We start from the raw sequence: 42,151 nt of genomic DNA on the forward strand, positions 1-42,151 counted from the left end.
GAAAAATAATTTCTAAGTGTTGATTTATCACTCAAAATGGTTATTTTCTGATATTTTTTAGCGCGTTTGGCAGCTCAGCAAGACTATTAATCACAATATCAGCACTTGTAATAGCTTCATCAGTCACGGTCTCACCACTTTTCACTAGCACATTTATACCAACATGAGCCGCTTTACCCGCTTGCATATCGGCAAGTTTATCGCCAACCATAATAGAAGAAGCCATATCGATGTTTAAAAATTGCTGAGCATCTAATAGCATTCCCGGTTTTGGTTTGCGGCAATTACACTCTTGCTTATATTCTTCTACTGTTGCATCTGGATGATGTGGGCAGAAATAGATACCATCTAAATCAACACCGCGGTCAGCTAAAGACCAATCCATCCATTCAGTGAGGTTCATAAACTGGTCTTCTGTATAGATACCGCGCCCAATACCAGATTGGTTAGTCACGACAACTAATGCATATCCCATTTTCTTGAGTTCAACCATGGCTTCAATAGAGCCTTCGATAAATTCAAAATCATCGATTTGATGTACATAACCATGATCGATATTAATTGTGCCATCTCTATCTAGAAAGACTGCTGGAATACCTTTGCTCACTGCTTTACTCCTCAAACTGAAATGGTTTTTAGTATCTCACGAAAAGAAATGAAATGAGAATAGAATAAATCCATCAAACTTTATTGACTTAGACGTCTAGACGCCTTAACATCCAATACATGTTAGATACAGTATCTAAAATATAATTCGTCAGAGAATAGAAGATAGAATGATAAAGCTCTCAAATATTAATAAAGTGTTCCAGCAAGGAAACCGCAATATACAGGCACTGACTGATATCAGCCTGCATGTTCCTGCTGGTCAAATATATGGTGTTATTGGTGCATCCGGCGCAGGTAAAAGTACCTTAATTCGTTGTGTGAATATGCTGGAACGTCCAACATCAGGGCAAGTCATTGTTGATGGGCAAGATTTAACCTCTCTGCCAGAAAAAGCGCTAACGAAAGCACGCCGTGGTATTGGCATGATTTTTCAGCACTTTAACCTATTATCTTCACGCTCTGTGTTTGATAACGTGGCATTGCCATTAGAGTTAGACAATACACCGAAAGAAACGATTAAACAGCGTGTTAATGAATTACTGGAGTTGGTCGGTTTATCTGAGAAAAAAGATGCTTATCCAGCCAACCTGTCTGGTGGTCAAAAACAACGTGTTGCTATCGCGCGCGCTTTAGCTAATTCACCAAAAGTTTTATTATGTGATGAAGCAACAAGCGCATTAGACCCAGCGACCACTCGTTCTATTTTAGAATTACTGAAAGATATAAACCGCCGCTTAGGGTTAACGATTTTATTAATCACCCACGAAATGGATGTGGTAAAACGAATTTGCGACCAAGTTGCCGTGATCAGCGGTGGTCAGCTCATCGAGCAAGATAAAGTCAGTGAAGTTTTCTCTCACCCGAAAACACCTGTCGCTCAAGCATTTATTAAATCAACACTCGTTATTGATATTCCGGATGACTATAAAGAGCGCCTACAAAGTGAACCAGGTAAAGATTTATCTCCATTGCTGAAGCTGGAATTTACAGGGCAATCCGTAGATGCTCCATTAATTTCTATGGCTGTTCGTAAATTTGATATCGATATTAATATTTTAAGCTCTCAGATTGATTATGCCGGTGGCGTTAAATTTGGCGTGATGTTGGCTGAATTACACGGTTTACATGATAGCGTGGAATCCACAATTACATTTTTGAAAGAGCACCATGTGAAAGTTGAGGTTTTAGGTTATGTCTGAGGGAATGATTTCACTGCTTATTTCAGGAACGATTGATACCATTATCATGACTTTCGTTTCTGCAATTTTAGGTTTTATTTTAGGTATCCCGACAGGCGTCCTGCTGTATGTCACTCGTCGTGGTCAAGTCATGGAAAATAAAGTTTTATACAGTGTGATTTCTGCTGTAGTAAACATTTTCCGTTCTATCCCGTTTATTATTTTATTAGTGTGGATCAGCCCATTTACCAAATTTATCGTCGGTTCTGCGATCGGTATTGAAGGGGCGATAGTTCCTCTAACTGTTGGTGCAATTCCTTTTATTGCTCGTATGGTTGAAAACGCATTGTTAGAAGTACCAAATGGTTTAATTGAAGCATCTCGCGCTATGGGCGCAACTCCGTTACAGATTATTCGCAAAGTATTACTGCCAGAATCTTTAGCTGGATTAATTAACGCAGCAACCATTACGTTAATCATGTTAGTCGGTTATTCAGCAATGGGCGGTGCCGTCGGTTCTGGTGGATTAGGACAAATTGCAATGCAATATGGGTACTATACTTATAATCCATTAGTTATGAATACCGTACTTGTTCTATTAATTGTCTTAGTATTCATCATTCAGTTCACCGGTGAATATCTAATGAAAAAAGTGTCACATAAATAGTCCGTCATATAGATAGTCAGAAACAATAGCAGCGCCAAAAAACGCTACACAGTAGTTAAGGTGCTATAAATAGTGTCTAAAGGGGTAAGTTATGTCTATTAAGTTAAAATCAATTGCAGTAGTTGGCGCGCTGTTAGGAACATTAGCTCTCGCTGGCTGTGGTGAAAAACAAAAAGATCCAAATAGCATCAAAGTCGGTGTGATCATGGGCAAAGAATTTGAAGTTGCTGAAGTTGCACAAAAAGTTGCTAAAGAAAAATATGGTCTGAATGTTGAGCTCGTCTCTTTCAATGACTTCGTATTACCAAATGAAGCATTAAGCAAAGGTGATATTGATGCTAATGCATTCCAACATAAGCCTTATTTGGATCAACAAATTAAAGATCGCAATTACAAATTAGTGCCTGTTGGAAATACTTTTATTTATCCAATCGCAGGATACTCTAAACAAATTAAATCTATTGATGAACTAGCAGATGGTTCGCAGGTTGCTCTGCCGAATGACCCGACAAACTTAGGTCGCTCATTACTGTTACTGCAAAAACAAGGTTTAATTAAGTTAAAAGATGGCACAGGTTTAATGCCAACAGTATTGGATGTTGTTGAAAATCCAAAAGGCTTAAAATTTGTTGAATTAGAAGCACCTCAGTTACCGCGTGCTCTGGATGACCAAAAAATTGCATTGGCTATCATCAATACAACGTGGGCAAGCAGCGCAACACCAAAACTGACTCCAGCAAAAGATGGTCTGTTTGTTGAAGATAAAGATTCACCATACGTGAACATTATTGTGACCCGTGAAGATAATAAAGATAGCGAGAATGTGAAGAAGTTTATTCAAGCATATCAATCTAATGAAGTCGCAGAAAAAGCTAATGAAGTATTCGATGGTGGTGCAGTTAAAGGCTGGTAAGCTTTTCTCTTAAATAGAATGTGTATAAAATGCTAGGTGACGTTATGTCACCTAGCATTTTTTATTAAACCGATTACATAATTAATGCGTTCGCGCAGATAATAAAAAGGTAATATTTATGAGATTGTTTTTGCTCGCCCTCGCTACATTTGCTTTAGCTGGGTGCGGAATTAATCAATACACCAGTCCAAGCATGAATAAAGGGTTTTCGAGTATGAAACTGTCGAAACCTTTACCTGTAGAAACTGAAGAAGATGTCAGTGCAGAAAACATTAAATTAATGAACAGCCCTGAAGAATTATTAGGAATGCCATTTCGTGATTTAGGTATTGTTTCTGGAGAGTCATGCAGAAAAAATGCAAAGAGTCCTCCTATTAATCTAGACTCTGCAAAAAACAGCATGTTGACGCAAGCCGCTTATATCGCTGCGGATGCCGTGTTATTACATCAGTGCCAAACCAAATCAGCGCCGGGTTGTTACCAAGCAACGGTATGTGAAGGTAGTGCACTTAAAATTGTTGAATAATCAACTTATGCAATCTTTTCAATTTAATGTTATTGGGCATATCGAATCTCCTTATAAAGAAAAGTTTGCCATTCCTCGCCAGCCTGGGCTGGTCCAAAACGGCTTTGGGCGCTTACATCTACACTCGCCTTACAATGACCCAAATGCCGTTAGAGGATTAACTCAATTTAGTCATATTTGGGTTTTATTTGTTTTTCACCAAACAATGGATGGGGGTTGGAAACCTTTAGTGCGCCCTCCTCGCTTAGGTGGTAACGATAAGATGGGTGTATTTGCAACACGCTCTACATTTCGACCTAACCCAATTGGGATGTCATTAGTTGAGTTAAAAGATGTGACTATCGATAACCACCAAGTCATCCTTGAACTTGGTAGCCTTGATTTAGTTGATGGAACCCCCGTGGTGGATATCAAACCTTACCTTCCTTTTGCTGAAGCAGTCACAACAGCGAAAGCCGGTTATGCTCAAGAAGCTCCATCAGAAGATATGCAAGTTATATTTAGCCCTCTCGTTCAACTTGAGTTAGCTAAATATCAATCACGTTATCCTGGGTTAGCGGCTTTTATTGAGCAAGTATTAAAGCAAGACCCTCGTCCTGCCTATAAAAAACAGTCCAATGAAGCTCGTGATTACGCGGTTCATTTATTAGATTTCAATGTACGCTGGCGAGTGATTGACAATATCACTGACGTGTTTGCCATCGAACATAACGAAAAATCGCGTTAACCTCTTTTGACAAAGCATCGTCACTGGTAGACTAGCTCTTTATTCCGCTGCTTAGCAGCTTTAAATTATTGGGTAGGCTCAACGCCTACCATAATTTGTTGTTCTAATGGAACCTATACAATGCGTACTAGCAAATATCTGCTCTCAACTCTAAAAGAGACCCCTGCGGATGCAGAAGTTATCAGCCATAAACTGATGCTGCGTGCAGGGATGATCCGTAAACTTGCTTCTGGTCTGTATGACTGGTTACCCACTGGCGTGCGTGTTCTGCGTAAAGTTGAAAACATCGTTCGTGAGGAAATGGAAAATGCAGGCGCAATCGAGGTATCTTTACCCGTCGTTCAACCTGCTGACTTATGGCAAGAAAGTGGACGTTGGGAACAATATGGTCCTGAGTTACTGCGCTTTGTCGATCGCGGAGAGCGTCCGTTTGTTTTAGGTCCAACTCACGAAGAAGTTATCACGGATTTAGTGCGTAACGAAATCACTTCATACAAGCAATTGCCATTGAATTTATTCCAAATTCAAACCAAGTTCCGTGATGAAGTTCGTCCTCGTTTCGGTGTTATGCGTTCTCGTGAATTTATCATGAAAGATGCATACTCATTCCACACGAGCCAAGAATCATTGCAAGAAACTTACGATGCAATGTATGAAGCTTATAGCAAGATTTTCACCCGAATTGGCTTTGATTTCCGTGCAGTACACGCAGACACGGGTTCTATCGGTGGTAATGCTTCTCACGAATTCCAAGTCTTGGCACAAAGCGGTGAAGACGACGTAGTGTTCTCCACCGAATCTGATTTTGCGGCGAACATCGAATTTGCTGAAGCTGTTGCACCAAATGTGCAGCGTGCAGCACCTAGCCAAGAAATGCATTTAGTCGATACCCCAAATGCAAAAACGATCGCTGAATTAGTTGAACAGTTTAATCTGCCAATCGAAAAAACAGTTAAGACTCTGATTGTTCATGCAGAAAAAGATTCTGGTCATACTTTAGTTGCCCTATTAATTCGTGGTGACCATGAACTGAATGAAATAAAAGCAGAGAAACACCCGTTAGTGGCAAGCCCATTGCAATTTGCGTCTGAAGAAGAAATCCGTAAAGTCGTAAATGCAGGTCCAGGCTCTTTAGGCCCTGTCAATATGCCAATGCCAATCGTCATTGATCGCAGTGTTGCGGTGATGAGTGATTTTGGTGCGGGTGCAAATATTGATGGCAAACATTATTTTGGCATCAACTGGGAACGTGACCTGAAATTACCTGAAGTTTATGACTTACGTAATGTGGTTGAGGGTGATCCAAGCCCAGATGGTAAAGGTACCCTGCTGATTAAACGCGGGATTGAAGTTGGTCATATCTTCCAGTTAGGCACCAAATATTCTGAAGCGATGAAAGCATCAGTGCAAAACGAAGAAGGTCATAATCAAATAGTAACAATGGGTTGCTATGGTATTGGTGTAACGCGTATCGTCGCAGCTGCGATTGAGCAGAGTCATGATGACCGTGGGATTATTTGGCCTGATGCTATTGCACCATTCCATGTCGCCATTTTACCCATGAACATGCATAAGTCATATCGCGTAAAAGAAGTTGCAGAAAAACTGTATGCAGACCTGAAAGCACAAGGCATCGATGTCATTTTCGATGACCGTAAAGAGCGTCCAGGCGTCATGTTTGCAGATATGGAACTGATTGGTGTTCCATACACTATCGTTATTGGTGACCGCAACTTAGACACTAACCAAGTTGAATATAAATCACGCCGTAGTGATGATAAACAACTGGTTGGCTTAGATAACGTGGTTAGCTTCCTGAAAGAAAAATTAGCTAAATAATCGTTAATTGAGCCTTAAATAATAAAAGCTCAGAGTTCAGTTCACTGTCTCTGAGCTTTTTTATGATGAGATCAGAATAAATTCAGATTATTTGCAAGATTTCGTTTTATCAAACTGAATATTCCCTGTAGGAATAAATGCAGAATCAAATTGACCATCTTCCATTGATGGGCGAACAGAATAATAGCCATCCGCCTCTAAATAAACTGGCGTACCGCCATCCACATCAGTATCACTATATGCTTTTTCTAGCTCAATACCTGATGTCGCATATTTACGTCCAGATTCACATTCAGTAAATACCGCAGCATCCGCCATATAACGATATTCACCGCGTTTTTTACTCGGCGTAACTTGTTTCAATGTATGGTTCATTGAGCTTTCAATCGCCTTTCCTTCTATATCTAACAGGGTGATCGATTGATTATCTGGAGATTGAGCAAAGTAGGTACGCTCTGCTTTTGAGTTAGTCAGCGTTAATACACTGTCAGCACTGGACCAATTTCCAGTTTCATGGAACATTTGGTTGCCTTCACGCGTCTCTAAATAGAGTAATTGCTCAACATAACTGCCATCTGGATTAACCAATAATGTCGCTTCAATACCAGAACAATCCGCACAAGGAAGCACACCACTATAAACATGGTCTACAGGTGCAAAATTCGCTTCATTCACACTACTTTGACAACCGGATAGTGCCACGGCGCCCGCCGAAATAAGAGCCAATAAAAGTGCTTTCTTCATTATAATTCCCTTCAGATCATTCAATTATCACAGTTTCGCTTATTAAGACATCATAGCATCTCAAAGAATAAAAAAATAAGGTATGCAAAAATTTACAATAGGATAAATAACCAGCTAAAGACATCAGTTTAATGAATAAGAATTTTCCTTTTCCCACGTCACTGATTATAGTTATTAAATTACTATGCTATTATCGAACGAAGCACATCTGACTTAGTTCTTTTTGATGAGTCGATAAACGCTTAGTGTTTTTAGATAAGACAAACATGTTCAAGGCGGCAATAACCGCCACTAACACAGTGGTGAGGGAATATGTCTACAGATAATGAATATCAACCAATCAATTGTGATGATTACGAATATCTAGAAATCGCATGCCAGCGTCAATTAAAGCTGCAAATTAAGCTTAATGACGGCGAGAATATTGAAGGGCAAGCCAGTGATTTGCTCCTACGAAAAAAAATTGAGTACCTCGTCCTAATTACGCAGGAAGGTACCAAGGAGCTACGACTGGATATTATCTCATCCTTCAGTCATCCTGAAATCGGCACTATCGTTGTCGACCACTCTCACTAATCCTCGTTTTCTGAGTTTCTTCTATACCCCTTATGATAATCACAGTCATAAGGGGTTTCTAATTTTAGAACCGCTACTGAAATAACTCACTTGAAAACTCACCGTTATTTATCCAGTGCTCAGAATTTTGCCAATCAATAGCAATACCCACATTGTTCTCACCCACAAATCCATCAGGTGTAATAAAACACCCTACCGCGCAAATTAACGTATCGTTATAGTAAATAAGTGGCGTTCGTTCTCGCATCCATGGTGCAACACCAAGTTCTTGCCAAATCTTTTTACTGCTACGTGAATGATTTCGACCGACAATACTTAGTGAACCTTGTAAACCAAAACGGATAGTGACAACTTCGTTTTCTTGTGGGGGACGGATCTGCCCTTCTCCCTCCATCACAACCAGCATCCCCAGTGATTCAGGTAATAAATAATCCTCAGGATAATTCCACTGATATTGTTTCCCCATCAGGCTATTAATGCGCTTAACCACCCACAGAGCCCCTTGATAACGGCGAATTTCCACGTTACCCAAACGACAGATAGGTTCTGCATCCTGCCGAGCAAGTGCCACTTCCTGCCATATACGTTCCAATTGATTAAAGGGTGGCATGGCTAGCTGATGAAGACCAATCCACCTGCGGATTAAAGCGTTACGCTTGGCAACTGAACAGTGAACAAGCCCGTCAATATATAACCCGCCACGATAATCGATAATCTCATCAAGTGAATCTTGCAGTAATTCATCCAATAGCGCTTCTTGTTCTGCACACAATGAGGCACTGCGAGAAACTGCATTGGCAAAATGTGACCAGCGTTCCGATAACCTTGGCATGATATGTAAACGGAGAAAGTTACGATCATAACGGTCATCCTGGTTACTATCATCTTCAACCCAAGGCAATTGCTGCTCAGCACGGTAATGTTCCAACGCATGACGAGAAATCGTGAGTAGAGGGCGTAGCAGGACCGTATTGCCACATTTAGCTTGAAAAGCAAGTGATTCCGGCATGGCAGAAAGCCCTGTAGGACCACTTCCTCGTTTAAGCGCCAACATAACTGTTTCAGCTTGGTCATCAAGATGCTGAGCCGTCACGATAATCTCATCTTCGAGTAGCTCTTCGCGATAAGCTTGATAACGTTCGGCTCTAGCAGCTGCTTCAATCCCTTTATTGCTTCCCTCCACCGTCACATGTCGACAAATAAATGGAATATCCCATTTCTGACACAATGAAGCGCAGTGAGCTTCCCACTTATCCGCTTGTATATTTAAACCATGATGAACATGAATGGCGCGGATTTCTAATGACGGTAATTCACTGATTTTTATCTGATAAAGAGCATGAAGCAATACCGTGGAGTCGATACCACCACTGAATCCAACCAGAATTTTTCGGTAGCTTCCGATTTTTTCTCGAACTGTTGCGAGAATATGCTGTGAGGATTTCGCCATTATCTTCCCTTTATTCCACTCACTTCTTAATTCAATTTTATATTAAAGATAATAAAAAACGGGAGCTGGCTAAACCGACTCCCGTTTCAAAATAGAATGGATTGCACTTAATAGGTTAGCTAATTAGCAGTAACCATATCCCATCAGACGTTGATAACGACGATTTTTCAGTGCTTCTACATCCAACGTATCTAACTCATTCAAGTCTTGCGTGAGTTGTGCTTTCAGAGATTCAGCAATTTCATCGTAGTTACGATGAGCACCACCCAGAGGTTCTGGGATCACACTGTCGATTAACTTCAGTTCTTTTAAACGAGGCGCTGTAATTCCCATCGCATCAGCTGCTAATGGTGCTTTATCTGCACTTTTCCACAAAATAGATGCACAGCCTTCTGGTGAGATAACAGAATAAGTACTGTATTGCAGCATATTCACTTTATCACCAACACCAATCGCTAATGCCCCACCAGAGCCACCTTCGCCAATTACAGTACAGATCACAGGAACGGATAAGCGAGACATCTCACGTAAGTTACGTGCAATTGCTTCTGATTGACCACGTTCTTCAGCACCAACGCCTGGGTATGCACCTGGGGTATCGATGAAGGTAATAATTGGCAGATTAAAACGCTCAGCCATTTCCATTAAACGCAGTGCTTTACGATAACCTTCTGGCGCTGGCATACCAAAGTTACGACGAATTTTCTCTTTGGTTTCACGACCTTTTTGATGACCAATAACCATCACAGGGCGCCCATCTAAACGAGCCAGACCACCAATAATCGCTTTATCATCGGCATAAGCACGATCACCCGCTAATTCTTGGTAGTCCGTAAAAATACGGGAAATATAATCCAAAGAATAAGGACGACGTGGGTGACGAGCGAGTTTAGCAATTTGCCAAGCTCCCAGATCAGAGAAAATCTTACGTGTCAGTTCAACACTTTTTTCACGTAAGCGGGCAACCTCTTCATCTAGGTTGACTTCTAAATTGTTATCTTGACGGCTAACTGCGGTTAGGGAATCGATTTTCGCCTCTAATTCAGCAATCGGCTGTTCAAAATCAAGAAAGTCCAGACTCATAATATTCCTATTTTAGTCAAATTCTAATTCTACCTGCTCACTACCCAGCAGAGTTCGAAGGTCGTTCAGAAGGGGATCCACGGGTGTCACACGCCAAACAACGCCAAACTTGAGCTTAGCTCTGGCATCATCCTTCTGATAATACAAATGAACCGGTATCGTGCCTGAGCGGTGAGGTTCAAGAGCATTGCGAAGCCGATTCAGTAATTGATCGTTAATTTGTTTATCGGACAACGATATTGCAAGGCCGCGCGCATATTTCTCCCTTGCTTCTCCGATATCCATCAATTCGCGCACTGTCATTTTATTACCACCATTGAAATCATCAAAGCTGACCTGACCGGTGGCAATCAAAATATTGTCTTTTTCCAACATATGTTGGTATTTATCCAGCGCATCTGAAAATAACATAATATCCAGACGACCGGAACGATCATCAAGCGTACAAATCCCAATTCTGTTCCCACGCTTCGTGGTGATCACTTTTGCAGAGAGCACTAAACCTACCACAGTTGTCACTTGACCACGAGGGGTTGGGTTCACATCTTTTAATCTCAAACCATTCGTATAACGCTCTATCTCACTTAAGTATCGCGTTATTGGGTGACCTGTCAAATACAGCCCCAATGTTTCACGCTCACCATCAAGCACGACTTGTTCAGGCCATTTCGGTACACTTGCGTAAGAGCTTTCAACTTGTTCAGGGGCTTCAGCAAGAACACCGAACATATCGCCTTGCCCGATAGCTTCAGCTTTTGCATGCTGATCAGCAGCTTTTAATGCATCCTCAAGGGAAGACATTAACGCAGCACGATGAGGACCTAAATGATCGAAAGCCCCTGCCATGATCAGTTTTTCCATCACACGGCGGTTGATCTTTTTAATATCCACTCGGGCACAAAGATCAAAAATTTCTTTGAAGATCCCGCCTTGTTGGCGAGCCTCAATGATCGCCTCAATTGGACCTTCTCCGACGCCTTTAATCGCACCAATTCCGTAAACTATCTCACCTTCATCATTCACATGGAAGTGATATAGCCCGCTATTGATATCTGGCGGCAATACTTTTAAGCCCATACGCCAGCATTCGTCAACCAGTCCCACCACTTTTTCGGTATTATCCATATCCGCGGTCATTACCGCTGCCATAAATTCAGCCGGATAATGGGCTTTTAACCATAAGGTTTGGTATGAAACGAGAGCATAAGCAGCCGAGTGCGATTTGTTAAATCCATAACCGGCGAATTTCTCCACCAAGTCAAAGATTTTCATCGACAATTCGCCATCTACCCCATTTTTGATAGAACCTTCCTCAAAAACGGAGCGCTGTTTTGCCATCTCTTCAGGTTTCTTTTTACCCATCGCACGACGCAGCATATCTGCGCCACCAAGGGTGTAACCCGCTAACACCTGAGCAATCTGCATAACCTGTTCTTGGTATAGGATAATACCATAAGTTGGCTCTAGAACAGGTTTTAATGATTCGTGCTGCCAATTCACATCAGGGTATGATATCTCTTCACGTCCATGTTTACGGTCGATAAAGTTATCTACCATTCCTGATTGCAATGGTCCTGGGCGGAATAACGCCACCAATGCGATCATATCTTCAAAGCAGTCTGGTTGCAGGCGCTTAATCAGATCCTTCATTCCGCGGGATTCCAACTGGAATACCGCCGTAGTTTCTGAGCGCTGTAGCATATCGAAGCTTTTTTTGTCATCCAATGGAATTGCAGCGATATCAATTGGATCTAAGTTTTTCTTCGCTCGACGGGCATTGATCATTTCCAATGCCCAGTTAATGATGGTCAGCGTTCGGAGACCTAAGAAGTCAAACTTCACCAGCCCTGCATATTCAACATCGTTCTTGTCAAATTGCGTAACTGGGTTATTTCCTTCTGCATCACAATAGAGTGGTGCAAAATCAGTAATCTTAGTTGGGGCAATCACCACCCCACCCGCATGTTTACCGGCGTTTCGAGTTACCCCTTCAAGCTTACGCGCCATATCAATCAGCGCTTTGACCTCTTCATCTGCCTCATAAATCTCTGGCAGTTGTGGCTCAACTTCAAACGCTTTCTCGAGAGTCATTCCTGGGTCAGGAGGAACTAATTTAGAAATGCGATCCACGAAACCATATGGATGACCAAGCACACGCCCTACGTCACGAATAACGGCTTTTGCAGCCATCGTACCGAAAGTAATAATCTGAGATACGGCATCTCGTCCATACATTTGTGCTACGTGATCAATAACTTGATCCCGTTTTTCCATGCAGAAGTCAACGTCGAAGTCAGGCATAGAAACCCGCTCAGGGTTTAGGAAACGCTCAAACAGTAAATCTAGCTCAAGAGGATCTAAATCTGTAATTTTTAAGGCATAAGCGACTAAAGAACCAGCACCTGAACCTCGACCTGGTCCAACAGGAACACCATTATCTTTCGACCATTGGATAAACTCCATCACGATCAAGAAATAACCAGGGAATCCCATCTGGTTGATAACATTAAGCTCTATTTCTAAACGCTCATCGTATTCAGGGCGCTTTTCAGCCCGCACTTTTTCGTCTGGGAATAAAAATTTGAGTCGCTCTTCTAAGCCTTCTTTCGCACGCATAACCAAAAAGTCTTCTGTTTCCATATCCCCAGTCGGGAATTTAGGCAGGAAATATTCACCAAGACGAATGGTTACGTTACAGCGCTTAGCAATCTCTACACTGTTTTCTAATGCTTCAGGGATGTCGGAAAACAGCTCACACATCTCTTCTTCAGTACGTAAGTATTGCTGAGGACTATAATTTTTAGGGCGTTTCGGATCGGCTAATGTATAACCATCATGGATAGCGACACGAATTTCATGGGCATCAAAATCACTGCTTTCAATAAAACAGACATCGTTAGTCGCAACAACAGGCAGGCCGCGCTGGGTTGCCAGCTCAACCGCCGCATGAAGGTAGCTTTCTTCATCAGGTCGACCTGTACGTATAAGCTCCAGATAATAAGCATCAGGGAAATATGTTTGATAAAATTCAAGGCTTTCATCCACTAACGCTTGGTTACCGCGCAGTAAAAATTGCCCCACATCCCCTTTTCGCCCGCCTGATAATAGGATTAAACCTTCTTTATGTTTGACAAGCCAATCGCGATGAATCGTTGGACCAATGGCGCCATAGCCTTTTTGGTATGCTTCGGAGATGAGTAAAGTGAGGTTTTGATAGCCTTCGTTATTGCGAGCCAGAACGGTTAAGTGAGCAACCTCATCACCCAGTTGCTCACTTTCCATATAAAAATCAGCCCCAATGATTGGCTTGATACCCGCACCATGAGCCGCACCATAAAACTTCACTAACCCACAAAGGTTAGTAAAATCCGTGATGGCAAATGCAGGCATGCCCATGGCGGCAACTTTTTTGACTAATGGACCGGTTTTTGCCAGCCCATCAATCATGGAATAGTCACTATGAACACGTAGATGAATAAAACGAGGAGAAGCCATTAACCTTATACCTATTTTTCTATGCCGACTATTTAATGTCTAACGCACGTCTTACAGGCGCGAAGCTTTTACGATGAAACTCGGTAGCGCCAAATTCAGCTAATTTTTCTAAATGATACGCTGTAGGATAGCCTTTATGTTTCGCAAAACCATACTCAGGAAAAGCTTTATCGAGCTCAACCATTTCTCTATCTCTGACGACTTTCGCTAGAATAGATGCCGCGCTTATCTCTTGGACTAAGCTATCGCCTTTGACTACTGCCTGTGATGGCATATCTAGCTTAGGGCAGCGATTACCATCCACCAAAACAAATTCCGGTTTAATCAATAATCCTTCCACGGCTCTTTGCATCGCCAACATAGTGGCATGCAATATATTCAACTGATCGATTTCTTCTGGTTCAGCACGTCCAATGCACCAGCACAGCGCTTTTTCTTTGATTTCATCGAACAGTTTTTCTCGTTTCTTTTCACTGAGCTTTTTTGAATCAGCCAATCCTTCTATAGGATTATTGGGATCTAAAATCACTGCGGCTGTCACTACAGCGCCCACCAAAGGTCCACGACCGACTTCATCAACACCAGCAATTAAGTTGGCTTTCGGGTATATAAATTCCATTATTTTCTAACCAAATCCAGTACAGCCTCTGCGGCTTGTTGGTCCGCATCACAACGAATGAGTTGATGCAATTGTAAGAAAGTTTGCTTCAGCGCTTCCACTTTTTCACCACCTTCCAATAATGGCAGTAATTGCGCAGCAAGCTGCTGTGGCTGACACTCTTCTTGGAGTAATTCTTTGACAATTTCTTTCCCTGCCAATAAGTTTGGCAAAGAAACATAAGGGGTTTTAACTAAGCGCTTTGCAAGCCAGAATGTGAAGGGTTTCATTCGATACCCCACAACCATTGGACATTTTGTTAGCATACATTCCAACGCTGCCGTGCCTGATGCTAAAAGTGTCGCATCAGCCGCAGTCATCGCATCGCGAGCTTGTCCATCAAGAATATGGACATTCAATTCAGGAGCAACCTGCTGCTTTATTTCATCAAATTGCTGACGTCTCTTCTGATTTACCAAAGGCACTACAATATGTAAATCATCGAAATGACTATTTAATAGTGTAGCGGTTTTTAAAAAATCAGCACTGAGCATCTCCACTTCAGAATGTCGACTACCCGGTAATAAGGCTAAGCATTTTGCAGTTGCTGGGATATTTAAACGCTCGCGTGCCGCGTATTTATCTGGGTTGAGGGGAATCGAATCCGCCATTGTGTGCCCAATAAAACGGCAAGGAACATCAAAGCGGTCATAAAATGCCTTCTCAAATGGGAGAAATGCTAAGACTAAATTTGTTGAGCGACCAATTTTAAATACACGCTTTTGACGCCAAGCCCAAACAGAGGGACTAACATAATGGATAGTTTTAATGCCTTTTGATTTTAAACGACCTTCAAGAGTGATATTAAAATCAGGTGCATCAATACCAACAAACACATCAGGCTGTAACTCAGTAAAACGCTGAGTTAAATCTTTGCGTATAGATAATAAGCGAGGTAATCGACCAAGGACTTCAACAATTCCCATGACGGCAAGCTCTTCCATTTCATACCATGCTTCACAACCTTCAGCTTGCATGAGTGGTCCAGCGACACCGACAAAACGGGCATTGGGAACGTGTTGTTTTAAGGCGCGGATGAGTCCTGCGCCTAAGATATCGCCAGATGTCTCTCCGGCAACAAGGCCAATAGTAAGTGGGCGGTTGCTATTTACCAAAATTCGCTCCTTATTAAAGGCCTTTTCGTATCTTCATCTACAACAGCAAAAAATTAACGAATAATTCCACGCTTAGATTGTGCTGAGTCTTCTAAAAAGTCGCTAAACACTTTAACGTGTTCATCCGTTTTAGCCATTTCAGCAATTTCTTCGCGCGCTTCTTCTAAAGATTTTCCTGAGCGATATAACGTTTTATACGCGTTACGGATCGCATGTAGAGACTCTTTTTCAAAACCACGACGTTTCAAACCTTCAAGGTTTAAACCGAATGGAGTTGCATGGTTACCTTGTGCAATGACGTACGGAGGCACATCTTGTGCAACACCAGAGCACCCACCCACCATAACGTGGGCACCAATTTGGCAAAATTGATGCACCGCAGTCATGCCACCAATAATGGCGAAATCACCTAAAGTGACGTGACCACCTAACGTTCCGTTATTCGCAATAATACAGCGGTTACCAATGATGCAGTCATGTGCAATATGGACATTAACCATCAGTAAATTATCATTACCAATTCTAGTTAAGTCACCGCCTTGTGTGGTTCCACGATGGATTGTCACACTCTCACGGATGCGGTTACGATCGCCAATCTCAACACGAGTTGGCTCACCTTGGTATTTCAGGTCTTGGTTAATTTCACCAATTGAAGCAAATTGAAAAATAACGTTGTCACGACCGATTTTTGTGTGTCCGTTCACAACAATGTGAGATTTCAGCTCAGTACCTTCACCAATTTCAACATCAGCGCCAATATAGCAAAAAGGTCCAATGCGTACATTGGCACCAATAACAGCTCCATCTTCTACAATAGATGAGGGATGAACATAGGCAGTTTTGTCAATCATATCAGACCTCACGACGACGGGCGCACATCATTTCTGCTTCGCAGGCCACTTCTCCATCAACTTTTGCAACACCTTTAAAACGAGCAACACCGCGACGTTCTTTGATAAATTCGACTTCCAGGATCATTTGGTCTCCTGGCAGAACGGGACGTTTAAAGCGCGCGTTATCTATAGCTGCAAAATAATACAATTCGCCGGGCTCAAGTTTACCTACGCTTTTAAACGCAAGAATGCCTGTAGCCTGAGCCATCGCTTCTAAGATTAAAACACCCGGAAAAATTGGTTTGCTAGGGAAATGTCCCTGAAAGAATGGCTCGTTAAAAGAGACGTTCTTTACCGCGCGCAAAGATTTACCTTCTTCAAAATCCAATACACGGTCAACCAAAAGGAATGGGTAACGGTGCGGAAGTAGTTCTAAGATTTCTTCTATATTCAGAGTATGATTATCACTCATCGAAATACTCTTCCTGTCAATTAATACTATTTAATTAATGAATCGGCCCGCTTTAACTCAATGGTGAGTTAACAGGCAGGCCGGAAAAACGTAACTCAAGAAACTATTTTAGCTTGAATTACCAAATAATTACTGATTTTTTTGATTTTGGCTATCTAATTCACGTTCAATTGTTTTTAGACGCTTATTCATCTCATTGATGTTTAAGACTAAAGCCGCAGTTTTACGCCATGTTTTATTCGGCTGTAAAGGGATACCAGAAGAGTAAACTCCAGGCTCAGTAATTGGTCGCATGACCATTCCCATACCTGTTACGGTAACCTTATCACAGATTTCCATGTGCCCATTGATAACACTGGCTCCGCCAATCATACAATAACGACCGATTTTTAAACTACCGGCCATGATGACACCCCCCGCAACTGCGGTATTATCACCTATTGTTACATTGTGCGCAATTTGGCATTGGTTATCGATAATAACGCCATTGCCAATGACTGTGTTATCTAATGCGCCACGGTCAATTGTTGTACACGCGCCGATCTCAACACGAGACCCGATGATCACGGTACCCAACTGAGGGATCTTGATCCAATTACCACGATCATTGGCATAACCAAAGCCATCCGAGCCGATCACTGTGCCAGATTGGATTAAACAGCTTTCACCAATTTCAACATGATGATACACACTGACGTTCGCCCATAAACGGGTACCTGCGCCAATACGGGTGTTTTTACCAATAAAGCAACCAGCGCCGATCACAACGTTATCACCTAGCACTACGCCACTTTCGATAACAGCATTCGCGCCAATAGCGACATTTTGACCAAGCTGAGCATCATCAGCAATAACGGCTGAAACATGGATATTCTCCGCAGGAGCTGGAGTGGTATCCATAATTTGTGCCATATACGCATAAGCAAGGTAAGGATTATCTACAACCAGTGCAGCAACCTTACAAGCACTCAGATCTTTTTCCGTTAAAACCACAGCAGCAGCTTGGCAGTCTGCCAATTTGTCGCTGTAACGGCTATCAGATAAAAAAGTAATCTGTTGATTGTTCGCTGAATACATCGGTGCGATACCGGTGATGACGATATCGCCATCACCGTGTAACTGTGCATTCAACTGCTGAGCGAGGTCAGCTAATCGAATTGAAGACATCTATTATTTAACCTGTTTTTGAACCTGGCTGGTGATATTGATACCATCTTTTGCATACGCAACTGCGTTTGCATCGATAACAACATCATAGCCTTCTTTCGCTGCAACAGCTTTAATAGAATCTTGGATACGGCTCAGAATTTTATTACGCTCTTCAGATTGACGACGACGATTGTCTTCCTCAAATTTTTGAGCTTTTTCTGCAAACTGGTCACGTTTAGTGATTAATTCTTTTTCCTGCTTTTCACGATCACTAGTGCTCATAGTCGCACCGTCACGACGCAGTTTTTCTACGCGTGATTGCAGATCTTTTTCCAGATTTTGCAATTCAGTAGCACGGCTTTTGAATTCACTTTCAAGCTGCTTAGCAACGGCTTCACGAGCAGGCATGTTTTGGAAAACTTCGCCAACATTCACGATAGCGATTTTTTCAGCATACGCACCCGCAGACATTGCTAAAGCAATACTCACACCCGCTGCACACAACAATTTTTTCACACTAAACTCCTTAACCCATTCTTATGGCTGGAAATTTTGGTAGCCCTCATTCTCTTATGAGGGCTGATTTCGATAGAGACTGGGCTATTACCAAGTTCTACCAATATTAAATTGGAACTGTTCTGACTTGTCGCCTTCGTAATCCTTGATAGGTTGCGCATAGGAGAAGACCAGAGGTCCAAGCGGCGAAATCCACTGTAAAGCAATACCCGTAGAAACACGGACATTGGTTGCTGTACCGTAGTCAGGCATACCTGCACGCCACGCTGGGTTAATACTATTCCAATTGGTATCCCATACTGTACCCGCATCCACAAATAGGGATGTACGGATTGTATTCGCATATTTTTCGTCGACAAATGGCGTTGGGGTGATCAACTCAAATGAACCTGCATACATCGCGTTACCACCAACTGCATCGCTGGATGGGCTACCTGGCTCAGGACCATCTTTGCCATTAATATTCTTCAGATAAACCGCTTTCGGACCGATGTTATTCGAACGGAAACCACGGATGGTGCTAGAGCCCCCTGCATAGAAGTTCTCATAGAATGGCATTTGTTTGCTACCAATACCATCACCATAACCTGCCTGTGCACGACCTAACACAACCCATGTTTCATCATCATTCAGTGGGAGGTATTGGGCAGTATCAAAACGCAGTTTGTAGTATTCGTTATCAGAGCCAGGGATTGTCACTTTACCTGAAACGCTGGTTTTGTTACCCGATGTTGGGAAGAAACCACGGTTTAAGGAGTTATACGTCCAACCTAAGTTCAGCGTAAAGTCATCCGCCCTGAAGCTTTCTTTGTTACGACCATCTTTAGTCACCGGTGGATTTTCACCCATAGATTGCAGATAATCCCACATAGCTGCTTGCGCACGCATGTCAGACAGGTCGTTATGAACATAACCCGCACCAATACGGAAGGAGTTATTTTCATTGAATGGGAAGCTTAATGTGCTATCTAGGCCATACGTTTTGTTGTTATAGCCAGATAAGTCCGCATCTTTCGCACTAAAGTCGTTATAGAAAATACGTCCACCCAGACTCACACCGTTAACAGTGAAGTAAGGGTCTGTCATTGAAAACTCGACGTTGGTTGAGTAGTCATTTCGGCTGGCATTAATACCTACCGCATTACCAGTCCCCAACCAGTTATCCTGAGTCACGCCAACTTGGAAGCTCACGCCACTTTCAGTACCAAAACCAACACCAAAGTTCATTGAACCGGTATTACGCTCTTTAACTTTATAGATGACATCAACTTGGTCTGGGCTACCTGGAATACGCTGAGTTTCAACATCAACTGTTTCGAAGAAGCCTGTACGGTTCAGACGTTCTTTACCTAATTCAACTAAATCGTTACCTAACCACGCCCCTTCCATTTGACGCATTTCACGGCGTAAAACAGAATCTTTACTGGTGTCGTTACCTTGGAAACGAATTTGACGAACATAGAAACGGTTACCTGCATCGACGTTCACATGTAATTTAACGGTTTTATCTGCATCGTTAATTTCAGGTTGGGTCATGACGCGTGGGTACGCATAGCCATAGCGACCAAATAAATCTTTAATTTGGTTTTCCATTTGAGTCACTTGCGCACCATTGTATAACTCGCCTGGTGTGATAGTGATCAGTTCTTGGATATCTGCTAAATGCTCAGCCGTATTACCATTAACGTCTACACCGGAAATCTTATATTGATCGCCTTCAGTCACATTAATCGTAATGTAGATATCTTTCTTGTCTGGCGTCAGACTCACTTGTGTTGAGTCGATATTAAAACGTGCATAACCGCGATCAAGGTAGAAACTACGCAGAGTTTCTAAGTCTCCCGCCAGTTTTTGTTTTTGATATTTTTGGTCAGCCGCAAGGTTCCACCATGGCACATCGTCACGTAATTGGAGTTTATTCACCAATTCCGCTGTCGAATAATTTTTATTACCTACGATGTTGATCTGCTGAATTTTTGCAGATACGCCTTCAGAGAACACGAATTTTAAATCCACGCGGTTACGTGGTAATGGTGTGACCACGGCTTTTACTGTTGCATTGTATTTACCAACGCTGTAGTAAAAATCCTCTAAGCCTTTTTCAATATTCGCAATTTTAGTGCGGTCTAATGCCTCACCCACACGGATATTTGATGCTTCCAAGTTCTGCTTTAGCATGTCATCTTTTACAGATTTATTTCCTGTAAAAGTGATACTCGCGATGGTTGGTCGCTCTTTAACTTGAACGATCAGCGTGTTTCCATCACGCAGGACCCTAACATCTTCGAAGTTACCCGTAGAGAATAGCGAACGAATCGAACGACTAATATCTTCGTTATCGATTGAATCCCCGACCCTGACAGGCATGTTCAATAATGCTGCACCAACGGCGACGCGTTGTAGACCTTCGAAACGAATGTCTTTAACTACGAATCCGTCTGAACCGTATGCAGTGGCGCTACCTAAAAGCAGCGACGCTATGAGCAACTTTTTCATCGCCATCGTTGTTATGCGTATTCCTTACTGGTCCCAAGCTTACAAAATTAGAAGCGAGAGAAATCATTAAAAAGTGCAAGCCCCATTAACAAAATCAATGCCATTGCACCAATTCGAAAACTAAAGTCTTGTACTCGCTCAGACACCGGACTCCCTTTAATTTTTTCAATTAATAAGAAGAGTAAGTGCCCCCCATCTAACACAGGCAATGGAAATAGATTGATGATGCCTAAATTCACGCTAATCAGCGCAATAAACATCAAATAATATACCAAGCCTGACTCCGCCGAAACCCCCGCACCTTTTGCGATAGATACCGGACCGCTCAAGTTATTGAGTTTGACATCCCCAACAACCAGTTTACCCATCATATTGACAGTCAATTTCATCAACTGCCACGTCTTATCGCTAGCTTGATATAGTGCAGAAACAGGATTGTACTGTTGCACCATTTTATATTCATCTGCTAACGGTAACACTGTTAATTCGACACCCGCAACACCAAAGCGCTCACCTTTTTTACCCTCTTGAGCATCAGGTACCAAGGTTAAAGTGATCAATTGCGAATTTCTTTGTACGGCTAATTTTAGTGGTGTCCCCGGATTATTTCGGATAATTCTCGTGACAGGATTCCAATCGTCCAACACTTCTCCGTTGACACTGATAATTCTATCTCCCGGCTTTAAACCGGCACGTTCACCCGCTAAGCCTTCCGTTACCTTATGGATAACCGGATCAACTTTCGCAGACACTGGCATAATGCCAATGGATAAAATTGGGTCCTGTTTTTCAGGATCAAATTGCCACGAACTTAAATCTACTGTTTTAGAAACCGGCTCATTATATCCTTGAGGCAAAACTTGTGCAGTAAATTCCCTATCACCTATTTTACTCACCAATGCTAAACGAACTGAATTCCAATCAGGTGTTTCGATACCATCTATCGATTTTAGTTCCATCTGAGGCTCAAAATTTGCCTCAGCGGCAATAGAACTCGGTTTAATACTCTCAATCACTGGGCGAACTGACGGTATCCCAATCATAAAGACAATCCAGTAGACAACAATAGCAAGCAAAAAGTTCGCAAGAGGTCCTGCGCTAATAATGGCGGCTCGCTGCCCAACTGTTTTGTTATTAAAAGCCAAATGTCGACGTTCTGGGCTCACTTCACCAACGCGTTCATCGAGCATTTTGACGTAACCACCCAGCGGGATCAGTGCCAAAACAAACTCGGTGCCATGTTTATCAACTTTACGCCAGAGTGTTTTACCAAACCCTATAGAGAATTTTTCAACGTAAACACCGCAACGACGCGCGACCCAATAATGCCCAAATTCGTGCACGGTAATCAGCACACCAATTGCAATAATAAACGCCGCTAAGCTCCAAATAAATCCCATTAATCTTCCTAAAGACCAAAACCGTTAAAAACTAACAAATTCAGCCCTGCAAATACGGGAATTGCCGCAGTTAGGCTATCAATTCTATCTAATATTCCGCCATGACCTGGGATCAAATGGCTACTGTCTTTAATACCTGATTGGCGTTTAAACATACTTTCTGTCAAATCACCAAACACTGATACTACAACAACAATAATTGAAGTCACTAGTAAATAATCTGGCATTGCAGGGATTGGGGCATACAGGCTAAATAACCATGAGATAATTCCCGCAGTAATCAAACCACCGATTAAGCCTTCCCATGTTTTACCCGGAGACACTTTCGGTGCCATTTTATTACGCCCTATCGTACGTCCAAATGCGTAAGCGCCGGAGTCCGCTCCCCATACCAACAACATGACATACAGCAGCCACCATGCTCCAACAGAGGTATCCGCTTGATAACCAATCGTTCTTAATACCATCATACCGCTGTAGAAAGGTACGATAGTTAATACACCAAATAGCAATCGAATTATGACTGATTTGCCCCACGATGCCGATGCAGGGTAAGTCACCACTAATAAAATTGCGGCAATCCACCAGATTAAACCCGCCCATAGGCTATATAAAATAAACGAGGAATTGGCTAACGCAGTCATATCAAGCAGAGAAAATTGTATTGCGAGTAGTGCCACTGCAAATACAACAGCTAAACCAATACGTTTAGCTGGAGAGTGCCATCCTGCAAATTGGGCCCATTCCCACGCACCTAGAGCACAGACAGCTATCACAACTAGACCGAAATTCGCTGGAGACAGTAAAAAAAGTGCAGCAATAACAATTGGAATTAAAATCACCGCAGTGAGTAAACGATACTTCAGCACATCCATCCCCTTTTATTTGACAAGTTCGTCATCTGATTCTGCCCCACCATAACGGCGTTCGCGCTTGCTAAAAGCATCGACTGCATCCTGAAACACCATTTCATCAAAATCTGGCCATAAAACGTTGGTGAAATAAAATTCCGCATACGCAACCTGCCATAACAAGAAATTACTAATGCGATGTTCTCCACCTGTACGAATAACCAAATCAACACACTCTTGATCATGCATACAAATGTGGTCACTAATCGTACTTTCCGTGATGTCATCGACAGACAACTCACCACGATTCACTTTCTCATATACTTGTTTAACACTATTAACGATGTCCCATCGTCCACCATAATTGGCGGCAATATTCAGCTGTAGCCCCGTATTATTCGCTGTTAATGCTTCGGCTTTATCAATTCTTTTTCTTAAAGTTTCACTAAAGCGACCAACATCACCAATAATTTTTAGTTTTACGTTATTTTTATGCAGGTTTTTGACTTCATTATCTAATGCAAAAACAAACAGATCCATCAGTGAACTGACTTCTTTCTCGGGTCTTTTCCAGTTTTCACTGCTGAATGCGTAAAGTGTGAGAGAACGAATATTATTCTTTACTGCAAAACGCACAGAACTACGTACAGATTCAACACCTGCTCGATGACCAGTAATTCTGAATTTTCCTCTCTGCTTTGCCCATCGCCCATTGCCATCCATAATGATAGCAACATGCTTAGGCATCATAGAATCAGAGAGATTTTCACCACTAGAGTTCATTAAATGTTAATCCTTGTCTGTACTACTTGGGAAATCCGGCTCAATCATAACTCTTATAATTATAATTGCTGATAAGACACATCCTTAATTTACTTATTGTTGATATGCTTTTTATTCTCAACCCGCCACATATTAAAGATATATTATAGTTATCAGCAACTAAATAAATCACATATCAAGATTAAAATTCTTGAGTAATGAGTTGAGCGGCTTCACGACGAGCACAAGCATCGATTTCTAAGACCTCATCAATGGATGTGGGTTCCGAAAAATCTAATTTATCCATAATCTTGTGGTTGATTTTTGCAATATCCGTAAAACGAATTTTCTCTTCCAAAAATGCGCCTACGGTAATTTCATTCGCACCGTTTAATACTGTGGTAGCCGCTTGGCCTTGGTGGCATGCATCGATAGCCAATTTCAGGCAAGGATAACGTTGATAATCAGGTTCAACGAAAGTCAGTGAAGATAATGTAGTGAAATCCAATGGTTTAGCACCAGAAATAATACGCTGAGGGTATGCCATGCTATACGAAATTGGTGTACGCATGTCCGGCGTTCCTAATTGAGCAATCACACTGCCATCACGATAACGCACCATCGAGTGGATCACCGATTGTGGGTGAATAATCACTTCCATCTGTTGTTCAGTCGCATTAAAAAAATAACAGGCCTCGATATATTCTAGCCCCTTATTCATCATCGTTGCAGAATCAACGGAGATCTTACGCCCCATAGACCAATTTGGGTGGTTACACGCTTCATCAGGCGTCACTTGGTCAAAATAAGATAATGGCGTATCCCTAAATGGTCCACCGGACCCCGTCAAAACAATGCTGGAAATACCGGAAGCCGTTAGATCTGCAAAACCTAAATTCAGCTGAATTTCTTCAGGTAAACTTTGGAAAATTGCATTATGCTCGCTATCTATTGGGAAAACTGTAGCATGGTGCTCACGAATCGCATTAAAGAATAAACGGCCACTGGTAATCAGAGACTCTTTATTCGCTAATAATATTCTTTTTCCTTTACGGATAGCCGCTAGCGTTGGCAAAAGTCCTGCAACCCCCGTAATAGCTGACATCACTTGATCTGCTTCATCGAGTCCCGCGAGTTCAATTGCTGATTCTTTGCCCGATAAAACGTCTGTTTTGCAGTTATTTTCCGTCAAAATAGAACGCAATGCTTTCGCGGCACGCTCATCAGACATGGAGACATATTTAGGATTAAATTCAAGGCACTGGCTCGCCATTTCAGATACATTTTGACCTGCAACTAATGCAAGAATTTGGAATTTATCAGGATTTTGACGAACAACAGAAAGTGTACTTGTACCGATTGAGCCTGTAGAACCCAGGATAGTAAGACGTTTCATAGTGATCAGATGCTCTGTATTAATTCAATACTGAGATTATATCAGCTTAGTGATGAGAAAGGATTGTTTAATAGAAATGATAAATAATAAAGCCATGCTAAAGCACACTTTTAAAAAATGTGTTCAGATGGCTTTATTATTAAGATGGATTAAAACTCCATCAGCTCCGCTTCTTTCTGAGCTAATGCTTCATCCACTTTTTTGATGAAATGATCAGTCAACTTTTGGATGTCATCCTGTGAACGGCGCTCGTCATCTTCACTGATTTCTTTATCTTTCAGTAAAGCTTTAACTTTATCGTTAGCGTCACGGCGGACGTTACGGATAGCAATACGACCTTGTTCTGCGTCACCACGTACCACTTTGATTAAGTCTTTACGACGTTCTTCAGTCAATGGAGGAAGTGGAACGCGGATAACAGTACCCGCTGAAGAAGGATTCAGACCTAAGTCAGATGCCATGATTGCTTTTTCAATTGCAGGAGACATGCTGCGGTCAAAAACAGAAATAGCTAATGTGCGTGAATCTTCAACAGTCACGTTAGCTAATTGACGTAAAGGCGTCGCAGAACCGTAATATTCAACAGTGATACCGTCTAACAGGCTTGGAGAAGCGCGGCCAGTACGAACTTTACTGATTTGACTTTTTAATGATTCAAGGCTCTTTTCCATACGGTCTTGAGCATCTTTTTGGATTTCGTTAATCACGTTATCAACCCTTAAGAACTAGTTATTAAAGGCCGCTAAGCAGCCTCGCTTAAATTGTCTGAATTTATGCTAGATAATACATTCAAACTCAGGTCATGTCTCTGAGTATTAATTGTGAGAAATCAGAGTTCCTTCGTTTTCACCCATCACAACACGGCGTAATGCGCCTGGCTTATTCATGTTGAAAACACGAATTGGCAGGTTGTGATCGCGGGCTAGCGTAAATGCAGCTAAGTCCATAACTTTCAATTCACGCTCAAGAACATCTTGATAATTCAGTTTTTCATACAGAACGGCATCAGGATCTTTGGCAGGATCTGACGAGTAAACGCCATCAACTTTTGTGGCTTTCAGTACAACATCAGCTTCAATTTCAATGCCTCGTAAGCAAGCCGCTGAGTCCGTTGTGAAGAATGGATTTCCTGTACCCGCAGAGAAAATAACCACACGACCATGACGCAATAAGCTAATGGCTTCAGCCCAGCTATAGTTATCACATACGCCATTGAGTGGAATTGCAGACATCAGTCTTGCGTTAACGTATGCACGGTGTAGTGCATCACGCATTGCCAGACCGTTCATGACAGTTGCTAGCATCCCCATATGGTCACCAACAACACGATTCATACCTGCTTGTGCCAAGCCAGCACCGCGGAACAAGTTACCACCACCAATAACCACACCGACCTGTATACCCAGTTCTATAAGTTCTTTGATTTCCTGAGCCATACGATCTAAAACGCTAGCATCGATACCAAAACCTTCTGCACCTTGTAGAGCCTCGCCACTTAGTTTAAGCAGAATACGCTGATAAACGGGTTTTGCATTGGTTGCCATGAGTTGTGTCCTAACAGGTCATTATTGGAGTCATACATAAAGAGTCACGCTCTCTATGCCGAAAAATGTATTTATACAGAATGCTACACAAAAATAGTTCAAGTTGCAGGAAGTTAAGTCGCTACTCTAAAAGAGTGCGAAAGCATGCAGCTTGAAATATGCAGTGTATTAAAGAAAGGCCGCCAATTGGCGGCCCTTTAAGTTGATTACTTGCTCATTGCAGCAACTTCTGCTGCGAAGTCAGTTTCAACTTTTTCGATACCTTCGCCAACTTCGAAACGGATGAAGTTAGTTACAGTAGCACCTTTTTCTTTCAGTAAGTCACCAACAGATTTGCTTGGATCCATTACGAAAGGCTGGCCAGTCAGAGAGATTTCGCCAGTGAATTTGTTCATGCGACCGATAACCATTTTTTCAGCGATTTCGCGTGGTTTACCAGATTGCATAGCGATGTCTAACTGAATTTGGTGCTCGTGAGCAACAACATCAGCTGGAACGTTGTCTGGAGTCACATATTCTGGTTTGCTTGCAGCAATGTGCATAGCGATGTGTTTCAGCAGTTCTTCATCTGCGCCTTCGCCAGCAACCAGAACACCGATACGAGCACCGTGCAGGTAGCTACCTACTTGTGCGCCTTCCAGAATAGCAACGCGACGGATATTGATGTTTTCACCAATTTTCGCAACTAACGCTGTACGAGCTTCTTCAAATTTTGCTTTCAGAGCGTCGATATCAGCATTTTTATCTGCAACAACAGAAGCTAATACTTCTTTACCGAATGCTAAGAAACCAGCATCTTTAGCAACGAAGTCAGTTTCACAGTTCAGTTCGATCAGTGCGCCAGTTTTACCGTCGTTGAAAACTTCAGTCAGAATAACGCCTTCAGCTGCAACGCGACCTGCTTTTTTAGCCGCTTTTGCTTGACCTGATTTACGCATGTTGTCGATTGCTAATTCGATGTCGCCGTTAGCTTCAACTAATGCTTTTTTACATTCCATCATACCTGCGCCAGTACGTTCGCGCAGTTCTTTTACCAATGCAGCGGTAATTCCAGACATGTGATTTATTCCTCGATGTTCCCCGTGAGAGTTTTCTCACGAGGATAGTTCTGATTCACAGAGTACAAAAGGGGCCCAATCAGGCCCCTTCTAACTATATATAGCAGTACCTGTATAGCAATACCTAGTTAATAAGGGGTGACCTTATTATTCAGCTTCTACTAAGTTTTCTTCTGCTTGAACAGCCAGATCTTGTGAACGGCCTTCACGAACGGTGTTTGCAACAGCGCCCAGATACAGTTTGATTGCACGGATTGCATCGTCGTTACCAGGGATAACGAAGTCGATACCGTCTGGATCAGAGTTAGTATCAACGATAGCGAAAACTGGGATACCCAGGTTGTTAGCTTCTTTGATAGCAATGTGTTCGTGGTCTGCATCGATAACGAACAGAGCGTCTGGTAAACCGCCCATATCTTTGATACCGCCTAAGCTGTTTTCTAACTTACCAAGTTCACGAGTACGCATCAGCGCTTCTTTCTTGGTCAGTTTGTCGAAAGTACCGTCTTGTGACTGAACTTCCAGATCTTTCAGACGTTTGATTGACTGACGAACAGTTTTCCAGTTAGTCAGCATACCACCTAACCAACGGTGGTTAACGAAATATTGATCACAGCTGTTAGCAGCTTCTTGAACGGCTTCGCTTGCAGCACGTTTAGTACCAACAAACAGAATTTTGCCTTTACGAGAAGCAATTTTAGTCAACTCAGCCAGAGCTTCGTTGAACATTGGAACAGTCTTTTCCAAGTTGATGATATGAACTTTGTTACGAGCGCCGAAAATGAAAGGTTTCATTTTAGGGTTCCAGTAACGAGTCTGGTGACCAAAGTGAACGCCCGCTTGTAACATATCGCGCATGGAAACAGTTGCCATTTTATACCTCTGTATATAAGTAATTGGGGTTATGCCTCCACGAATCCCATGCTACCGACTCTAAAGCTGCGTCTAAACGCATAAGAGCACCCCGGCGCATGTGCCGATTCGTGTGTGTTATTACACAATTGAGTTTTAGTTTACGCACATCCAATTGATGTCTTCGATGTTCATTCGCAAACCCAAGATTGGATTAAAAAATGAGATAAAGAGAAAAATATGGATTGCCGGCGCGCTTTATACCATAAAATGCAGTTGTAATCCAATAATTGTTGTTTTTTTCACTGATAAAAACCGAAATAGTCATTCCCGTCACGACGAACTTTACCGCAAAATAAAATCACTATTTAGCAAATTTGGAACGACAACAAAACGATAGCGAAAAATGCGAGAAGTAAAAACTATTCCATCTAGAATAGATGAGCAATTTTGGCAATTTGTGCTCTAAAAAGCTCAATTTGAACAAACCCACCTTAAGGCTTGGCTTACCCTATGCCTCATTCGTTGTTTTTAACCCGACTATAGGCGCCTAAACATATCGCCTACTAGTTGGCAGAAAATGCGGTGACTGTTACCATACTCAGCATCAACAGTAAAAATGTCGCAACAATTGCCCATTTCGAATCCCTTTTTTTAACATGTCTCAAATTCTTGCAGACATATATGGACTGAACTCATGGCTATTATTATCAAAACTGAAGAAGATATTCAGAAAATGCGTGTTGCTGGTCGCCTAGCAGCAGAAGTGTTAGAAATGATTGCACCGCATGTTGTGCCGGGAGTCAGTACAGGTGAACTGGATCGCCTTTGCCACAAACACATTGTTGAGCAACAACAAGCGATCCCTGCCTGCCTTGACTACCATGGTTTTCCTAAATCTGTTTGTATTTCTGTGAATGATGTTATCTGTCACGGAATTCCAAGCGACGATAAAATTCTAAAAGACGGTGATGTGGTTAACATTGATGTTACCGTTATCAAAAATGGCTTCCACGGTGATACTTCTAAAATGTTCATCGTCGGTAAACCAACGATCCAAGGCGAGCGCCTGTGCCAAGTAACCCAAGAAAGCTTATATTTGGCAATTCGCATGGTTAAACCGGGTATCCGTTTACGTACTATCGGTAAAGCAATTCAAGAATTTGTTGAAAAACAAGACTTATCCGTTGTTCGCGAATATTGCGGACACGGTATTGGTGAAGGCTTCCACGAAGAACCACAAGTTCTACACTATGATGCAGATGACAGCGGTGTTGTCCTGCAAAAAGGAATGACATTTACTATCGAGCCAATGGTCAATACAGGCGATTACCGCATCCGCACCATGAAAGATGGCTGGACCGTGAAAACCAAAGACCGCGGTTGGTCTGCGCAGTACGAACACACCTTAGCAGTGACTGACAATGGCTGTGAAATTTTAACTCTACGTAAAGAAGAAGAGCCTTTTATTTCGGCTGTTCTGATTAACGAGTAATCATCTTTAAGCTCCTCGTATGAGGAGCTTAGTTTTACTGTTCATCCCTGCTAAAAAAACGTAAGCTGATCATAATCTCTGTATGGCTCTCAACACGGACAGATCATGATGACAGCACCTTCAAACAGCTACCTCTCCCCCACTCAGTTCCAACCTTCTGACCTTGAGCTTTCAGCGCTTCGACAACACGTTGATCAATTTGATGCTTGGCAAGAATCCGCTTTTCACCAAGGGCAAAATGTCGTGGATTTACTGCACGCGCGCAGCGACTACCTTGACGCCTTACTGACCAAGCTCTGGCAATCTTACCAATTTGATCAATGTGCCAATATGTCACTGATTGCAGTGGGCGGCTACGGGCGTCATGAACTTCACCCGCTGTCAGATATTGATATTTTAGTCCTAAGCCAACAGCCTCTTCCTGAAAATATTGCCACCAAAGTGGGACAATTTATCACCTTACTTTGGGATCTACGCTTTGATATTGGGCACAGCGTTCGCTCACTGGAAGAGTGCATTGAGGCAGGAAAACAAGACTTAACCACTGCCACTAATTTGATTGAATCTCGTCTAATTTGTGGTGATATCGCGCTATTTTTAACCTTACAGAAAACCATATTTAGTGATGACTTTTGGCCTTCAGCCACTTTCTTCGCCGCTAAGTTGGCAGAACAGCAAGAACGCCACCAGCGTTATCACAGTACCAGTTACAACTTAGAGCCTGACATTAAAAGTAGCCCCGGAGGATTACGAGATGTTCATACCTTACTGTGGGTAGGACGACGTCATTTTGGCGCAACGACCGTAGATGAAATGGTTGGATTTGGCTTTCTCACCGAAGAGGAACGCCATGAGCTCAAAGAGTGTTTAACATTCTTATGGAAAATTCGATTTGCCTTACACTTGGTCGTTAAGCGCTATGATAACCGATTACTATTCGACCGCCAATTTAGTGTTGCACAATCATTAGGTTATACCGGTGAACGGAACCAGCCTGTCGAACGTATGATGAAGGATTTCTATCGCGTCACTCGCCGCGTTAGAGAACTAAACCAAATGCTACTTCAGCTCTTTGATGAAGCCATCTTAGCGTTGAATCCAAATGAAAAACCACGACCTATCGATGAGTATTTTCAACTACGTGGTAATTTAATCGATGTTATTGATGAAATGCTGTTCATCAAGCAGCCCGAAGCCATTTTAAAAATGTTTTATCAAATGGCGCGCAATCCGAATATTGACGGTATTTATTCCACAACATTACGCCAATTACGGTTTGCAAGGCGCGATCTTAAGGTTCCTTTATGTGAAATTCCTGAAGCGCGCCGTATGTTTGTGAAAATATTGCGCCACCCCAGAGCAATCAAAGGGGCATTTGTGCCCATGCATTTACACAGTGTTCTCAGTGCCTATACCCCGTTCTGGAGCAATATTGTGGGTCAAATGCAGTTTGACCTATTCCACGCCTATACCGTGGATGAACACACCATTCGCGTTCTACAAAAAATTGATAGCTTCACACAAGAAGAAAATCGCCGCGAGCACCCTCTCTGCGTCAGTGTTTACCCGAAAATTTTGCAGCCAGAGCTCCTACGATTAGCCGCCATGTTTCATGATATCGCCAAAGGACGCTCTGGAGATCATTCTGAGCTAGGAGCTGAATTTGTCTATGAGTTCGCTCTACAACACGATTTTACGACCAAAGATGCCGAACTCGTTGCATGGCTAGTGAAAAACCACCTGCTAATGTCCGTAACAGCGCAGCGCCGAGATATTCAAGATCCTGATGTGATTAAACAATTTGCTGGAAATGTAAAATCGACCGCTCGCTTAAACTACCTTATGTGCTTAACCGTTGCGGATATTTGTGCCACAAACAGTACATTATGGAATAGTTGGAAACAAAGCCTGATTCGCGAACTCTACCTTTCAACAGAGCATCAGCTTAACCAAGGAATGCAAAGCACTCCAGATCTTCGAGAGCGCATTCGCCATCATCGTTATCAGGCACTATCGCTGCTACGCCAATCTCATATTGATGAAGAACAGCTCAACAAATTATGGTCCCGCTGCCATGCGGATTATTTTCTACGCCACACCCCCATGCAACTCGCTTGGCATGCTAATCATCTGCTCAAACATGATTTAACCCAACCATTGATATTAATCAGCACGCAGCCCAAACATGGTGGAACGGAGATTTTCATCTGGTGTCATGATAAGCCACACTTATTTGCAGCAGTTGCGAGTGAACTTGATAGACGCAATTTAAGTATTCATAGCGCTCAAATTTTTACCAATAAAGATAATATGGCGATGGATACGTTTGTTGTACTTGAACCCAATGGCTCACCACTTTCAAAAGATCGATACGAACATATTCGCAAAGCCTTGTTGCTCGCCGTTCAACAACCGGAAATCCCATTACCAAAACCGCGCATGATCCCAGCTAAATTGCGTCATTTCAGCGTACCAACGAAAGTGAATTTCTTGCACTCCAATCATGAACGTCGTACCTACATGGAGTTATTCGCCCTCGATCAACCTGGACTGCTTGCCAAAATAGGGCATATTTTTGCCCAAATGGAGATTTCGTTATACGGTGCCCGTATCACCACTATTGGTGAAAAAGTCGAAGACTTTTTTGTTCTCGCCGATAAAGAACACAAAGCGCTGGATAAAAATATGCAACAAGAGTTATCAGAAAGGTTGACAGAAGCCCTTAAATCGAAGGATAAATTATAGTGCCAATCTGATTTATGGCATGTCCCTGACTGAGAACCATTGTAGGAGAAAAAGCATTAATGCAACAATTACAAGCAATTATTGAGCAAGCATTTGAAGATCGCGCATCGATTACGCCTAACACCGTGACACCTGCCGTCAAACAAGCAGTGACAGAAACCATCGCATTATTAGATAGCGGTAAACTGCGCGTGGCAGAAAAAATTGGCGGAGTTTGGGTCACTCACCAGTGGTTGAAAAAAGCCGTTTTACTCTCATTCCGTATTCATGATAACCAAGTCATTGAAGGCGCAGAAAGTCGTTATTTTGATAAAGTTCCGATGAAATTTGCTGACTACGACAAAGCCCGTTTTGAACGTGAAGGCTTCCGCGTTGTGCCACCAGCCGCAGTACGTCAAGGCGCTTATATTGCTAAAAACAGCGTATTAATGCCATCTTACGTCAATATTGGGGCGTATGTAGATGAAGGCACAATGGTTGATACATGGGCAACCGTGGGTTCTTGTGCACAAATAGGTAAGAATGTTCACTTATCTGGTGGTGTTGGTATCGGTGGTGTTCTTGAACCATTACAAGCGAATCCGACTATCATCGAAGATAACTGCTTTATCGGCGCACGTTCTGAAGTCGTTGAAGGGGTGATCGTCGAAGAGGGTTCTGTTATTTCCATGGGCGTTTACTTGGGTCAAAGCACCAAAATTTATGATCGTGAGACTGGTGAGATTTTCTATGGTCGCGTCCCTGCCGGCTCTGTTGTAGTTTCAGGTAACTTACCCTCTAAAGATGGTAGCTACAGCCTATACTGTGCAGTGATCGTGAAGAAAGTGGATGAAAAAACCCGCGGTAAAGTGGGTATCAACGAGTTATTAAGAAGTATTGATGAGTAATATGCGGATAATTATCCTCTAACTACTTAACCAATCTCAAAACTCTCACCTCCCCCTTATATTTTAAGGGTTACAAGGTGCCAAACGCAAAGCTACCCCGAAGCGCATACTTTGTCTGCAAATCGGGTAGCCGAGTGACCCTTGATCCACAATGAAAAATTCCTTCCCCTAAGCATAAATACCCCGTTAAGTCAGCGGAAGCCTCTGGGTTATAGATAAATAACCTAAATAATAAAGTATTTTTTATTAGAAAGAGAGGTTGGTCAAACACGATTAATCGCGCATAATATGACCGAGAATTTACCGCCCTTGGTCAATTAACTGCTATTATTAGATGGTTATTTTGTCACTCATCATTCTATAAGCAATTAGGGCTCAGTAAATGGTTATAAAGAGAGACCGCTTTGTTTATAACCCCAAGGTCATTGACATAGTCCCTTACGATTAAGCGAGCTAATATGTACGACAATCTGAAAAGTTTAGGTATCAGCAATCCACAAGATATCGACCGCTATTCCCTGCGCCAAGAAGCTAATAACGACATTTTAAAAATCTATTTTCGTAAAGATAAAGGTGAGTTCTTCGCTAAAAGCGTGAAATTTAAATACCCACGTCAGCGTAAAACGGTAGCAGCCACTGATGGTAGCAATAACTTCAAAGAAATTAACGAAATCAATACTAACTTACGTTATGTAATTGAAGAATTAGATCAAATTTGTCAAAGCGACCACACTGATATCGATTTAAAACACAAAATCTTGGATGACTTACGTCATTTAGAGCATGTGGTATCCAACAAAATCGCAGAAATTGAAGCCGACCTTGAAAAGTTAACGCGTAAATAATCGCGTTTTCCCACTGCACTGTAAATCCTCGTTTGGTATTCAACCACCAATACTTTTACAGTGCAGATGCTTGTTTTATCATACTTAAAGCATATCAGCCCAAGCCTGTAACCATGCTTTAGCAAACTCTTCGGGCTCTTCCACTTCAGTCGCATCAATAAATAAGATATCGCCAATACGACTGCCAGATTGCTCGGCTAACAGCTCATCGAATTGCTTTCCTGCCCCACAGAAATTTTCATAACTGCTATCACCTAAAGCAATGACGCCATATCTCAGCTCAGGCTGATAACCGATAACATCTTTAATTTCATAAAATAGGGGCGCGATCGTATCAGGGAAATCACCTTGCCCAGTGGTAGAGGTGATCACCAAAGCAATACCTTCACCTGCATTATAGACTTGCCAATCCGCCAATGTCGGCTCATCAAACACTTCAATTTCATGACCTTGCTGTTCAAGAATCTCTTGCGCCACTTCTGCAACGGCTAATGCATTACCATATACCGTCCCGACAAAAATTCCGATTTTGGACATAATGCCCCTCCTTATGAAAAAATATCAAATAGAACGATTGATAACATCGATGTCGAGCTCATTGACGGTGTCAATCCATCCAAATTGCTCAATGAGTGATAGCCATTGTGCATCCCACGATGCGACTAAGGGTATTTTTTCTTCTGTTATAGGGTGAATAAATATTAGCTGACTAGCATGTAGCATCAAACGTGAGACAGAAAAATGCTCAGCCACACCGCGATTTTGCCGTAAATCACCATGCTTGCTATCCCCAATAATTGGGTGGCGCAAGTGGGACATATGCCGTCTTAATTGATGCTTACGACCTGTTTCTGGTTTTAACTCGACAAGACTAAAACGGGCAGTATCATAGCGACCGATAGCGACAGAGCACTCGACTGTTGCCAACGGTTTATAGTGAGTAACACACTCTTGTAGCCTTGGTTCTTTCGTCGCATTTTTATCTGCAATTTTGTCGAGCTCTTCCAATAACGGATAGTCCAACCTATCCCCATCCATGACATAGCCTCGAACAATCGCATGATACACTTTTTCCATACGATGCTGCTCAAACTGCTCTGCCAGTAGCCTTGCTACATCACTGGACAACGCAAACAGCAAAACGCCTGATGTCGGTCTATCAAGACGGTGAATAGGAAAAACATGCTGCCCAATTTGATCTCGCAATGTTTGCATGACAAACACCGTCTCTTTACTATCGAGCCAGCTGCGATGAACTAACATGCCTGCAGGTTTATTGACCGCAACCACATACTCATCTTGATAGATAATTTCCAGCATCTGTTACTCGCCCATCATAGTGAATTGAAAATAGCTATCTAACTCACGAAGATGGTCTAGGAACACAATAAAGCGCCCTTCCTCATCTTCTTTGTAGATTTCCTCAAAATAAGGGGCAATAGCAAAATTGTTCGGTAACATCGCACCTTGATCTATCATTGCGGTTAGGCGGGGAATTAAGATCCACTGTAACCATTGCGCAGCTTCCATCGTATCAATAGCAAAAGGTTCTACGCTTTCAAACGCTTCAGGGCTTGGTGGAAGCTCATCCCATAGAGATTTGTCTCTCATTTCCATTTCGAGATGCCCGAGTTTCTCTAGAATGCGTTGCTCAATATTCATACTAAAACCTATTCGACTGTAATAATTCAAAATATACCGTATTTTATGGCACGGTTCTGTCGCAAACATGGGGATGGCTGAAGTAAAAAGCAATCAAACGCCCTCAAATTATTCCGCTATATCCTTTCGCTCATATTTATTAAAAAATTAATAATCATTTATCATTTATTGTATATTTGGCATTTATTATCAAATGTTTTTCTATACAGTTTGCTTTTTTCATTATTAACATAAAGATGGTTTATCTATGGGACTATTAAAGCAGTGGCGTCAACAAAATCAGACATGGAAATCTTTCACTAACAAATATGTACAGCTAAAAAGAAAGATTCGCATTGCTAGATTGCCTTCACAACAATATCAGCAATATCAATCGATGTGCGACAACTATCAGAGCGCTCTATTATCCGCGTCCATTGATGGCGTACCACAATTTATTGAGCGTCCTATAAATAAATATCTGCACAAAGCGTGGAGTGGTAAAGAAAAGTTATCAACTGCGAGCTACACATTAGACTTAATTGAAAGAACCTTTACCCCCGAAGCCATTACTGCCATGTTTTCGGATAAACGTGAAGGACTGACTATTGCTAATATTGAGCTAAAATCCGGTGATTTTGCTCAATTAAAAATGATCTATTCCCAATATCCTCGTGAAGGGGATCTCTCGATTCATTTACTCAATGAAACTGGCGATGAAATCTATCTAATGAGTTTCTCATTCGGGGAGCAAGGTCAACTCTATGTGTGTTCTCTACAAGGACCATCTACCGAGCAGAGCGTAGAGCAAGTGAAATCTATCACGAAACAAATGCACGCAATGAGGCCTAAAAATCTGTTAATGTCAGCCATTTATGCTGTAGCGGCTTATTTCCAAATCAAATCCATTAACGGGATTTCGAATAACTGTCATATCAAGAGCCAACATTTAAAATCCAGCTACGATACGTTTTGGGAAGAGTGTGGCGGTGTATTAAATTCTGCGGGATGGTATCAGTTACCGCTTCAAGAACCCGTACGTGATATTGAATCCGTTAAAAGCCAGAGACGCTCTGAATTCCGTAAACGCGAGGCGCTACGAGAAGCCATGTTCCAGAACATAGTTCAATCCCTTACCCTCTACTCAAACACGGCGCAGAAATAAAAAAAAGTAGCCAGTTAAAAACTAACTGGCTACTTATCTATCAACTGACTTGCATCCTGCAATGCGACTTCCTGCCGCCTAACATCCTGTTAGAAAAATGAGCAAATTAACTGCTCTGCTAGGCTATCCATTTCCTTGTTTTTAAAATGTAAATCGCTAAACAACTACCCTGTCCAGCCCGATAAGAATGTATTAAATCCATTAATGAAACAACCTAGTATTCCATTCTTATGTAGTTCAAAAAATAATAAAAAACTTAAAATAGATAGTAATGCCATGAAATTAAAAGTTAAATAGTTATCATTTCAGTAAAATGAAAATTTATTAAGATATGGCTTAACCCAATTGTAGGTAATGACTTACAGTTCAATGCTGCTAATCTCTTACCCCTGAGATGATATAACTGGCTTCAACTGTTGAATAAAACTCGCAAGATTTTCTGCAATTACCCGTCGCTGCTTACTCCCGAATGTTTCCACAATAATTTCTCCCGTTAAATTACACATGGAAATCATCTCTAATTCAGAATCTAATGTGGCGATAAACAGCGTTGGTGATAACTTTAATCGTTTTTGCGTCACCAGATGCCCAATCAGGTTTTCTTGTAAACGAATAAAATCTTCTTCACTCCACACTTGAACCAAGTCCAATGACAGATCATTGAATGTCGCACACATATCTCCGGCTAATTGCGTAGTATAAAAAGCATGGATGTCATCTTGTAATTGCAAGTCGACACCATTAGCTACATTACTTAGGCTTTTTTCTGCTAATGGAAATGGTTGAGGCTCCCAATAAACCACATCGTCACCAGTACGGACGATACAAGGAGACGGTACGCCATAAAGTTCAGAGGAACTTGGCGGTAATCCCGTAACGTCTTGCCACTTTGCTACATACTGGCTAGTAAAATTTTTAATTAAATCAGAGATTATTGTATTCATCGTTTTTCAACTGTTAGAAATAACATTATTTAAACCAATTTAAATTGGCGGACTCAATATTACAGATAAGTGGTATTATGACAGAAGTTAACAAACGAATAAAACGTACTCAGTTTACCTATTAAGGACTGATGCGCCGAAAGATAAGGATCACTATGTCTCACTATCAGAATAACCCTGCTCTCGATAATTTAACGCTGGGAAAGAAGACGGCTTATCATGACCAATATGATGCCGCTTTATTACAAGCTGTACCACGCAGTCTTAATCGAGATCCTTTGGACATTCATGCTGATAGCCTGCCATTTCACGGCGCAGACATCTGGACACTGTATGAGCTTTCTTGGCTAAACGCCCGCGGAGTCCCTCAAGTTGCTATAGGCTCTGTTAGTATTGATGCCACAAGTGAAAATCTCGTGGAATCCAAAAGTTTTAAGCTTTACCTCAACAGTTTCAACCAGACCCGTTTTGAAACGTGGGAAAATGTGCGAACCGTTTTGCAAAAAGACCTAAGCCGCTGTGCTAACGGCGAGGTTAAGGTTACACTTTATAAGCTTGACGATTTCACTCAGCAAGCCATTCACCAATTCCAAGGTGTCTGCATTGATGAGCAAGAGATTGACATCGATAACTATGAATTTAATCGTCAGTATCTGGTCGATTGTACCCAATCAGAGGTCGTCGAAGAAATCCTCGTCAGCCATCTGTTAAAATCAAATTGCTTGATCACCAACCAGCCTGATTGGGGTTCAGTACAAATTCATTATCGTGGTCCGAAAATCAATCACGAAGCGTTATTACGTTACCTCGTCTCATTTCGTCATCATAATGAATTTCATGAACAGTGCGTGGAACGCATTTTCAACGACATAACAATACTGTGCAAACCGGAAAAGTTATCGGTATATGCACGCTATACTCGCCGAGGTGGATTGGATATCAATCCATGGCGCAGTAATGAACAATTTGAGCCTGAAACGGGTCGTTTGGCACGGCAATAAGTACCTACTAAATTGAAAAACAGTGTAATTTAAGAGAATGCTATTTAAATCATTTTCAATGTAATTCACGCGTCAATAGCCCAATTGGGTAAAGGAGTGTTACTTGATTACTCATATCAGTCCATTAGGTTTTAAAAACAACAAACACCCTTATTTTTCAATGAATTAAATAAATTACAGTTTATTTATTATACTACTAAATACAACACTCTACTCTAAATACATCAATAAGTTAAGGTGCCATTTCGAACGAAAAAGAGGGGAATCCCCCCCTCTGAACTCTCATCTCACATATTAAATTTAATAGTTGTAGTTAAAATAATATTAACATAACATTATTTTTAATCATCATAAAAACATGACATACAAAGGTGCTCAATATACTATTTAACATTAGTGTCTGTTAAAACTGTTTCTCTGAACGCAAGTACTTTCATTATTACAGCAATTATTTTTTCATTAACTTCATTTCCTTGACTGGTAAATAAAATATCTTTTTTCCTTAATTCATTTAAATATAAAATAAAATAAGAAAACTCTTCAGGCAAGCCATTAACGTCATGTTCATGAAATTCATTATTATAAATCGATTCAATCAAAGATAAACACTTGTGCTTGTCATTTTCATTTAATATCGCTCTCTCCCCATATGAACAAGCAATCACTATCTCTTTCAATATTTTAATTTGGATTGCTGCATCAGATCTAGGTAAGTTTATACTATAACCCAATCGGTCAAGTGGATTTATCAATAGTAATGTTATATTTTTCACATTACTCAAATCCATCAATAAACCAATAGTCTGAATATTTAACTCATTTTGATTATAGTAATATGTGGCTCTTTTTAATGAATTCCCTGAAATTGAAACCCCTTCATATGGATTTTGATGTAATAAAAGATTCAATGTATTCATTACGAATAAGCTCAACATTTCTGTCGCACTGCCTTTTTCTAAACTTCTCATTATACTTCCAGCCAACGAAGAACTTAAACTCATCGCTTGAGTTAATATTCTATGAGTTGTTTTAATTGTACTTTCTTGTGCAATAAATTTTTGCGCCTCCTTATCATTAGCGTCTGAACCGTATTTATACGCTTGCATCCAAGACTCACATAAAGCAACTAATACAATAGGAATATCAACATAACTTACTGCACGACCAATATGACGAACTATATTTCCAACTTGAGCGGCTCCTCCCAATGAAATTATAGGAGAAATTGCCAATAAAGTACTAGCGGTACATAAAGCAAACCTAGCAATAACAGAACCAGTGATCTTGTGTGACTCAATACACTGGTTAATCTCATCTATTAATTTAGGATACTGATAAAAAATTGTTGGAAAATGAAATAATAATGCCGAAACCAAATCCCCAAAAATCTTTACTTGAGATAAACTCATCGGTAATATCGTACTAAGAAAACCTTGTGATTTATTCAATAAATTATCATCTGATACAATAAAAGTATCGGAAAAATTATCATTTTGATATTTGCCATCAAAAAATAATGATTGTAATAAGAGATGAAAACTAATATTTCCACCAGTTCTCATCGCATATGGTAATTTGCTTTCAATAAATTTATGTAATGACAAATAGGTCCGATAAAAGCATCCTGATTCCTGATAAACTTTATTATATTGTTCACCATACATCCTCATTATTTGACGAACCTTATCTGCCCCATCTTGCTCGCAGGGTAAAATTTCACGAATAATAGCATCTAACTGATAAGTATATTTACAATTTAATATTTTGATTATTTTCTCATCAATATCAATCTTGATATTATCATGCAATAAACTTTCAACGCTTGAGAGCTCATTAGACTCTATACTATTTCTTTTTCCCTCGCCTAATACTTCATACTGTTCAATATCAATAACAACATCTTTCCCAGCATCAGATGATGCATAATCTATAGCATCCAAATAATCATTTAACGAATATACTGAACTAATTCTATCACTATAACTAACCTCTTTAGAATTACTACCCTTAACACTATTTCCAATATAAGTCAGTCCGGATTCAGACGTGGATTTCATAATAGAGGTGGTACTCTCACAAGTATTACTTACTGATATTACTTTTGTTTGACTTACATTTTCATGCTTTTTATCTTCATAATCAGGAATATCAATAATAATGTGGTTTTTTATATTAGATGGTTGCAACATAACTATACCTAACTATAAGTCAAGGTTACTAACCTATTCATTTGAATTGTAAATTTTATATTTGAAATCAACAAATTAACTAGGCGTTAGCTAGTCATTTACTATAGTAAATTATGCATAGTTTTTTTAACACGAAACTTATTTTTCATAATCATGAATCGTGCAGTTGCACACATCAATGTATCAAGTCCATATAGCTAGCTACACTTAACGCCATGCTACCTCGAGCATATATGAGTAAAATCATTCAGTTACCATATAAAATCCTATTCCATATACTTAAAAAAACAACAATCACTACATCAAAAACAATCTATTTAGGTAGTATCC

Annotated in this window: 38 protein-coding genes; 13 read left to right on the forward strand and 25 right to left on the reverse strand. The window is 41.3% G+C overall.

Annotated elements, in window-relative coordinates; translation table 11 throughout:
- Positions 1–40 precede the first annotated feature (40 nt).
- On the reverse strand, positions 41–607 hold the full coding sequence (gene gmhB / locus PROVALCAL_RS06585; RefSeq protein WP_006658384.1) for a D-glycero-beta-D-manno-heptose 1,7-bisphosphate 7-phosphatase: 567 nt from the start codon (positions 605–607) through the stop codon (positions 41–43).
- Between the two features lie 169 nt (positions 608–776).
- On the opposite strand from gmhB, the gene metN reads away from it, so the two are divergent.
- From metN to proS, 6 genes are all read left to right on the forward strand, one after another.
- Positions 777–1,808, forward strand: coding sequence for a methionine ABC transporter ATP-binding protein MetN (metN, locus tag PROVALCAL_RS06590; protein WP_006658385.1), 1,032 nt, complete (start codon positions 777–779; stop codon positions 1,806–1,808).
- Positions 1,801–2,454 (forward strand): methionine ABC transporter permease MetI, encoded by a 654-nt coding sequence (metI, locus tag PROVALCAL_RS06595; RefSeq protein WP_006658386.1) that lies wholly within the window; start codon positions 1,801–1,803, stop codon positions 2,452–2,454. The genes metN and metI overlap by 8 nt, the downstream gene beginning before the upstream one ends.
- Before the next feature lie 91 nt (positions 2,455–2,545).
- Entirely contained in the window at positions 2,546–3,367 is an 822-nt protein-coding gene (locus tag PROVALCAL_RS06600; protein WP_006658387.1) for a MetQ/NlpA family lipoprotein, read from the forward strand.
- A 118-nt stretch (positions 3,368–3,485) separates the two neighbouring features.
- Entirely contained in the window at positions 3,486–3,893 is a 408-nt protein-coding gene (rcsF, locus tag PROVALCAL_RS06605; protein ID WP_006658388.1) for an Rcs stress response system protein RcsF, read from the forward strand.
- 7 nt (positions 3,894–3,900) lie between these two features.
- A complete protein-coding gene (gene tsaA / locus PROVALCAL_RS06610) occupies positions 3,901–4,620 on the forward strand; it encodes a tRNA (N6-threonylcarbamoyladenosine(37)-N6)-methyltransferase TrmO (protein ID WP_036962733.1) in 720 nt (239 codons plus the stop codon).
- A gap of 120 nt (positions 4,621–4,740) precedes the next feature.
- Entirely contained in the window at positions 4,741–6,459 is a 1,719-nt protein-coding gene (gene proS / locus PROVALCAL_RS06615) for a proline--tRNA ligase (protein WP_006658390.1), read from the forward strand.
- An 87-nt stretch (positions 6,460–6,546) separates the two neighbouring features.
- Here proS and PROVALCAL_RS06620 read toward each other — a convergent pair whose 3' ends face one another.
- Positions 6,547–7,203: a copper resistance protein NlpE N-terminal domain-containing protein gene (locus PROVALCAL_RS06620; protein ID WP_006658391.1), complete on the reverse strand. Its 657-nt coding sequence runs from the start codon at positions 7,201–7,203 to the stop codon at positions 6,547–6,549.
- 312 nt (positions 7,204–7,515) lie between these two features.
- Between PROVALCAL_RS06620 and rof the strand changes: the two genes are divergently transcribed.
- Entirely contained in the window at positions 7,516–7,779 is a 264-nt protein-coding gene (rof, locus tag PROVALCAL_RS06625) for a Rho-binding antiterminator (RefSeq protein ID WP_006658392.1), read from the forward strand.
- A 73-nt stretch (positions 7,780–7,852) separates the two neighbouring features.
- Here the strand turns inward: rof and tilS are convergent, their stop codons facing one another.
- From tilS to rpsB, 18 genes are all read right to left on the reverse strand, one after another.
- The gene (gene tilS / locus PROVALCAL_RS06630; protein WP_006658393.1) at positions 7,853–9,229 is read right to left on the reverse strand and encodes a tRNA lysidine(34) synthetase TilS; all 1,377 of its coding nucleotides are present in this window, start codon (positions 9,227–9,229) and stop codon (positions 7,853–7,855) included.
- A 123-nt stretch (positions 9,230–9,352) separates the two neighbouring features.
- Positions 9,353–10,312, reverse strand: coding sequence for an acetyl-CoA carboxylase carboxyl transferase subunit alpha (gene accA / locus PROVALCAL_RS06635; protein ID WP_006658394.1), 960 nt, complete (start codon positions 10,310–10,312; stop codon positions 9,353–9,355).
- Positions 10,313–10,324: 12 nt separating this feature from the next.
- Positions 10,325–13,807 carry a DNA polymerase III subunit alpha gene (gene dnaE, locus PROVALCAL_RS06640; RefSeq protein WP_039861722.1) on the reverse strand — a complete coding sequence of 1,161 codons (3,483 nt, stop codon included), beginning with the start codon at positions 13,805–13,807 and terminating at the stop codon, positions 10,325–10,327.
- 28 nt (positions 13,808–13,835) lie between these two features.
- Positions 13,836–14,426 (reverse strand): ribonuclease HII, encoded by a 591-nt coding sequence (gene rnhB, locus PROVALCAL_RS06645; RefSeq protein ID WP_006658396.1) that lies wholly within the window; start codon positions 14,424–14,426, stop codon positions 13,836–13,838.
- Positions 14,426–15,580: a lipid-A-disaccharide synthase gene (lpxB, locus tag PROVALCAL_RS06650; RefSeq protein ID WP_006658397.1), complete on the reverse strand. Its 1,155-nt coding sequence runs from the start codon at positions 15,578–15,580 to the stop codon at positions 14,426–14,428. The genes rnhB and lpxB overlap by 1 nt, the downstream gene beginning before the upstream one ends.
- A 53-nt stretch (positions 15,581–15,633) precedes the next feature.
- Entirely contained in the window at positions 15,634–16,431 is a 798-nt protein-coding gene (gene lpxA / locus PROVALCAL_RS06655) for an acyl-ACP--UDP-N-acetylglucosamine O-acyltransferase (protein WP_006658398.1), read from the reverse strand.
- Between the two features lies 1 nt (position 16,432).
- Positions 16,433–16,885, reverse strand: coding sequence for a 3-hydroxyacyl-ACP dehydratase FabZ (gene fabZ, locus PROVALCAL_RS06660; protein ID WP_006658399.1), 453 nt, complete (start codon positions 16,883–16,885; stop codon positions 16,433–16,435).
- A gap of 129 nt (positions 16,886–17,014) precedes the next feature.
- On the reverse strand, positions 17,015–18,052 hold the full coding sequence (lpxD, locus tag PROVALCAL_RS06665) for a UDP-3-O-(3-hydroxymyristoyl)glucosamine N-acyltransferase (protein ID WP_006658400.1): 1,038 nt from the start codon (positions 18,050–18,052) through the stop codon (positions 17,015–17,017).
- 3 nt (positions 18,053–18,055) lie between these two features.
- Positions 18,056–18,550 carry a molecular chaperone Skp gene (gene skp / locus PROVALCAL_RS06670; RefSeq protein ID WP_006658401.1) on the reverse strand — a complete coding sequence of 165 codons (495 nt, stop codon included), beginning with the start codon at positions 18,548–18,550 and terminating at the stop codon, positions 18,056–18,058.
- Between the two features lie 87 nt (positions 18,551–18,637).
- Positions 18,638–21,052 carry an outer membrane protein assembly factor BamA gene (gene bamA, locus PROVALCAL_RS06675; protein WP_006658402.1) on the reverse strand — a complete coding sequence of 805 codons (2,415 nt, stop codon included), beginning with the start codon at positions 21,050–21,052 and terminating at the stop codon, positions 18,638–18,640.
- Positions 21,053–21,093: 41 nt separating this feature from the next.
- Positions 21,094–22,446 carry a sigma E protease regulator RseP gene (gene rseP, locus PROVALCAL_RS06680; RefSeq protein WP_006658403.1) on the reverse strand — a complete coding sequence of 451 codons (1,353 nt, stop codon included), beginning with the start codon at positions 22,444–22,446 and terminating at the stop codon, positions 21,094–21,096.
- 8 nt (positions 22,447–22,454) lie between these two features.
- Complete coding sequence (cdsA, locus tag PROVALCAL_RS06685; protein WP_006658404.1) at positions 22,455–23,321, reverse strand: phosphatidate cytidylyltransferase; 867 nt, start codon at positions 23,319–23,321, stop codon at positions 22,455–22,457.
- A gap of 6 nt (positions 23,322–23,327) precedes the next feature.
- The gene (uppS, locus tag PROVALCAL_RS06690) at positions 23,328–24,080 is read right to left on the reverse strand and encodes a polyprenyl diphosphate synthase (protein WP_006658405.1); all 753 of its coding nucleotides are present in this window, start codon (positions 24,078–24,080) and stop codon (positions 23,328–23,330) included.
- Between the two features lie 181 nt (positions 24,081–24,261).
- A complete protein-coding gene (gene ispC, locus PROVALCAL_RS06695) occupies positions 24,262–25,455 on the reverse strand; it encodes a 1-deoxy-D-xylulose-5-phosphate reductoisomerase (protein ID WP_006658406.1) in 1,194 nt (397 codons plus the stop codon).
- 149 nt (positions 25,456–25,604) lie between these two features.
- Positions 25,605–26,162 carry a ribosome recycling factor gene (gene frr / locus PROVALCAL_RS06700; protein WP_006658407.1) on the reverse strand — a complete coding sequence of 186 codons (558 nt, stop codon included), beginning with the start codon at positions 26,160–26,162 and terminating at the stop codon, positions 25,605–25,607.
- 108 nt (positions 26,163–26,270) lie between these two features.
- On the reverse strand, positions 26,271–26,999 hold the full coding sequence (gene pyrH / locus PROVALCAL_RS06705; RefSeq protein ID WP_006658408.1) for a UMP kinase: 729 nt from the start codon (positions 26,997–26,999) through the stop codon (positions 26,271–26,273).
- A 206-nt stretch (positions 27,000–27,205) separates the two neighbouring features.
- The gene (gene tsf / locus PROVALCAL_RS06710) at positions 27,206–28,057 is read right to left on the reverse strand and encodes a translation elongation factor Ts (protein ID WP_006658409.1); all 852 of its coding nucleotides are present in this window, start codon (positions 28,055–28,057) and stop codon (positions 27,206–27,208) included.
- 147 nt (positions 28,058–28,204) lie between these two features.
- Positions 28,205–28,930: a 30S ribosomal protein S2 gene (gene rpsB / locus PROVALCAL_RS06715; protein ID WP_006658410.1), complete on the reverse strand. Its 726-nt coding sequence runs from the start codon at positions 28,928–28,930 to the stop codon at positions 28,205–28,207.
- Positions 28,931–29,606: 676 nt separating this feature from the next.
- Here rpsB and map point away from each other — a divergent pair.
- From map to PROVALCAL_RS06735, 4 genes are all read left to right on the forward strand, one after another.
- A complete protein-coding gene (map, locus tag PROVALCAL_RS06720; protein WP_006658411.1) occupies positions 29,607–30,404 on the forward strand; it encodes a type I methionyl aminopeptidase in 798 nt (265 codons plus the stop codon).
- Between the two features lie 105 nt (positions 30,405–30,509).
- Entirely contained in the window at positions 30,510–33,149 is a 2,640-nt protein-coding gene (gene glnD / locus PROVALCAL_RS06725) for a bifunctional uridylyltransferase/uridylyl-removing protein GlnD (RefSeq protein ID WP_006658412.1), read from the forward strand.
- 59 nt (positions 33,150–33,208) lie between these two features.
- Positions 33,209–34,036: a 2,3,4,5-tetrahydropyridine-2,6-dicarboxylate N-succinyltransferase gene (dapD, locus tag PROVALCAL_RS06730; RefSeq protein WP_006658413.1), complete on the forward strand. Its 828-nt coding sequence runs from the start codon at positions 33,209–33,211 to the stop codon at positions 34,034–34,036.
- Between the two features lie 458 nt (positions 34,037–34,494).
- Positions 34,495–34,881, forward strand: a complete 387-nt coding sequence (locus PROVALCAL_RS06735; protein WP_006658414.1) for a DUF3461 family protein — start codon at positions 34,495–34,497, stop codon at positions 34,879–34,881.
- Positions 34,882–34,965: 84 nt separating this feature from the next.
- On the opposite strand, the gene PROVALCAL_RS06740 is transcribed toward PROVALCAL_RS06735, so the two are convergent.
- The 3 genes from PROVALCAL_RS06740 to PROVALCAL_RS06750 are packed head-to-tail and all read right to left on the reverse strand — an operon-like array spanning position 34,966 to position 36,543.
- Positions 34,966–35,418 carry a flavodoxin gene (locus PROVALCAL_RS06740; protein ID WP_006658415.1) on the reverse strand — a complete coding sequence of 151 codons (453 nt, stop codon included), beginning with the start codon at positions 35,416–35,418 and terminating at the stop codon, positions 34,966–34,968.
- A 24-nt stretch (positions 35,419–35,442) separates the two neighbouring features.
- Positions 35,443–36,201: a tRNA pseudouridine(65) synthase TruC gene (gene truC, locus PROVALCAL_RS06745; protein WP_006658416.1), complete on the reverse strand. Its 759-nt coding sequence runs from the start codon at positions 36,199–36,201 to the stop codon at positions 35,443–35,445.
- A gap of 3 nt (positions 36,202–36,204) precedes the next feature.
- Complete coding sequence (locus tag PROVALCAL_RS06750) at positions 36,205–36,543, reverse strand: YqcC family protein (RefSeq protein WP_006658417.1); 339 nt, start codon at positions 36,541–36,543, stop codon at positions 36,205–36,207.
- A 247-nt stretch (positions 36,544–36,790) separates the two neighbouring features.
- On the opposite strand from PROVALCAL_RS06750, the gene PROVALCAL_RS06755 reads away from it, so the two are divergent.
- Positions 36,791–37,687 (forward strand): VirK/YbjX family protein, encoded by an 897-nt coding sequence (locus PROVALCAL_RS06755; protein WP_006658418.1) that lies wholly within the window; start codon positions 36,791–36,793, stop codon positions 37,685–37,687.
- Positions 37,688–38,070: 383 nt separating this feature from the next.
- Here the strand turns inward: PROVALCAL_RS06755 and syd are convergent, their stop codons facing one another.
- Entirely contained in the window at positions 38,071–38,631 is a 561-nt protein-coding gene (gene syd, locus PROVALCAL_RS06760) for a SecY-interacting protein (protein WP_006658420.1), read from the reverse strand.
- 155 nt (positions 38,632–38,786) lie between these two features.
- On the opposite strand from syd, the gene queF reads away from it, so the two are divergent.
- Entirely contained in the window at positions 38,787–39,632 is an 846-nt protein-coding gene (queF, locus tag PROVALCAL_RS06765) for an NADPH-dependent 7-cyano-7-deazaguanine reductase QueF (RefSeq protein ID WP_006658421.1), read from the forward strand.
- A gap of 383 nt (positions 39,633–40,015) precedes the next feature.
- On the opposite strand, the gene PROVALCAL_RS19995 is transcribed toward queF, so the two are convergent.
- Positions 40,016–41,821, reverse strand: a complete 1,806-nt coding sequence (locus PROVALCAL_RS19995; protein ID WP_006658422.1) for a hypothetical protein — start codon at positions 41,819–41,821, stop codon at positions 40,016–40,018.
- Positions 41,822–42,151 lie beyond the last annotated feature (330 nt).

Origin of the sequence: Providencia alcalifaciens DSM 30120 (assembly GCF_000173415.1) — a bacterium.
In the GTDB taxonomy this organism is placed as follows: domain Bacteria; phylum Pseudomonadota; class Gammaproteobacteria; order Enterobacterales; family Enterobacteriaceae; genus Providencia; species Providencia alcalifaciens.

Excerpts from the sequence above, each read along its gene's own strand:
- metN (WP_006658385.1), top strand. The coding sequence starts at position 777 with ATGATAAAGCTCTCAAATATTAATAAAGTGTTCCAGCAAGGAAACCGC.
- metI (WP_006658386.1), top strand. The coding sequence starts at position 1,801 with ATGTCTGAGGGAATGATTTCACTGCTTATTTCAGGAACGATTGATACC.
- PROVALCAL_RS06600 (WP_006658387.1), top strand. The coding sequence starts at position 2,546 with ATGTCTATTAAGTTAAAATCAATTGCAGTAGTTGGCGCGCTGTTAGGA.
- rcsF (WP_006658388.1), top strand. The coding sequence starts at position 3,486 with ATGAGATTGTTTTTGCTCGCCCTCGCTACATTTGCTTTAGCTGGGTGC.
- tsaA (WP_036962733.1), top strand. The coding sequence starts at position 3,901 with ATGCAATCTTTTCAATTTAATGTTATTGGGCATATCGAATCTCCTTAT.
- proS (WP_006658390.1), top strand. The coding sequence starts at position 4,741 with ATGCGTACTAGCAAATATCTGCTCTCAACTCTAAAAGAGACCCCTGCG.
- PROVALCAL_RS06620 (WP_006658391.1), bottom strand. The coding sequence starts at position 7,203 with ATGAAGAAAGCACTTTTATTGGCTCTTATTTCGGCGGGCGCCGTGGCA.
- rof (WP_006658392.1), top strand. The coding sequence starts at position 7,516 with ATGTCTACAGATAATGAATATCAACCAATCAATTGTGATGATTACGAA.
- tilS (WP_006658393.1), bottom strand. The coding sequence starts at position 9,229 with ATGGCGAAATCCTCACAGCATATTCTCGCAACAGTTCGAGAAAAAATC.
- accA (WP_006658394.1), bottom strand. The coding sequence starts at position 10,312 with ATGAGTCTGGACTTTCTTGATTTTGAACAGCCGATTGCTGAATTAGAG.
- dnaE (WP_039861722.1), bottom strand. The coding sequence starts at position 13,807 with ATGGCTTCTCCTCGTTTTATTCATCTACGTGTTCATAGTGACTATTCC.
- rnhB (WP_006658396.1), bottom strand. The coding sequence starts at position 14,426 with ATGGAATTTATATACCCGAAAGCCAACTTAATTGCTGGTGTTGATGAA.
- lpxA (WP_006658398.1), bottom strand. The coding sequence starts at position 16,431 with ATGATTGACAAAACTGCCTATGTTCATCCCTCATCTATTGTAGAAGAT.
- fabZ (WP_006658399.1), bottom strand. The coding sequence starts at position 16,885 with ATGAGTGATAATCATACTCTGAATATAGAAGAAATCTTAGAACTACTT.
- lpxD (WP_006658400.1), bottom strand. The coding sequence starts at position 18,052 with ATGTCTTCAATTCGATTAGCTGACCTCGCTCAGCAGTTGAATGCACAG.
- bamA (WP_006658402.1), bottom strand. The coding sequence starts at position 21,052 with ATGGCGATGAAAAAGTTGCTCATAGCGTCGCTGCTTTTAGGTAGCGCC.
- rseP (WP_006658403.1), bottom strand. The coding sequence starts at position 22,446 with ATGGGATTTATTTGGAGCTTAGCGGCGTTTATTATTGCAATTGGTGTG.
- cdsA (WP_006658404.1), bottom strand. The coding sequence starts at position 23,321 with ATGGATGTGCTGAAGTATCGTTTACTCACTGCGGTGATTTTAATTCCA.
- uppS (WP_006658405.1), bottom strand. The coding sequence starts at position 24,080 with ATGAACTCTAGTGGTGAAAATCTCTCTGATTCTATGATGCCTAAGCAT.
- ispC (WP_006658406.1), bottom strand. The coding sequence starts at position 25,455 with ATGAAACGTCTTACTATCCTGGGTTCTACAGGCTCAATCGGTACAAGT.
- pyrH (WP_006658408.1), bottom strand. The coding sequence starts at position 26,999 with ATGGCAACCAATGCAAAACCCGTTTATCAGCGTATTCTGCTTAAACTA.
- tsf (WP_006658409.1), bottom strand. The coding sequence starts at position 28,057 with ATGTCTGGAATTACCGCTGCATTGGTAAAAGAACTGCGCGAACGTACT.
- rpsB (WP_006658410.1), bottom strand. The coding sequence starts at position 28,930 with ATGGCAACTGTTTCCATGCGCGATATGTTACAAGCGGGCGTTCACTTT.
- map (WP_006658411.1), top strand. The coding sequence starts at position 29,607 with ATGGCTATTATTATCAAAACTGAAGAAGATATTCAGAAAATGCGTGTT.
- glnD (WP_006658412.1), top strand. The coding sequence starts at position 30,510 with ATGATGACAGCACCTTCAAACAGCTACCTCTCCCCCACTCAGTTCCAA.
- dapD (WP_006658413.1), top strand. The coding sequence starts at position 33,209 with ATGCAACAATTACAAGCAATTATTGAGCAAGCATTTGAAGATCGCGCA.
- PROVALCAL_RS06735 (WP_006658414.1), top strand. The coding sequence starts at position 34,495 with ATGTACGACAATCTGAAAAGTTTAGGTATCAGCAATCCACAAGATATC.
- PROVALCAL_RS06740 (WP_006658415.1), bottom strand. The coding sequence starts at position 35,418 with ATGTCCAAAATCGGAATTTTTGTCGGGACGGTATATGGTAATGCATTA.
- truC (WP_006658416.1), bottom strand. The coding sequence starts at position 36,201 with ATGCTGGAAATTATCTATCAAGATGAGTATGTGGTTGCGGTCAATAAA.
- PROVALCAL_RS06750 (WP_006658417.1), bottom strand. The coding sequence starts at position 36,543 with ATGAATATTGAGCAACGCATTCTAGAGAAACTCGGGCATCTCGAAATG.
- PROVALCAL_RS06755 (WP_006658418.1), top strand. The coding sequence starts at position 36,791 with ATGGGACTATTAAAGCAGTGGCGTCAACAAAATCAGACATGGAAATCT.
- syd (WP_006658420.1), bottom strand. The coding sequence starts at position 38,631 with ATGAATACAATAATCTCTGATTTAATTAAAAATTTTACTAGCCAGTAT.
- queF (WP_006658421.1), top strand. The coding sequence starts at position 38,787 with ATGTCTCACTATCAGAATAACCCTGCTCTCGATAATTTAACGCTGGGA.
- PROVALCAL_RS19995 (WP_006658422.1), bottom strand. The coding sequence starts at position 41,821 with ATGTTGCAACCATCTAATATAAAAAACCACATTATTATTGATATTCCT.